This is a genomic window from Acinetobacter sp. X9, from assembly GCF_054889255.1.
The window spans coordinates 115,343-173,013 of sequence record NZ_CM142679.1 but is presented as its reverse complement, the minus strand read 5'-3'; the positions used below and the strand labels follow the sequence as shown (position 1 = coordinate 173,013).

The 57,671-nt window shown below is 38.9% G+C and carries 55 protein-coding genes (2 of these 55 running past the window's edge); 24 read left to right on the top strand and 31 right to left on the bottom strand.

Features of this window, described 5'->3' with window-relative positions; all coding sequences use genetic code 11:
• The 3 genes from ACYU0V_RS00810 to ACYU0V_RS00800 form a co-directional block, all read right to left on the bottom strand.
• Positions 1 to 1,952, bottom strand: partial view of a 2-oxo acid dehydrogenase subunit E2 gene (locus ACYU0V_RS00810; RefSeq protein WP_206258632.1) — the 5' portion only. It extends 37 nt beyond the left edge of the window; the window shows 1,952 of its 1,989 coding nt (coding positions 1-1,952); its start codon is at positions 1,950 to 1,952; its stop codon lies beyond the left edge, outside the window.
• Between the two features lie 2 nt (positions 1,953 to 1,954).
• Positions 1,955 to 4,672 carry a pyruvate dehydrogenase (acetyl-transferring), homodimeric type gene (gene aceE, locus ACYU0V_RS00805; RefSeq protein ID WP_017399844.1) on the bottom strand — a complete coding sequence of 906 codons (2,718 nt, stop codon included), beginning with the start codon at positions 4,670 to 4,672 and terminating at the stop codon, positions 1,955 to 1,957.
• Between the two features lie 249 nt (positions 4,673 to 4,921).
• Positions 4,922 to 5,614 (bottom strand): M23 family metallopeptidase, encoded by a 693-nt coding sequence (locus ACYU0V_RS00800; protein WP_002121983.1) that lies wholly within the window; start codon positions 5,612 to 5,614, stop codon positions 4,922 to 4,924.
• A gap of 100 nt (positions 5,615 to 5,714) precedes the next feature.
• Between ACYU0V_RS00800 and ACYU0V_RS00795 the strand changes: the two genes are divergently transcribed.
• Positions 5,715 to 6,161, top strand: coding sequence for a DciA family protein (locus ACYU0V_RS00795; protein ID WP_005804431.1), 447 nt, complete (start codon positions 5,715 to 5,717; stop codon positions 6,159 to 6,161).
• 97 nt (positions 6,162 to 6,258) lie between these two features.
• Here the strand turns inward: ACYU0V_RS00795 and lpxC are convergent, their stop codons facing one another.
• From lpxC to gshB, 8 genes are all read right to left on the bottom strand, one after another.
• Entirely contained in the window at positions 6,259 to 7,161 is a 903-nt protein-coding gene (gene lpxC, locus ACYU0V_RS00790) for a UDP-3-O-acyl-N-acetylglucosamine deacetylase (protein ID WP_017399846.1), read from the bottom strand.
• A 110-nt stretch (positions 7,162 to 7,271) separates the two neighbouring features.
• Positions 7,272 to 8,447, bottom strand: coding sequence for a cell division protein FtsZ (gene ftsZ / locus ACYU0V_RS00785; RefSeq protein ID WP_002121912.1), 1,176 nt, complete (start codon positions 8,445 to 8,447; stop codon positions 7,272 to 7,274).
• A 164-nt stretch (positions 8,448 to 8,611) separates the two neighbouring features.
• On the bottom strand, positions 8,612 to 9,874 hold the full coding sequence (ftsA, locus tag ACYU0V_RS00780) for a cell division protein FtsA (protein ID WP_060465091.1): 1,263 nt from the start codon (positions 9,872 to 9,874) through the stop codon (positions 8,612 to 8,614).
• 60 nt (positions 9,875 to 9,934) lie between these two features.
• Positions 9,935 to 10,789 (bottom strand): cell division protein FtsQ/DivIB, encoded by an 855-nt coding sequence (locus ACYU0V_RS00775; RefSeq protein ID WP_014207933.1) that lies wholly within the window; start codon positions 10,787 to 10,789, stop codon positions 9,935 to 9,937.
• Between the two features lie 2 nt (positions 10,790 to 10,791).
• Entirely contained in the window at positions 10,792 to 11,718 is a 927-nt protein-coding gene (locus ACYU0V_RS00770; protein ID WP_005066802.1) for a D-alanine--D-alanine ligase, read from the bottom strand.
• A 37-nt stretch (positions 11,719 to 11,755) separates the two neighbouring features.
• Positions 11,756 to 13,204: a UDP-N-acetylmuramate--L-alanine ligase gene (gene murC, locus ACYU0V_RS00765; protein ID WP_057075488.1), complete on the bottom strand. Its 1,449-nt coding sequence runs from the start codon at positions 13,202 to 13,204 to the stop codon at positions 11,756 to 11,758.
• 11 nt (positions 13,205 to 13,215) lie between these two features.
• Positions 13,216 to 14,313, bottom strand: a complete 1,098-nt coding sequence (gene murG, locus ACYU0V_RS00760; protein ID WP_461848700.1) for an undecaprenyldiphospho-muramoylpentapeptide beta-N-acetylglucosaminyltransferase — start codon at positions 14,311 to 14,313, stop codon at positions 13,216 to 13,218.
• Between the two features lie 237 nt (positions 14,314 to 14,550).
• Positions 14,551 to 15,495: a glutathione synthase gene (gene gshB, locus ACYU0V_RS00755; protein ID WP_461848699.1), complete on the bottom strand. Its 945-nt coding sequence runs from the start codon at positions 15,493 to 15,495 to the stop codon at positions 14,551 to 14,553.
• A 160-nt stretch (positions 15,496 to 15,655) separates the two neighbouring features.
• Here gshB and ACYU0V_RS00750 point away from each other — a divergent pair, with 160 nt between their 5' ends.
• Positions 15,656 to 15,868 (top strand): DUF1737 domain-containing protein, encoded by a 213-nt coding sequence (locus tag ACYU0V_RS00750; RefSeq protein ID WP_005066797.1) that lies wholly within the window; start codon positions 15,656 to 15,658, stop codon positions 15,866 to 15,868.
• A 230-nt stretch (positions 15,869 to 16,098) separates the two neighbouring features.
• Positions 16,099 to 18,288, top strand: coding sequence for a TonB-dependent receptor (locus ACYU0V_RS00745; RefSeq protein ID WP_461848698.1), 2,190 nt, complete (start codon positions 16,099 to 16,101; stop codon positions 18,286 to 18,288).
• 191 nt (positions 18,289 to 18,479) lie between these two features.
• Here ACYU0V_RS00745 and ACYU0V_RS00740 read toward each other — a convergent pair whose 3' ends face one another.
• The 5 genes from ACYU0V_RS00740 to pyrE form a co-directional block, all read right to left on the bottom strand.
• Positions 18,480 to 19,208, bottom strand: coding sequence for a PP2C family serine/threonine-protein phosphatase (locus ACYU0V_RS00740; RefSeq protein ID WP_461848696.1), 729 nt, complete (start codon positions 19,206 to 19,208; stop codon positions 18,480 to 18,482).
• Complete coding sequence (locus ACYU0V_RS00735) at positions 19,190 to 19,906, bottom strand: hypothetical protein (RefSeq protein WP_461848694.1); 717 nt, start codon at positions 19,904 to 19,906, stop codon at positions 19,190 to 19,192. The genes ACYU0V_RS00740 and ACYU0V_RS00735 overlap by 19 nt, the downstream gene beginning before the upstream one ends.
• On the bottom strand, positions 19,903 to 20,550 hold the full coding sequence (locus tag ACYU0V_RS00730) for a MarR family transcriptional regulator (protein ID WP_461848693.1): 648 nt from the start codon (positions 20,548 to 20,550) through the stop codon (positions 19,903 to 19,905). Before ACYU0V_RS00730 ends, ACYU0V_RS00735 begins: the two co-directional genes overlap by 4 nt.
• Positions 20,551 to 21,177: 627 nt before the next feature.
• On the bottom strand, positions 21,178 to 22,188 hold the full coding sequence (locus ACYU0V_RS00725) for a YaaC family protein (RefSeq protein WP_461848692.1): 1,011 nt from the start codon (positions 22,186 to 22,188) through the stop codon (positions 21,178 to 21,180).
• A gap of 258 nt (positions 22,189 to 22,446) precedes the next feature.
• Positions 22,447 to 23,097: an orotate phosphoribosyltransferase gene (pyrE, locus tag ACYU0V_RS00720; protein WP_002121863.1), complete on the bottom strand. Its 651-nt coding sequence runs from the start codon at positions 23,095 to 23,097 to the stop codon at positions 22,447 to 22,449.
• Positions 23,098 to 23,135: 38 nt separating this feature from the next.
• On the opposite strand from pyrE, the gene ACYU0V_RS00715 reads away from it, so the two are divergent.
• On the top strand, positions 23,136 to 23,960 hold the full coding sequence (locus ACYU0V_RS00715; RefSeq protein WP_002122009.1) for an exodeoxyribonuclease III: 825 nt from the start codon (positions 23,136 to 23,138) through the stop codon (positions 23,958 to 23,960).
• Between the two features lie 459 nt (positions 23,961 to 24,419).
• The gene (locus ACYU0V_RS00710) at positions 24,420 to 24,770 is read left to right on the top strand and encodes an arsenate reductase (protein ID WP_060465096.1); all 351 of its coding nucleotides are present in this window, start codon (positions 24,420 to 24,422) and stop codon (positions 24,768 to 24,770) included.
• Positions 24,771 to 24,807: 37 nt separating this feature from the next.
• Here ACYU0V_RS00710 and ACYU0V_RS00705 read toward each other — a convergent pair whose 3' ends face one another.
• Entirely contained in the window at positions 24,808 to 25,245 is a 438-nt protein-coding gene (locus ACYU0V_RS00705) for a DUF2147 domain-containing protein (RefSeq protein WP_002121971.1), read from the bottom strand.
• 152 nt (positions 25,246 to 25,397) lie between these two features.
• Here ACYU0V_RS00705 and ACYU0V_RS00700 point away from each other — a divergent pair, with 152 nt between their 5' ends.
• Together ACYU0V_RS00700 and ACYU0V_RS00695 are read left to right on the top strand one after the other, a co-directional pair.
• Positions 25,398 to 26,309 carry an alpha/beta hydrolase gene (locus ACYU0V_RS00700; RefSeq protein ID WP_461848688.1) on the top strand — a complete coding sequence of 304 codons (912 nt, stop codon included), beginning with the start codon at positions 25,398 to 25,400 and terminating at the stop codon, positions 26,307 to 26,309.
• Between the two features lie 172 nt (positions 26,310 to 26,481).
• On the top strand, positions 26,482 to 27,675 hold the full coding sequence (locus ACYU0V_RS00695; protein WP_213074151.1) for a sensor domain-containing diguanylate cyclase: 1,194 nt from the start codon (positions 26,482 to 26,484) through the stop codon (positions 27,673 to 27,675).
• Here the strand turns inward: ACYU0V_RS00695 and dsbD are convergent.
• From dsbD to ACYU0V_RS00675, 4 genes are all read right to left on the bottom strand, one after another.
• The gene (dsbD, locus tag ACYU0V_RS00690) at positions 27,670 to 29,496 is read right to left on the bottom strand and encodes a protein-disulfide reductase DsbD (protein WP_461848686.1); all 1,827 of its coding nucleotides are present in this window, start codon (positions 29,494 to 29,496) and stop codon (positions 27,670 to 27,672) included. The genes ACYU0V_RS00695 and dsbD overlap by 6 nt on opposite strands.
• An 18-nt stretch (positions 29,497 to 29,514) precedes the next feature.
• Entirely contained in the window at positions 29,515 to 30,282 is a 768-nt protein-coding gene (locus ACYU0V_RS00685) for a transporter (protein WP_032057101.1), read from the bottom strand.
• A gap of 12 nt (positions 30,283 to 30,294) precedes the next feature.
• Positions 30,295 to 30,840, bottom strand: a complete 546-nt coding sequence (locus ACYU0V_RS00680; protein WP_032062527.1) for an ankyrin repeat domain-containing protein — start codon at positions 30,838 to 30,840, stop codon at positions 30,295 to 30,297.
• 154 nt (positions 30,841 to 30,994) lie between these two features.
• Positions 30,995 to 31,345 carry an HPF/RaiA family ribosome-associated protein gene (locus ACYU0V_RS00675; RefSeq protein ID WP_001019316.1) on the bottom strand — a complete coding sequence of 117 codons (351 nt, stop codon included), beginning with the start codon at positions 31,343 to 31,345 and terminating at the stop codon, positions 30,995 to 30,997.
• A gap of 252 nt (positions 31,346 to 31,597) precedes the next feature.
• Between ACYU0V_RS00675 and puuE the strand changes: the two genes are divergently transcribed.
• From puuE to ACYU0V_RS00650, 5 genes are all read left to right on the top strand, one after another.
• Positions 31,598 to 32,563 carry an allantoinase PuuE gene (gene puuE, locus ACYU0V_RS00670; protein WP_199964051.1) on the top strand — a complete coding sequence of 322 codons (966 nt, stop codon included), beginning with the start codon at positions 31,598 to 31,600 and terminating at the stop codon, positions 32,561 to 32,563.
• 99 nt (positions 32,564 to 32,662) lie between these two features.
• Positions 32,663 to 33,166 (top strand): 2-oxo-4-hydroxy-4-carboxy-5-ureidoimidazoline decarboxylase, encoded by a 504-nt coding sequence (gene uraD / locus ACYU0V_RS00665; RefSeq protein ID WP_461848681.1) that lies wholly within the window; start codon positions 32,663 to 32,665, stop codon positions 33,164 to 33,166.
• A complete protein-coding gene (uraH, locus tag ACYU0V_RS00660) occupies positions 33,163 to 33,486 on the top strand; it encodes a hydroxyisourate hydrolase (RefSeq protein ID WP_033849087.1) in 324 nt (107 codons plus the stop codon). Before uraD ends, uraH begins: the two co-directional genes overlap by 4 nt.
• A 24-nt stretch (positions 33,487 to 33,510) precedes the next feature.
• Positions 33,511 to 34,878: a nucleobase:cation symporter-2 family protein gene (locus tag ACYU0V_RS00655; RefSeq protein WP_461848679.1), complete on the top strand. Its 1,368-nt coding sequence runs from the start codon at positions 33,511 to 33,513 to the stop codon at positions 34,876 to 34,878.
• 121 nt (positions 34,879 to 34,999) lie between these two features.
• Positions 35,000 to 35,725 (top strand): outer membrane protein OmpK, encoded by a 726-nt coding sequence (locus tag ACYU0V_RS00650; protein ID WP_060465104.1) that lies wholly within the window; start codon positions 35,000 to 35,002, stop codon positions 35,723 to 35,725.
• Between the two features lie 53 nt (positions 35,726 to 35,778).
• On the opposite strand, the gene hpxO is transcribed toward ACYU0V_RS00650, so the two are convergent.
• Positions 35,779 to 36,936 (bottom strand): FAD-dependent urate hydroxylase HpxO, encoded by a 1,158-nt coding sequence (gene hpxO, locus ACYU0V_RS00645; RefSeq protein ID WP_461848677.1) that lies wholly within the window; start codon positions 36,934 to 36,936, stop codon positions 35,779 to 35,781.
• 199 nt (positions 36,937 to 37,135) lie between these two features.
• Here hpxO and alc point away from each other — a divergent pair, with 199 nt between their 5' ends.
• The gene (gene alc / locus ACYU0V_RS00640) at positions 37,136 to 38,146 is read left to right on the top strand and encodes an allantoicase (RefSeq protein WP_461848675.1); all 1,011 of its coding nucleotides are present in this window, start codon (positions 37,136 to 37,138) and stop codon (positions 38,144 to 38,146) included.
• Positions 38,143 to 38,646: an ureidoglycolate lyase gene (locus ACYU0V_RS00635; RefSeq protein WP_461848673.1), complete on the top strand. Its 504-nt coding sequence runs from the start codon at positions 38,143 to 38,145 to the stop codon at positions 38,644 to 38,646. Before alc ends, ACYU0V_RS00635 begins: the two co-directional genes overlap by 4 nt.
• A gap of 120 nt (positions 38,647 to 38,766) precedes the next feature.
• Here the strand turns inward: ACYU0V_RS00635 and parE are convergent, their stop codons facing one another.
• Together parE and ACYU0V_RS00625 are read right to left on the bottom strand one after the other, a co-directional pair.
• Positions 38,767 to 40,650 carry a DNA topoisomerase IV subunit B gene (gene parE / locus ACYU0V_RS00630; protein WP_057106181.1) on the bottom strand — a complete coding sequence of 628 codons (1,884 nt, stop codon included), beginning with the start codon at positions 40,648 to 40,650 and terminating at the stop codon, positions 38,767 to 38,769.
• A 14-nt stretch (positions 40,651 to 40,664) separates the two neighbouring features.
• Positions 40,665 to 41,246, bottom strand: a complete 582-nt coding sequence (locus ACYU0V_RS00625; RefSeq protein WP_461848671.1) for a YqiA/YcfP family alpha/beta fold hydrolase — start codon at positions 41,244 to 41,246, stop codon at positions 40,665 to 40,667.
• Between the two features lie 211 nt (positions 41,247 to 41,457).
• On the opposite strand from ACYU0V_RS00625, the gene ACYU0V_RS00620 reads away from it, so the two are divergent.
• A complete protein-coding gene (locus ACYU0V_RS00620) occupies positions 41,458 to 42,801 on the top strand; it encodes a PGAP1-like alpha/beta domain-containing protein (protein WP_017387586.1) in 1,344 nt (447 codons plus the stop codon).
• Positions 42,802 to 42,914: 113 nt separating this feature from the next.
• Here the strand turns inward: ACYU0V_RS00620 and ACYU0V_RS00615 are convergent, their stop codons facing one another.
• The 3 genes from ACYU0V_RS00615 to ACYU0V_RS00605 form a co-directional block, all read right to left on the bottom strand.
• The gene (locus ACYU0V_RS00615) at positions 42,915 to 43,559 is read right to left on the bottom strand and encodes a hypothetical protein (protein WP_461848668.1); all 645 of its coding nucleotides are present in this window, start codon (positions 43,557 to 43,559) and stop codon (positions 42,915 to 42,917) included.
• Positions 43,560 to 43,688: 129 nt separating this feature from the next.
• Positions 43,689 to 44,306, bottom strand: a complete 618-nt coding sequence (locus ACYU0V_RS00610) for a hypothetical protein (protein WP_461848667.1) — start codon at positions 44,304 to 44,306, stop codon at positions 43,689 to 43,691.
• Positions 44,307 to 44,520: 214 nt separating this feature from the next.
• Positions 44,521 to 44,874, bottom strand: coding sequence for a DUF5991 domain-containing protein (locus ACYU0V_RS00605; RefSeq protein ID WP_060465112.1), 354 nt, complete (start codon positions 44,872 to 44,874; stop codon positions 44,521 to 44,523).
• Between the two features lie 145 nt (positions 44,875 to 45,019).
• Between ACYU0V_RS00605 and ACYU0V_RS00600 the strand changes: the two genes are divergently transcribed.
• Entirely contained in the window at positions 45,020 to 45,667 is a 648-nt protein-coding gene (locus ACYU0V_RS00600; protein ID WP_068564596.1) for a haloacid dehalogenase-like hydrolase, read from the top strand.
• Between the two features lie 56 nt (positions 45,668 to 45,723).
• Here the strand turns inward: ACYU0V_RS00600 and ACYU0V_RS00595 are convergent, their stop codons facing one another.
• A complete protein-coding gene (locus ACYU0V_RS00595; RefSeq protein ID WP_060465114.1) occupies positions 45,724 to 46,242 on the bottom strand; it encodes a disulfide bond formation protein B in 519 nt (172 codons plus the stop codon).
• A 16-nt stretch (positions 46,243 to 46,258) separates the two neighbouring features.
• Positions 46,259 to 47,836, bottom strand: coding sequence for a glutamate--cysteine ligase (gshA, locus tag ACYU0V_RS00590; protein WP_005066727.1), 1,578 nt, complete (start codon positions 47,834 to 47,836; stop codon positions 46,259 to 46,261).
• A 168-nt stretch (positions 47,837 to 48,004) separates the two neighbouring features.
• Between gshA and ACYU0V_RS00585 the strand changes: the two genes are divergently transcribed.
• The 5 genes from ACYU0V_RS00585 (at position 48,005) to ACYU0V_RS00565 (ending at position 53,148) form a co-directional block, all read left to right on the top strand.
• Positions 48,005 to 48,544, top strand: coding sequence for a DUF924 family protein (locus tag ACYU0V_RS00585; RefSeq protein ID WP_349913884.1), 540 nt, complete (start codon positions 48,005 to 48,007; stop codon positions 48,542 to 48,544).
• Positions 48,545 to 48,603: 59 nt separating this feature from the next.
• Positions 48,604 to 49,167, top strand: coding sequence for a CC0125/CC1285 family lipoprotein (locus tag ACYU0V_RS00580; protein WP_002122008.1), 564 nt, complete (start codon positions 48,604 to 48,606; stop codon positions 49,165 to 49,167).
• Positions 49,168 to 49,180: 13 nt separating this feature from the next.
• Positions 49,181 to 50,491, top strand: a complete 1,311-nt coding sequence (locus ACYU0V_RS00575; RefSeq protein ID WP_373883655.1) for a DUF445 domain-containing protein — start codon at positions 49,181 to 49,183, stop codon at positions 50,489 to 50,491.
• A gap of 28 nt (positions 50,492 to 50,519) precedes the next feature.
• Complete coding sequence (locus ACYU0V_RS00570) at positions 50,520 to 51,674, top strand: pyridoxal phosphate-dependent aminotransferase (protein WP_461848665.1); 1,155 nt, start codon at positions 50,520 to 50,522, stop codon at positions 51,672 to 51,674.
• Between the two features lie 106 nt (positions 51,675 to 51,780).
• Positions 51,781 to 53,148, top strand: a complete 1,368-nt coding sequence (locus tag ACYU0V_RS00565) for an MATE family efflux transporter (protein ID WP_461848664.1) — start codon at positions 51,781 to 51,783, stop codon at positions 53,146 to 53,148.
• A gap of 57 nt (positions 53,149 to 53,205) precedes the next feature.
• Here the strand turns inward: ACYU0V_RS00565 and ACYU0V_RS00560 are convergent, their stop codons facing one another.
• On the bottom strand, positions 53,206 to 54,039 hold the full coding sequence (locus ACYU0V_RS00560; RefSeq protein WP_002121857.1) for an SDR family NAD(P)-dependent oxidoreductase: 834 nt from the start codon (positions 54,037 to 54,039) through the stop codon (positions 53,206 to 53,208).
• A gap of 210 nt (positions 54,040 to 54,249) precedes the next feature.
• On the opposite strand from ACYU0V_RS00560, the gene ACYU0V_RS00555 reads away from it, so the two are divergent.
• The 3 genes from ACYU0V_RS00555 to phoR all read left to right on the top strand — a co-directional run bounded on the left by ACYU0V_RS00555 (position 54,250) and on the right by phoR (position 57,254).
• The gene (locus tag ACYU0V_RS00555; RefSeq protein WP_031949648.1) at positions 54,250 to 54,921 is read left to right on the top strand and encodes a TetR/AcrR family transcriptional regulator; all 672 of its coding nucleotides are present in this window, start codon (positions 54,250 to 54,252) and stop codon (positions 54,919 to 54,921) included.
• 254 nt (positions 54,922 to 55,175) lie between these two features.
• Positions 55,176 to 55,886: a phosphate regulon transcriptional regulator PhoB gene (gene phoB / locus ACYU0V_RS00550; protein WP_000650776.1), complete on the top strand. Its 711-nt coding sequence runs from the start codon at positions 55,176 to 55,178 to the stop codon at positions 55,884 to 55,886.
• Between the two features lie 9 nt (positions 55,887 to 55,895).
• Positions 55,896 to 57,254, top strand: a complete 1,359-nt coding sequence (gene phoR, locus ACYU0V_RS00545; protein WP_005300516.1) for a phosphate regulon sensor histidine kinase PhoR — start codon at positions 55,896 to 55,898, stop codon at positions 57,252 to 57,254.
• Positions 57,255 to 57,322: 68 nt separating this feature from the next.
• Here phoR and ACYU0V_RS00540 read toward each other — a convergent pair whose 3' ends face one another.
• Positions 57,323 to 57,671: the 3' end of an alpha/beta fold hydrolase gene (locus ACYU0V_RS00540; RefSeq protein WP_461848655.1), read on the bottom strand. 848 nt of this gene lie beyond the right edge of the window; only the last 349 of its 1,197 coding nucleotides appear in the window; the start codon falls outside the window, past its right edge — the gene reads right to left on this strand; the stop codon is at positions 57,323 to 57,325.

The following is a 57,671-nucleotide window of genomic DNA, read 5'->3' as shown; positions in this document are numbered from 1 at the left end:
GTAAGTTTATTTGTAAAGCGAGCTGCATCTGCACCATTAATTACACGGTGGTCATAAGACAATGACAACGGCAACATTAAACGCGGATCAAAGTCTTTACCATTCCATACTGGCTGCATTGTTGCAGGTGAAATACCTAAAATTGCAACTTGTGGCCAGTTCACAAGAGGTGTAAATGCTGTACCACCAATTGCGCCTAAACTTGAAATGGTGAAATTCGCACCTTGCAAATCTTTCGGTGTTAATTTCTTATCACGCGCTTTTTGACCTAACACACCCAATTCAACTGCAATTTGCTTAATTGATTTTTGGTCTGGGTTACGAAGTACTGGCACAGTTAAACCATCAGGTGTTGCTACCGCAATTCCCATATGGATTTCATTACGCAAGAGCACTGATTTACCGTCATCAGATAGATGACCTGCGAATTCACGCTCTTCTTTCAACAAGTACGCAACCGCTTTGATAATGAATGCCATAATCGTCAGGCTAATACCTTCTTTTTTGAAGTTGCCTTTCAGTTCATTACGCCAATCTTCTAACTCAGTAATATCAGCCAAATCAAACTGGGTGACTTGCGGAATAAAGTTGTTCAACGACAATTGCGGAATTGATACTTGCTGCAAACGCGTCAGTACTTTTTCTTCTACTCCACCAAACGCAGTGAAGTCAGGAAGCTTTGGCAAACCCGAAACCGCTGGTGCCGCCGCAGCAACTGATGCCGCTTGCGGGGCAGTTAAACGAGTCTTCACATACGCAAAGATATCTTCTTTAACAACACGGCCATGTTCACCAGAAGTTTTAACTTGAGATAAAACTACACCAAGTTCACGAGCAAGCTTACGCACAGCAGGGCCTGCATAAACTTTAGCGTTTTCGGCTTCTTGCTCTTTGGTTAATTTATCATTACCAGAAGAAGCAGGAGCAGATACTGATTGAGTCGGAGCAGGAGTTGCCGCTTTAGGTGCTGCTGCCTGCGGAGCTGGAGCTGATTCTGCTTTCGCCGCTGGTGCAGCAGCAGGTGCTTGGCCTTCAGCTTCAATTGTTGCCAGCAATACACCTTGTGAAACTTGTTGGCCTGCTTGCAAGTGAATTGCTTTCACAACACCAGCAACAGTACTTGGAACTTCCACAGTTGCTTTATCTGACTCAACAACAACAAGGCTTTGGTCTACATCAACTTTGTCACCAACCTGAACCAAGATTTCAGCAACAACTGCTTTATCTACACCCAAATCAGGAACGTTAATGTCAACCGGTCCAGATTGAGTAGCAGTCGTTGCTACAGTTTCTTGCTGAGCTGGTGCAGGTGCTGCCGCTGGAGCTGCTGTTGTAGAAGCAGGTGCCTCAGCTGGTGCACTAGATGCAGACGTTGTTTTTACTTGAATAAGAACAACACCTTCTTTAACTGTATCGCCTTCTTTAACTTGAATGCTTTCTACAGTACCTGCAACACTGCTTGGTACTTCTACAGTTGCTTTGTCAGACTCAACCACAACGATGCTTTGTTCAACATCAATCTGTTCGCCAACTTTTACTAAAATTTCACCAACTAGTGCTTTTTCAACACCAATATCGGGAACTTGAACTTCAACCACTTGGCTAGTGGTTGCCGTTGCTGGTTGAGCAGCAGTTGAAGGCTGTTGAGCCGCTGCCGGTGCTGCTGTTTGTTCAGCTGCTGGTGCAGCTTTTGGAGCTTCTTCTGCTTGAGTTACTGGTGCAGCACCCTCAGCTTCAAGTTCAAGCAATACCGTACCTTCAGTTACGCTATCACCTTCTTTGATTAAGATGCTTTTTACCACACCTGCTGAAGTGCTAGGCACTTCAACAGAGGCTTTATCTGACTCAAGCAAAACAAGGCTGTCATTTTCTGCAATGCTGTCGCCAACTTTTACTAAAATTTCAGCAACAACTGCTTTATCTACACCAATATCAGGGGTCTTAATTTGCATGCTTAGTTCCCCTCACCTGTTTGCGTTTCATTATATTCAGCAACTGCCTGAACTTCTGGATGCGCTTGAGGAGCCCATGCCACTGGACGGTCAGTATCTAACTCAAAGTTAGAAATTGCGTCTTTAACTAAACGTGCATCCACTTCACCTTCGTCAGCTAATTTTTTCAAAGTAGCAACAACGATATGTGCAGCATCAACACCAAAGAAACTACGTAAGTTAGCACGTGTATCTGAACGACCGTATCCATCTGTACCTAATGCAACAAATGGGCGACCATCTGGAAGATAAGCACGGATTTGTTCACTGTAAGCACGCATATGGTCTGTTGCTGAAACAACGATACCTTCTGTACCACGTAACTGTTTAGATACCCAAGATTCTTTCACTTCTTCAGAAAGTGGGTGTAAACGGTTGTATTCTTCACATGCCATACCATCACGTGACAACTCATTGAAGCTTGTTACACTCCAAACGTTTGAGTGGATTTGATATTCATCACGTAAGATTTTCGCAGCTTTGATTACTTCACGAAGAATTACACCTGAACCAAGTAATTGGACAGTTGCTTTTTCATCTTTTTCGAACAAGTACATACCACGTTTAATGCCTTCCTCAGCGCCTTCAGGCATTGCAGGATGCTCGTAGTTTTCATTCATTACAGTTAAATAGTAGAACACACGCTCTTGGTTCACATACATACGTTTTAAACCGTCATGCACGATTACAGCTAACTCATAACCAAAACATGGATCATAAGATACACAGTTTGGAATAGTGTTCGCCAAGATATGTGAATGACCATCTTGGTGCTGTAGACCTTCACCGTTCAACGTTGTACGACCAGCAGTTGCACCCAACAAGAAACCTTGAGCTTGCGCATCACCTGCTGCCCATGCAATGTCACCAATACGTTGGAAACCAAACATTGAGTAGTACATATACATTGGAATCATTGGCAAGTTATTCGTTGAATAACTTGTTGCCAACGCAGCCCATGCACTCATCGCACCAGCTTCGTTAATCCCTTCTTGAAGCATGTGACCATCACTTGCTTCACGGTAATGCATTAACTGTTCTTGGTCTTCTGGAGTATATTTTTGACCGTGAGCAGCATAAATACCAAGCTGACGGAACATACCTTCTAGACCAAAAGTACGTGCTTCATCTGGAACAATTGGTACTACGCGGTCTTTAATCGCTTTTTCTTTGAGTAAAGAAGCAATTAAACGAACCATCACCATAGTGGTAGATTGTTCTTTACCACCTGAACCATTTAATACAGCATCAAATACAGATAATTCAGGAATCGCTAAAATTTCACTCTCTTTACGACGTGCAGGTAGGTAACCACCTAACGCTTCACGACGCGCCTTCATGTACTTCATTTCTGGAGAGTTTTCACTTGGGCGATAGAATGGAAGCTCTTCTAACTTATCGTCTGTAAATGGAAGATTGAAACGGTCACGTACATATTTCAAAGAGTCGATCTGCATTTTTTTGATTTGGTGAGTTTTGTTCACCGCTTCAATTTCTTCAGACAAACCGTAACCTTTAACAGTTTTCGCAAGAATAACTGTTGGTTGACCTTTAGCTTTCATTGCTTCTGCATATGCAGCAAACACTTTGTAAGGGTCATGACCACCACGGTTAAGATTATCGATGTCTTCATCGCTTAAATCTTTTACAAGTTCCGCAGCTTCTGGGTACTTGCCAAAGAATTTCTCACGCGTGTATGCACCACCTTTCACTTGATAGCGTTGGTACTCACCATCAACTGTCTCTTCCATTACCGCTTTTAAAGCGCCTGTGCTGTCTTTTGCAAGTAGTGGGTCCCAATGACGGCCCCATACCACTTTAATAACACGCCAGCCCGCACCACGGAATAAAGATTCTAGTTCTTGAATGATTTTACCGTTACCACGTACAGGACCATCTAAACGCTGTAAGTTACAGTTAACAACCCAGATAAGGTTATCAAGCTTTTCGCGACCAGCAAGTGAAATAGCACCAGTACTTTCTGGCTCATCCATCTCGCCATCGCCAAGATAAGCCCAAACTTTACGATCTTCTTCTTTGATCAAGCCACGGTTCATCAAATATTTTTGAATATGTGCTTGATAAATCGACATGATTGGACCAAGACCCATTGATACAGTTGGGAATTGCCAATAGTCAGGCATTAAATATGGATGCGGATAGCTTGGTAAACCGTTACCGCCAACTTCACGGCGGAAATTACTTAACTGTTCTTCAGTTAAACGTCCTTCAAGGAATGAACGTGCATAAATACCAGGAGCACAGTGCCCTTGGTAATAAATCATATCTCCGCCAAAGCTATTGCTGTTTGCGCGGAAGAAATGGTTAAAACCTACGTCATATAATGTTGCACTTGATGCGAAGCTCGCCAAGTGTCCACCTAAATCATCACCTGTTTTATTCGCGCGAAGTACCATTGCTAAGGCATTCCAACGAATCAATGCACGAATACGGCGTTCCATATCTTGGTCGCCTGGCATTGCAGGTTGTTCTTCAACAGAAATTGTATTTAAGTAAGGTGTATTGAGACGTTGAATTGGAACATGCTTAGCAATTGCTTGTTGGTAAAGTTTTTCCAACAAGAATGCCGCTCGTTCAGTTCCCATATGTTGTAAAACTGAATCGAATGCATCTTGCCATTCTTGGGTTTCTTGTGCGTCGGAGTCACCGTAAAACGCCATAATTCACCTGTTCCTTGTTCTCTAATCTACTTTGTATTTTTACCACGTTTTACCCCTTTCAAGTTATTGCCTCGGGTGAATGTGAGGGGGCCCTATTATTTTCTGAATGAATAGTCATTGACCGAGCAGTAAACAAAATAACAAAAAAACGCCAATAATGGCGTTTTTTTATACAATCTTTGCGTTAAAAAAGGTTTAGCTTAGTTTTAGATTCATAAATTTAATAACCTTACCTTTTTAACTATGCTTTTATGGAAGCATCGCCAAGTAAGTAGTTGGGTTCTTACGTTGACCATCTTTTACTACTTCATAGTGCAAATGTGGACCAGTACAGCGACCTGTACACCCTACATTAGCAATATGTTCACCTGCAGAGACTTGGTCGCCTACACGCACCATTAGACGTGAAGCATGAGCATAACGCGTTAAATAACCATTGCCGTGGTTAATTTCAACATATTGACCATAGCCAGTGCCCCAGCCAGATTTAGTTACAATACCTGGGCCTGTAGCATAGATTGGCGTGCCACTCGGAGCAGCCATATCTAATCCGCCATGATGTTCTGCACGACCACCCATAGTGCGGCCACCAAAGTTTGAAGAAACTCGTACAGTATCAGGAAGAGGGTGAGAAACTAACCAAGAGTAAGAATTTGAAGAAGAGGCATTAAAAGAATTTTTTGCGGTTGTATTACCGTACTTCTTTGCAAGTGACTCATTGTTGAGTTCAACCGTTTTTTGGCGTAAGGTCACTGAAACTTTCGCACTCGCCGGAAGATCTAAATCATCGGGATGAGTATATGAACCTTGAGATAATGTTTTTGATAGCTGTTCCAATCGATCTGAATCAGTAGATTGGTTAATTGTTTGATAATCTGCAAAAGCAACTGATGCTGCCGAAGCGGCAAGTGAAAACGCTAATAAAATACGACGCGTGTGCATAAAAACCTCTTGAAACTGTTCTTACTCAAGTTCCTTATGATCTCTTCCTTGATATCAATTGAAATGAACGCTTAAGATTAAGACAAGAATCTATCCGAGAATGACCATGTCCAAACCCGATAACGTTTTTCAACAAACCGGAAAACACATAAAAACAGGAAACCTTACGTTTCTAACAACGCAAGTCGCGCAATGGCAAAGACTTACGAAAATTATCCAACCCTTATTGCCCCAACCGGAACAATGGCAGGTTGTGTGTTATCAAAATGGCTCTTTAATCATTACTGGTGAAAATCAAGCGATGATTAGTCAACTCAGTTATTTACAGAACCAATATGTATCTAAATTATCTCAGCTCGAAGGGCTAAAAGACCTACAAAGAATTCAGGTTCGATTAAGAAATAAAAATATTCCAAACGCACCTTCATCTGAGCCATCTAAACCCATCCCCCCGGAAACACAAGAAATGTTACGTAGTGCAGCCGACTTTGTGAGCGACCCTAAGCTTAGCCAAGCTTTACTACGTTTGGCAAGCAATAAAAAATGATGAGCTTTATATTTCTTAATTAGAATCATTATTATTATGTGATAAAAATCACACTTTTTAATGTTACATTATAACATAGCCAAGTAAAGACAATGACTTATGTCACGCTCACATATGGAATTGGACATTGATTCTCGTCATCAAATGTTACAATTTCATAATTACTCGGATCACTTTGAACATTGCGTAACAACTGATTATTTAAAGCATGTCCTGATTTATAGCCATCGAACTTGGCAATAATTTGATGACCAAGCAAATACAAATCACCTACTGCATCTAATATTTTATGTCTAACAAATTCATCAGCGAAACGTAAACCTTCTTCGTTGACCACACCTGTATCATCTACACCAATTGCATTATCTAAACTTGCACCTAGTGCTAAATTATTTGCCTTCAGGTAATCCAGATCTTTCATGAAACCAAAAGTACGTGCTTCACTGACTTCATAAACAAAAGTTTCGGTCGAAAAGTCGATCGTGGCAGATTGATATTCTTTAGCAAATGCCGGATGGTCAAAATCAATCGTGAAATTTAATTGAAAACCATTGTGAGGGCTGAAAATTGCTTTCTTATCATCGATGAGTGCTTCAACTGGTTTTAATATTCTTATGAATTTTTTTGGTGCATCCAGTTCACGTAATCCACCTTGCATTAAAAGGTAAATAAATGGACCAGCACTTCCATCCATAATTGGAACTTCAGAAGCTGACACCTCAACAATCAGGTTATCAATTCCTAAACCTGCAATTGCACTCATTACATGCTCAATTGTTCCTACTTTTATATCTCCCGTTACCAAGTTGGAACACATAAAAGCTTCTTGAATCAATAAAGCATTGGCAGGGATATCGACAGGTGGATCCAAATCGATACGGCGAAATACAATACCTCCATCCACGGTATGTGGAATGAAATTGATCATCACTTTTTGACCGCTATGAAGACCTATTCCACTCGCTTTTACCACACGATTGAGAGTACGTTGTTTCACCATGCTTTGTAACTTCTTTTTTAAAACCGCTATACGTTAGCATATTTAGTCATTGATCAAAAATAAAAAAAGGCAGTGTTTAAACACTGCCTTTCATTAAATCTAACGATTATTTACTTACGTTGCTGATTTTTCAAGTAATCTTGAATACTCATTGGAGAAGAACGCGGAGTAGAACTTGCTGTGCTACTGACTTCATTATCAGCGTTTTGACGCTTATTGATTGCAGGAACATCATCTTCATCAACAGATTGAGCTGATTGAGACGATGCATGGCTTACCGTATTACGTTTTCTCGGTTCAGCATCTGCTGCATTACGAGTTAAACCAGTTGCAATCACTGTTACGCGTAATTCATCACGTGCATCTGGATCAAATACTGTACCGTAGAAGATTTCACCTTCATCAAGGTCAACAATCTGGTTCACCACGTCAGTAATGATTTCAGTCTCACGTAGTGTAATATCATCACCACCCGTAATATTAATTAACACGCCTTTGGCATTAATAATATTTACGTTATCAAGTAATGGACTACGGATCGCTTGTTCAGCAGCTTGACGCGCACGATCTTCACCACGACCTAAACCAGCACCCATCATTGCGTAACCGCGAGTACTCATTGCAGTTTTCAAATCGGCGAAGTCAAGGTTAATGTGACCACGGTTAACAACCAAGTCAAAGATACTACGTACAGCGTTTAACAATACATCATCAGCTTTTTTATAAGCATCTTTCATTGAAATATCGCCATATACGCTTAATAAGCGTTGGTTAGGGATAATAATCAATGAGTCAACATGTGCTTCAAGTGCTTCAATACCACGTTCAGCAGACTTTAAACGACGGCGGCCTTCAAAGTTAAATGGTGTTGTAACTACACCAACAGTCAAAATCCCCATTTCTTTGGCAACTTCAGCCACAACAGGCGCTGCACCAGTACCCGTACCACCACCCATACCAGCGGTAACGAAAACCATATCGGTACCTTCAAGGTGGTGACGAATGATTTCACGGCTTTCTTCTGCTGCAACTTGCCCTACTTCGGGGTTAGCACCAGCACCTAGACCACGTGTACTTTGCTCGCCTAACTGAATTTTGAAAGGTGCATTCATACAGTCCAGTGCTTGTTTGTCTGTATTGGCACAAACGAATTTAACACCTTGAATATCAGACTGCACCATATGTTGAACGGCATTACCGCCACCACCACCTACACCAAATACAGTGAAACGGGCTTGACCGTTGCCATCGTTTAGTTCATCTTCTATAAATTCAAATGAGGCCATGACCTTTAGGGTTCCTAATACATTATGGCAGTCACTTCAGCCCGTATACTGCCTTGATTTTCAAAAATAACTAATTTTAAGAATGCTGTGCAATACCAACCTTGTCAAGTACAGCGGTTTTCTCTTACAACTTCCTAACAATTCTACCAATAAATACATACATCCTAAAAAATGGCTTTTAACTTGCTATTAAACGCATTCCAGCCATTTACCATTCGTTCCCATACCGAACGGTCATTTGCCTCTTCAGGCTCTTCAACAGCATCTTGCAACTCACTTTGGCTAAACATGAGCAAACCAGCTGCTGTTGCATACATAGAACGACGTAAGGCTGCTTGATGTTGATCATCAGCATAAACCTGTAACGGCGGATTACCCAAATGTGCAGATACACCCAACATACGACGAGCTAAACTCACCATACCTTCTATTTGACAAGCATCCCCTGTCAATACTACTCCATGGTATAAACCATGAATTGCACCACTTTGTTCGAGTTCATCGCGAATCTGGCTAAAGATCTCTTCATAACGGGCAATAATAATTTCTGACAACTCAATTCGGCTAATTGTTTGAGGGCCATCAATTCCTTCTACCTGAATCATGTGATCTGGCTTAACAGCACTTAAATCAACACAACCATACAGAATTTTAATACGTTCAGCTTCTTCTGTTGTAGTTTGCAATACAGCAGCAATATCACGCGTAACGTGCTCACCACCGCGTTGCAATGTACGTGCCAGAGCCAAACGTCCATCTAGATAAACCGCAAGATTGGTAATACCTGCGCCAATATCGACCAGACAAACACCATACTCTTTTTCATCTTTGAGCAAACTTGCTTCAGCGGTTGCCAAGCAAGAAACCACCATTTTTTCAACACCAATGTTCGCACCTTTCATGGCACGATCAAGGTTCTGCATAGTAGCGATTGGCATCATCATGAGTTGATAGTGACCAGTCATACTATGGGCAGTCATATTAATTGGATTCTGCACCCATTCAGCAGAATCACCTAATTCAAAGCCTAACGGCACTGCACTTGCTAAATAGTAATCAGAAGTCACATGACTTGCTTTTGCCAATTCTAACGCGCGCACGACTTCATTTGTTGTAATCACATGTGCTGGATTAGATACTGGTGTGCGACCAGAGGCATAAAAACTTTGCAACTCGGTACTCGGAATAGATACCCATGCGCTATGAATGCGACATTCGGCCATATTTTCCGCTTCAGCAACAGCATTTTTAATCGCAGCAATGACTTTATCGAGGCTTACAATTTTTCCTTTATTCATGCCTCGATTGCGAGCAGTTGCCATACCGATAACTTGAATGTTATCCGGCGCATGAATTTTTCCAATCAAAACTGAAACTTTATGCGTCCCAATGTCAATCGCAACAACTGAGGGAACAGCTTCACTCATCACTCATACCATTTCTTTGTTGTTTAATACCAGGCAAATTGCCTATTTTAAAGCCACGTATTATGGCTTTGCTTTTGTTCCACCTGCAATGCTTGTGTCATCACTCGTTACAACAAACTGACCATTCACAATTTTAGGTGGTGTTGCGTTCTTCCATTGAATAGATAATCCATTACGATATCGCAAATCAATGGCTGAGATTTTCGACCACACCGGTTTTAAGTCAGATTGTGCCAGATGACTTAAACGTTGCAACTTATTCATTGTTTGATCTTGGTCAACAATAATACGCAAACCAGAATCAAATTGCATAAACCAAGTCATTCGCTCAGTCAGATATAACTCTTTTAAGCGTAAATTAACAGGATGGAATAATTGATTAATTTCATTATAGCGTCGCATCATCATTTTTGACTGACTTACCGGCCCATGAAGCAACGGAAGTTCAGGATGAATTGTCGGCTCCGCCTCACTAAATACATCGCCTCCATCGCTTAACAAGCGACCTGTTCCCCAACGGGCGATAGCATGTCGAGGCATGACACGAACACGAATACCATTGGGCCAAGCACGAGATACAACAACTCGGTCTACCCATGAAATTTCTAATGTTTTGTCACGAATCTGTTCTAAATCAGATGTGAAATAATTCGCTTTTATAATTGGAGCAACATGTTGCATCACTTGTTGGGTTTCAACAGAAGATGCTGAACCTACAACTTCTAGTTTTGCAACTGTTGCATCTGTAATAACTTTATATAACCCATAAATTCCGACTGCCAGCACTACAAAAGCAATAACCAACAGCACCCATCCACCAGCATTCGCAAGCTTCTGCTTACGCGTAGGCGGTTTATCATGAATAGAGGTGATGGCCGCACGTTTACGGCGCATGGAAGCCGGAAGTTGTGCCATATTTAAGCCGTACCTTCCAATGTTTGCTCAAGAATCGCAACACACAATTCATCAAAGCTATAACCCACAGCTTTAGCAGCTTTAGGAACTAAAGAGTGACTGGTCATACCTGGAACAGTGTTTACTTCTAAAAGCCAGAAATTGCCTTGCTCATCCTGCATCGCATCAATACGGCCCCAGCCTTCTGCACCCACTGCCTGAAAAGCACGCAAACACAATGCCTGTAGGTTTTTCTCTTCAGCCTCACTCAGACCACAAGGAATACCATACTCTACATCGTTACGTTGATATTTCGCTTCATAGTCGTAGAAAGCAACATCTGCTGGTGGTTGCAAACGAATAACGGGCAAAGGCTGTCCATTTAAGAATGAAATTGTGAATTCACGACCAGTGATCCATTTTTCTGCCATCACCACAGCATCGTGCTGAGTCGCCTTTTCAATTGCAGCAGCAAAGTCTTCTGCTTTCTCAACCTTACTCATGCCGACACTCGAGCCTTCATGTACAGGTTTGATAATGACAGGTAAGCCTAAATCAGCAATCACCGCATCTAAATCTGTTTCTTTAGTAATAATGCGATATGGCGCTGTAGGTAAATCGCTACCTTGCCAGATTTGCTTGGTTTTAACTTTATCCATGCCAATAGCAGAACCTTGCACGCCTGTTCCTGTATAAGGCAGATTTAACCATTCAAGCACACCTTGAATTTGGCCATCTTCACCGCCGCGACCATGCAATACAATAAATGCACGATCATAATTTACAAGTTCAGTCACACTGCGGTCTTGTGGATCAAATGCTTCAGCCTGAACACCTGAACGTAACAAAGCGTCCAAAACTGCCTGACCACTATCCAAAGACACAGCACGCTCAGCCGATTTCCCACCAAACAACACGGCAACTTTGCCGAATTTTGTAGCATTTGACACGTTTAAATCCTTAACCCGATTATTCAATACTTTTTGTTTATTTCACATACAAATGGTGTTGTGCAAGTTCTACTGAAATTGCTCCCACGTTACCCGCACCTTGTGTTAATAACAAGTCATTTGGTTGTAACACATTTTGCATGATGTTTTGCAAATTACCTTCAACCGGATCGACCAAAATTGGTTCTACTTGTCCGCGTAAACGAATACTACGCGCTAAAGTACGGCTGTCTGCACCCACAATAGGCTTTTCACCAGCAGGGTAAACTTCCAACAATAATAATTGATCAACTTGAGAGAGCACTTCAATGAAGTCATCAAAACAATCGCGGGTACGAGAATAACGATGTGGTTGGAACAACATAACCAAACGACGGTCCGGATGGCTTTGGCGAGCAGCTTTAATAGTTGCTTCTACTTCTTTCGGATGGTGTCCGTAGTCATCAACTAACTTAACGTTGCCATCAGCAAGTTCAAATTCACCTTGCACTTGGAAGCGACGACCTACACCACTAAATCCTTCTAATGCACGGCTAATTGCATCATCAGAAACACCTTCATCTGTTGCAACACCAATTGCTGCCAAGGCATTTAAAACATTATGTAAACCTGGTTGATTAATTGTTAAACGCAATGGTTCACGACCTTTACGCAACACAGTGAAGTGCGATTGCATACCATCTTGTTCAATATCAACTGCACGAATGTCATTATCTTCATTAAAACCATAAGTAATAACTGGACGGCCTACACGTGGCAGAATTTCACGAATGTTCGCATCATCACCACAAACTACAGCCAAACCATAAAATGGTAAGTTATGAAGGAACTGTACAAACGTATCTTTTAATTTATCAAAACTACCTTCATAGGTGTCCATATGGTCAGCATCGATATTGGTTACAATGGCTGCCATTGGTTGCAAATAAAGGAAAGATGCATCTGATTCATCAGCTTCAGCCACGATGAAACGGCTTTCACCTAACGCTGCATTTACGCCTGTACTGTTAAGTAAGCCGCCAATAACATAAGTTGGATCAAGGTTTTCTTCAGCCAACATTGTCGTCAAAAGACTTGTAGTTGTGGTTTTACCATGTGTACCAGCCACAGCAATACCGTGACGGTAACGCATAAGTTCACCTAGCATTTCTGCACGACGAACAATTGGAATACGCTGTTCAATTGCAGCTTTAATTTCCGGATTTTCCGGATCAATTGCTGTAGAAACTACAAGCACATTGGCATTCTTAATATTTTCCGGTTGATGGCCAATATAAACTTTGATGCCATTTTTCTCTAATTGTTCTGTAGTTTTAGACGCTTTAATGTCTGAACCGGAAATTTTATAGCCTTGGTTACCCAAAACCTCTGCAATGCCACACATCCCAGCGCCACCGATCCCCACAAAATGAATGTGTTTGATACGGCGCATTTCAGGCACTTTAATCAGTTTTTTTGCTTGGTTCGCAGCTGTTGATGGAGACATAGTAAATCCGATTACATTTTTTGGATAAGATCAACCACATGCTGAGTCGCATTTGGTTGGGCATGTTGACGCGCTTTCACTGCCATTTCAGTAAGTAATTGGCGGTTCATCAGCGAAGTGAACAATTCATTTAAAACATCTGGTGTCATGGTCGATTGCTGGCAAATTTTCGCAGCACCGACATCCGCCAGAAATTTGGCATTTGCAGTTTGATGGTCATCAACTGCTATAGGGAGTGGTACAAAAACTGCGGCTACACCTGCTGTTGCAACTTCTGTTACCGTGAGTGCTCCAGCTCGGCAAATAATTAAATCTGCCTCGCTATAAGCTTTTGCCATATCTTCAATAAACGGCAAAACGTGTACAGTTAAATTAGCTGGTGCATCTGCATAAAGTGCTTGAGTTGCCTCAACTTGTTGCTGACCACACTGGTGAAAAATATTGAGTGGAACTTGTAATTGTTTTAATGCTGGAGGTAAGCGTTCATTGAGTGCTTTGGCACCTAAAGACCCGCCCACAATTAAAATTTTTAAAGGCTTGCCTGCTTGCTCACGCTCATCATAACGCCACTTTGGGCTTAAAATATCCGTGATTTCACGACGCACAGGGTTCCCTGTGGTTACAACTTTTCCACCAGCAGGAAAGGTATTTGGAAATGCTTCGCACACCACTTTAGCAACACGAGATAACTGTGCATTGGTAAAACCTGCAACTGCATTTTGCTCGTGAATAAGTACAGGAATGCCTAACAAACGTGCGGCTAAACCACCTGGACCAGCGACATAACCACCAAAGCCTGCAACCGCATCAACTTTAAGTTGTTTCATATAGCGCATTGCACTAAAAGTGGCTTTTAAAATTTTAAAAGGTGCAGCAACTTTACGGACTAATCCATTGCCACGAACACCTTGGATATCAATTTGATATATTGGAATATTTTGATCTTTTAATAACCGATTTTCCATACCAGTTGGCGTGGCTAACCATGAAACCTGACAACCTTGTTGTTGAAGTTGTTTGGCTACGGCGAGGGCTGGAAAAACATGTCCACCTGTACCGGCAGCCATCATCATGACATGTTTGGGTTTGCTTTGCTGTGAATTGGTCACGGTCTAATTCTTCAACTCAAAAAACAATGGAAATTGTCATCTATTTTTGTAGCCGTTTATTTTAATCCTAAAGCTTCATTAACGAAAAGCTAATTTCACTCGTTTATAACAGAAAGATGTGCTTTTTTGAAAATATGCCTACAAAGCTGTGGTGTATTTAGTATTGTTATTTTATTAATTCATATATTTTCAGGTGATTTCCAATAAATACCGCTGAAAATCACCTGAAATAAATAATTAAGCTGTACGGCCAGCTTCTAATACATCAAATAGATCATCGGCAATTGACGTACCAAATTGAGCATCAATTTCGCGGATACAGGTTGGACTAGTGACATTAATTTCAGTGACATAATTACCAATCACATCTAATCCTACAAAAACTAAACCTTTTTCGCGCAAGAAAGGACCAATTTTAGCTGCTATCAACTTATCATTTTCAGTAAGCGGACGCGCTTGGCCTAAACCACCTGCCGCCAAGTTACCGCGCACTTCACCATTTTGTGGAATACGAGCTAGACAATAAGGAACAGGTTCACCATTCACCATTAAAATACGCTTATCCCCTTCTACAATTTCAGGAATATAACGCTGAGCCATAATTGGACGAGTACCTAGCTCTGTAAGCATTTCTAGGGTAGAACCAATATTTACACCGTCTTGGTACAAACGGAAAATACCCATCCCCCCCATACCATCAAGTGGCTTAACAATTACATCGCCATGTTCTTTAATAAATTCACGAATTAAACTTTGTTGCGATGTTACAAATGTAGGCACTTGTAGTTCTGGAAACTGCGTTGCAAAGAGTTTTTCATTGCAATCACGCAGTGATTGAGGCTTGTTAATAATCCATGAACCTTCGCGCTCAGCTTGCTCAAGCACATAAGTCGTGTAGACAAAATTCATGTCAAACGGCGGATCTTTACGCATGAGCACAACATCGTAAGCCGCAATAGATTCTTTTTTCTTTTCGCCTAACTCATAGTAATGGTTGTAATCTTCGAACACCTTTAACGGTGAAATGAGGCCGTAAGCTTTGCCTTGATCGATATATAAATCTTGTTGTAATGCATAACCTAAGTCATGTCCACGACGGCTCGCCGCCCACAACATTGCCATGGTTGAATCCTTTTTAAGGTTTACGGTTTCAATCGGATCCATGACGACAAGTACACGCATGCTCAAGCTCTTCTTAAAATTTAAATTAGCATGAGTATAACTGAGATTTTTCACTGGTTTTTCTTAATTTCAGTAAAACCTTATCGGTTATTTCTTTATCTTGAATTAAGGTAAATTCAGTTAAACTATGATCATAAAATATTATTTTTAAAGGCTAAACATGAAACTTTATCGCTATTTAACTGGTCCTGATGACTCTGCTTTTTGTGCGCGAGTAACTAAAGCTCTGAATCATGGTTGGGAGTTATATGAAGCACCCACTATGACCTTTAACGGCACGCATGTCATTGTGGGACAAGCAATTTGCAAAACAATTGATGAAAATTATGATCCAGAAATGGATATTTTAGATGTTCTCAAAAATAACACGTAATTCCAGAAGGGTGCTTTTAATCGATGAAAAGTCCCCTTTAAAACCCAATTAACAAGAAAAACTAATGAGTCAACTCATACAATTCGTTTAATTTTCTAATTAACTTATTAGAAATCAGTTATTAAAAAACAAATATGTCATTTTTTAAAGTAATAGTTCTTTTATTCTAAACAATTAAATGATTATAATTATCATTTATACTTTTATTTTTGTTAATTGATTTTATTTTTATGTTAAGAATTTCTATACCATCTCCCCAAATGAAGCGTCTTTTCCCGCTGAGCTTACTCAGTTTAATGATCTTGAATATTCAAGGTGCCTACGCAGAAGATGTGACTGACTCATCAAAATTAGCAGCCACCATGCCCACCATAAAAATTGAGGCCATGAGTGAGCTCGACCCAATTAAAAGTTATATCGACTATGACAAGGCCAATGTCACACGTAACGGTTTAGACAAAAAAGATATTCCTCAAACCGTTGATACGATTGATGTTCAGAAATATAAAATTTATGGATCAAATGATTTAAGCGTTATGCTGCAAGGTACCCCTGGCGTATCAACTAGTTACGATATGCGCGGTGATGGCATCACGATTCGTGGCTTTGGTGCCGATACAGGCGATATTTACCGTGATGGCATACGTGAAAGCGGACAAGTACGTCGTAGTACAGCAAATATTGAACGTATTGAAATTTTAAAAGGCCCCGCCTCTGTTTTATATGGCCGTAGTGCTGGCGGCGGTGTTGTGAATATGGTGAGTAAATTCGCCAATTTTGACTCTAAAAGTTCAGTTGGTGCATATGCTGGTTCATATGATAACTACGGAACAACGGCTGACATCAACCAAGTACTTAATGACAATTTAGCAATACGTTTAACTGGAGAATATGGCGAGTCAGGCAGCTTCCGCTCTGGTATTGAAAATAAGATTGAAATGTTTTCACCAAGTTTTACTTATAAAAATGATGATGGAACACTCACTTGGACCACACAATACACCTATGACAAATTAGTTCGTGTACCTGATCGCGGACCATCACGTGACATTCTGCCTGCAGGGACTTCAATTAAAATGGGATTTGCCCAAGACGGCGATTATGTGGATGATATTTTGCAAGTGGTCCGCACCGATGTGAATTATCAATATGCGCCTGATTGGAACTTTCACTGGGCAGCAAGTTACCGACAAGCAGAACAAAACTTTGACCACTTTTATTTTGGAACTTATTGTGGCCTCGATGGAAATGACTTGAAAGGCAAAGAATGCAACACCAAAAAAGGTTATATCAATCAGAATTACTACTGGCAACAAACCAGCAATAAGACCACCACCAATACATTTGATATTAAGGGCAAGTTCAAAACAGGCTCGCTTGAACACCAAATTATGTTGGGTACAGACTGGACGTATGAACAGCGAGAGCCACGTCTAGCCAATAAAACTCAAAATGGGTCAGCCATTTATGGTTACGTTAATCCAATCACTGGTGAACGAGAGTACAGTCGTGGCAATGGCCCATTAAAGATTAGTCAGCATAACTATAATGAAGGCACAACTTATGGCGTATTTATTCAAGATTTAATTGGTCTAAATGACCAACTTAAACTCATGCTGGGTGTGCGCTACGATTACTTTGACTTTTCAACCACCAACAAGCTGACTAAAGAACACCGTAATGTAAAAGATGGCAGCTTTAGCCCAAATGTTGGTTTGGTATGGCAACCGCTTCCTGAACATAGCTTTTATACGTCTTATTCTAAAAGCTTTGCTCCATTTGGCGGACAAATGGGTGTTAACCAAGTTACTGGAAACACCGATGTCACAAAGATGGATAAAGAACCTCAATATAACGAGCAATATGAAGTTGGGGTAAAAAGCGAATGGTTAGATAATCGTTTAAATACTCAATTTTCTGTCTTTGATATTCGTAAAAATAATATTCGCTATAAACCAAATCCTAATGAACAGCCAGATGTATGGGCAACAGCTGGTCAGCATCAATCCCGTGGTCTTGAATTTAGTTTTATTGGCCGCGTACTTGATAATGTCTTTGTCCGTGGTGGTTATGGTTACACAGATGCAAAAGTGAAAGAAGATAAACAAAAGCCTGAACAAGAAGGTAACTATTTAGCCAACACATCTAAAAACACGGGTAATTTATTTGTTCGTTATTTACCAACCGAACAGTGGTATACCGAGGTAGGTGTAACCTATGTAGGTTCGTATTATCCAAATCTTAATAATCAAGTAAAAATGGAAGGCTTTAACCGTGTCGATGCAGCAATTGGCTACAGTGCAGACCCATGGAATGTCACACTTGCGGTAAACAATTTAACCAATAAAGAGTACTGGCGTTCAGACAGCATGCCAGGCACGCCACGTAATGTGTTATTGCGTTTGAATTATCAGTTCTAAATAAAAATATTAAAAAGGCATACCCCTATTTAGAGGTATGCATTTTTCTTTTTAGATACCGTATTTTTCGCGATAAGCTTGCATGTTTGCTAGCGCTTCTTTTTCACCTTTGGGATGGCTGAACAAGATCAAAAAGACAAGTTGAGCATGACGTTTGAGTGTAAGAAGTGATTCGCATATGAGATTTTATGTTAAATAGTTTTGAAATTTTTACCCACAGATATTATCCAAAGTGATGTGTCATCGGTTATTCCATCTAACTGTGAAATTTTTTTCTCTAAAATTACTTTTAAGATTTCAATATCTTGAAGTTTCCAAAAGCCATCAGATGCAATGATATAGGTATAATTATTTTCAAGATCAAATGAGTTAAAGCTCATAGGTTTTAATCTTTTTGTATTAAAAGATTTAGTGACAATATTATTATCAGAAGATGACTTGAGAATAGGCTCAATATCTTTGAGTCCTATTTCTGTATGTAAACTCATTGTTAAATTATGAGGATATGTAATCCAATAAATTTTTTTACTGTTGTCAAATTTTCCTAGCCTACAATCACCTAAATGAGCAGAGTAGACTTTTTTAGAACTAAAAATCGTCATACAAAGACTCATTGCAGCTGGAATTAATTTTCCTCTGTTTTCTATAAAAAAATTTAAAATTAAATCATTAAAAAAAGACTGAATATTTTGTTCATCATCATCTAATTTTGAAAAAATATCTTTTAAAGAAGCTATGTAAGTTTGAAATTTTTTAACTAAAATATTGCTATTTGGGCAACTACTATGACCGTCTAAAACATAAAAAAATTGAAGATTTGTATTCTCGGTCAGCTTACCTATCGCATCACTACCAAATTTACCAGGTAATACAATATTATGAGTAAGGGGATAAGAATATATTAATATGCTTTCGGCCATTGTTTTTTTATCGCTTGAATTACTTGTAGTGCTCTTTCTTTTGAGCCAAATCTACACTGATCTTCCATTATGATTTCAAAATCAGATAGTTTAGTTATTTCATCAAACTGTACTGATAAGTAATCTCTTAATTTTGGTGAGGCATTATAAATTTCTTCAACCAATGAAGATCTTCCTAAGCAAATAGTTATAATATCTTCTAAGTCTTTACTACAGAACGGATCTTCACCACGACCATTAAAAGCTTCAAATTTTGTTGCTAAAAAATATTCTGGTTTCAGTGTGTTAATGACTTTATTATTTTCTAGTTTATATGTCACCCTATTTTCAAAGGCTTCGTTATACCAATAATTTGAAAATCCTAAAATTTTTTCATCAGTAGGCATAAAATCTACAATTAGATCCTCTCCTAGCTGATAACGACAAGTAACATCCTGCTCAAATGGGTCAGGACTTTGATAGTTTTTAAATCCTAATTTTCTAACTTTCTCATCTAATTCATACCATTGTGTTGTAGTCCTAATATCTACGATTAGATCCACATCTTTTGTATACCTTGTTACTAAAGCTAAATTATCTGGATCTAAAAATAAACTGGTAGTACAACCACCAATAAAAACCATATCTTTTATTAGATTATCACTAAGAGCATTAACTACGATTTCGAGCATTTTTATTTGAGTTAAAGCATTATTCATAGTAAATACTCACGTAATAGATTTTCAGCAATTTTCTTTTCTCTTGGAGAGCCTATCCTAAATACATCAATCAAAGAGAAAATTTCGTATAAAAAATTATCCTCTAATGATGCATAAGGTACAGATTTATGTAATGGTTGGACAGATAATCCAGAAATTGAGCGATAGCTTTGAGCAGGCCAGACATAGGGCAAGGAAGAGCTGTAAGATAAATACTCTGAAAGTTTCTTATTATTAAAAACAGTAGGTATCCCTATATCAACAGAGCTAACTTCTGTGTGGAAAAAATATTGAAAGCTGTAAAGGATTAATTCCAGTAAAGCTTTTCTATTAGTTTTCCAAGTCATTTCTTCTAAATTTAATCTCTTCAACGGATAAGAAGAACTTACAATTAATAGGCCTACTTTTATTAAGCGTTTGAGGCATTCAGAAACCTCACTTTTACTAATGACTATAGATTCGGATAATCCTCTAACTGATAAAGAATCATAGAACGCCCTTAATTCAATAAATTCATCCAATTCAGCTTCATTCAAATCATCAAAATCCACCTTTGGGTTAGAGTAAAAATTATCTAATTTAATATATTGTTTTTCAATGGAAATAAGCTTTACGAGTACAAGGATATCTTGCGATTTAATCATAAAAAACTCAATTGTCCTTAATCCTTGGACAGGATTTATTATTGATCAATAGATTATACACTATGCAAGAATTTTTACTATATATCTTATAATTTACAATATTATCAATTATATATACTGATTCTTATTAGCTAGAAATGAAAAAACCCCGACATCTTGTCGGAGTTTTTTCGTATTGGGCTATTAAGCATGACTCCTGTCTTGCTTCACGATCCTAGTGTGTTTATTTCTTATTGTTATCTGGAACATCCTGTTCTCAATGAGTTCATGATAGAAAATTGAACTGAGTGTGGCTATTAGTGAATTTCCTGAATGGTTGTACGCCAGAACGTACATGGACATATCTTCAAATTATCCCAATATTTGTCCGCAGCAAATGGGGTTAATTTCACAAATGAAGGCCTTTAGAAATCAAGAAAAGGTGCGATTTTGACCATTTTTCAATCAATTTTATTGGCGGAAACTATCAAAACTACTTAAAAAAAAGCCGACTTATGTCTAAGTCAGCTTTTTACTATTTTTTAGGGTGGTATAAATTTTTAAGCTATTGATTTAATTAAAACAATTAAGGTTTATTTCGGATAACGCCCATTATGTTAAATGTGGGGATTTTTATTGCATAAAGTACTAAGAGTTCTTTACTTTGTAATTGATGAACTCTAATACTAATTCAGGAAATGAGGATTCCACTAGTTGTTGAGTTTTATAGATAGTTGGCCAGAGTATATCTCCTTTCTCGCCTTGAGTAATAGAAACCCAAATAGTAGGAAAATATCTTACCAACATACTCATAGTGAACGATGCAATATATAACAGTCCAATTTCACACACATGTTTATTGGATGGTAAAGGAGGTGAAAAATGAAGATGAGGTATACTTCCAAACATCTTATTAAGATTAGTATGTGTAAAAGTCAGATGTGCTTCTTGAAAGATATCACTAGTAGCTGATATGACTTTCGAATCTTCTGAAATCGTATAATTATACTTAAGTAGTTCTGAAGCTAAGTTATTATCTACCTCAGAGTAAGTATTGATTTTTAATCCTTCGCTTATAGTGAATGAGATAGCACTAATTGGAAAATTTAGAGGTGAATGATTGGCAGTTAATAAATCAGAACGTATATCTGCTAACCTTTTTAAAATGTCCCCAAATGTTAATTCATATTTGTCATTGATGGGATAAGTAATGTGCCAATTAGGATCACTCCCATTTGTATGTATACAAGACGTATTTTCAATTGCAGTTATTAAGTCACAGAATAGTCCAGAGCTTGAGGAAATTTTTAAGTCTAATAAGGAACTAAGATTCTGTTCCATATTACCTGAAAAAGTATCTCTCCAAGCTTCCGTAGTTAATCCATGTCCCATACTAAGAGTTTCTTCACCACCACTCCTTTTTAACAATAAAATCAATGATCTGCTTAAGCTTGCTATTCCGTAAAAAGTCAATAATGGCTTTACAGTGTAGTTCGAATTGTAAGCATTTCTAAAATATTCTCTAGCTTGTTTTGCGGCATTAGTAATTGCAATAGTTCTTTGTGCATTAAGAGTTCTAGAGTGAATTTTTGTATATAAGTTTGAAACAGAATCTCGACTTTCTAGGATAAGCAACTCTTGCCAAATTTTAGAATCCACATTTACCTCTTAAAATATAAATAATTTTATTGACTACAAGTATATGTTAATAAAAGCAGCTTTTAATTTTTCTAAAATTAACATAATACGCCTTATACGAAATTATTAAAATTTTAGTCAAAACCGTTCTAGGATTCAGCGCACGGGAACGGTTTTTATGATTTTTAACACCCTACGACTTAGTTTAACCAACTCAATAATTTGATTAAATTATAAAAAAAGGAAGCCATCGCTTCCTTTTTTCAATTCAATATAGACTTAGATACCGTATTTTTCACGATAAGCTTGCATGTTTGCTAGCGCTTCTGTTTCGCCTTTCGCTTCTAAATAATCCATTAAATCTTTCATGGTAATCAGTGCATGCACAGGAATTTCTAATTCTTTTTGAACTTCTTGAATTGCAGAAAGCTCACCTTGACCACGTTCTTGACGATCTAATGCCACCAAAACACCCGCAATAGTTGCGCCAGCGTTTTTCAAAATCGTTACAACTTCACGAATCGCTGTACCTGCGGTAATTACGTCGTCAATAATCCAGACTTTTTTACCTTCAACCGCAGCACCGACTAAAACACCGCCTTCACCATGATCTTTCGCTTCTTTACGGTTAAAGCCCCATGGCACACTTTTGTTATGGACTTGCGACAAAGCAACAGCAGTCGCCGCTACAAATGGAATACCTTTATAAGCTGGTCCAAAAATCACATCAACATTTTCACATTGTGTTAATTTATCAGCATAGCCTTGCGCTAAAAGAGATAAAGCTTCACCATCGTTGAGTAGGCCTGCATTAAAAAAATAAGGACTCACGCGTCCAGATTTTAAAGTAAACTCACCAAATTTAAGCACACCGCGTGATAATGCGAGTTCGATAAATGCTTGCGGGTGAAATGACACAGGCGTTGTCATGAGGTGCTCCAAATTCACAATTGAGGTTAAATTTTCGCATGATACCAAAGGATCAGTATCCAAGTGATGTAAAAATTCTTCGAGTCGTTTCCATTAACGTAAATGGCTTACGTTCTTCAGTAACGAAAGGCTTACTTGAATGGTTAGAACAATCAGATGCCGATGTCGTATGCATGCAGGAAAGCCGCATTACCCATGAACAATGGACTGAAAAATTCAGACCCGAAGGATGGCATACCCATCTCTTTCCAGCAGAGCGTGCAGGTTATGCGGGGACTGCAATATATAGCCGCTTACCCTTTGTCTCTGTTAAAGATGGATTAGGGTTTGAGCTGGCTGACAGTCAAGGCCGCTTTATTTCTGCGGAATTCGATTTAGGTTTGTCACATCCAGTACATATTGCGTCATTATACTTACCTTCGGGCTCAAGTGGTGAAGAAGCGCAAGCACGTAAAGATTTATTTTTAGGTGAATACGCAAAAATCTTGAAACAATGGCGTGATGAAAACAAGTCAGTCATCATTTGTGGTGACTACAACATTGTTCATAAACGTATTGATATCAAAAACTGGTCTGGTAACCAGAAATCTTCTGGTTGTTTACCACATGAACGTGCGTGGCTTGACCATATTTATGATGAACTTGGCTATGTCGATACTTTCCGTGTAGTTCGCACAGAAGCGGAACTTTATTCATGGTGGTCAAATCGCGGTCAAGCGCGTGCAAAAAATGTAGGGTGGCGTATTGATTACCATGCATGCTCGCCAGACTGGAAAGCACGTACAATTAATGCTTGGGTTTATAAAGATCAATGGTTTAGCGACCATGCACCCGTTATTATTGACTATAAAATTCAAGAATAAGTGAACACTCGTTCACTTACATTGTCGTTTTCGCTTACAGCATATGTCGTTTTTGAGTATTTTTCTTACACAGCTTTAACGGCATTATAGCCCCACGGCACAGGGAAGCAGTCAGGATGACGCAAAAGGATAGGACGCCGTAGGAAGATAAAATAAACTTATGATAAGTTTATTTGCAAGGATGTGACATTGGACGTTGAAATGAGACCCGCATGATCAGGATGATTAAATGCGGGTTTTCTCTTTTCTGTCTCTTATTTTGCGCTAAGTTCTTTGTTCTTTTAGTTTTAACTTCTTCTTATTAAGCTCATTATTACCTTGTCTTATGACAATAACATGACATTTCTCTTTCGATTAATCATTAATTTTCATTTGTTTTAAAAGTATCGGTATAAAGTAGTGCTTAAAAGCATTTTGGGTTAGGCTGTGTGCTCTCTCTTTTTGACATGGTCCGATAAAATGTTAAAAATTTATGGAATTAAAAACTGTAACTCAATGAAAAAAGCATTCGATGCCTTACAGGCTAAAGGGCTTAACTATGATTTTCATGATTATAAAAAACAAGGCATTGATGCAGATACTTTAAAAATCTGGTTAAAAGAAATTGGACAAGATACTGTTCTCAACAAAAAAGGCACGACATGGCGCAAGCTTTCAGAAGAAGAACAAAACCGTGCTCTAAGCAGTGAAGATCACCTGATTGAAGCACTTATTGCTCAACCAAGTTTGATTAAAAGACCTGTTTTAAAAACTTCACAGGGTTTTATTGTGGGTTTCGATGAAACCACCTATCAAAATATTCAAGCCTAAAAAAACGAGCCATTTGGCTCGTTTTTTATTAAAACTTTTAGTTCGCGCGAATCCATGTTTGGTTACGACCAAGTGCAGAAACGCCAATATAACCACGTAATTTAAGCTTTTTGCCGCCATCGGTTAACTCACCTTTCAGTTTGTAAGTTTTACCTGATTTTGGGTCTAAAATCGTACCGTTTTCATAACTGTTACCACCTACATTTTTTAAATTATGTACAATGGTGACACCTTTAAGCGGTTTGTTTTTGTACGGACCTTCACATTTTGTACAAGCGTTTTCTTCACCCGGTGTCAAAATGTTCTGAATGGTTGCAGTTAAGGTTCCGTCCTTCTGTTCCGTAAATTTCACTACGGCTTTTGGCTTGTTGGTCTGATCATCAATCGTTTTCCATACCGTTCCATTGAGTGAATCAGCCGCATTGGCAAATGCAGCCATACCAATGAGTCCTAAAGCTAAAGCAATCTTTTTCATTTTTGTAATATCCTTGGGTCTTTCAAGATTTTTAGTATTCAGAAGTCGCAAAGATATTGCAATTTTTGAATGTGACTGTTTCGTGTAACCTTGTAATCTTGCAAAATAAAATTTACAAGAAAACAAGAAACTAGCATAAAAATGGATGCTATATGAATATATCAAATGTTTGGAAATATTATTTTACAGAAACTTTTCTTAAAACAACAATTCGCAAGCCAAGCCAGCTAAATTTGCCGGCTACTGCCTTACGCCCTGTGCTGGATCAGCTGTGTCGTGCTTTCCCACGACAAAAAAATGTATCCGTGCGCCCGATTCGACTAGCAGGTATTAAAGGTGAAGAAATCAAGCCGCAAGATTCTGCGACTCAACTAATTTTTCACATTCACGGCGGTGCTTTTTTCCTTGGTAGTGTCAAAACACATCATGCTTTTATGACGGATTTAGCTGCCCGTACTCAAATGCAGATTATTCATGTGGATTATCCTCTTGCACCAGAGCATCCATACCCTGAGGCAACCGAAGCTCTATACGACATCTATCAGTCTTTGGTGGTACAAGGCATTCAGCCGAAAGATATTATTTTATCAGGTGATTCATGCGGAGCAAATTTAGCGTTAGCACTTTGCTTACGTTTAAAAGAACAACCCGAACTTATGCCAAGTGGCCTGATTTTATTGTCACCTTTTCTAGATTTAACCCTAACCAGTGAGTCTCTTCGGTTTAACAAAAAGCATGATGCTTTATTATCTATTGAAGCCCTACAAACAGGCACTCAGTACTATATAGGCAATCACATCGCAGCCGATGACCCGCGTGTTTCACCTATTTTCGACGATTTGCATGGTCTTCCACCAACTTTGGTTCAAGTGGGCTCTAAAGAAATATTATTAGACGATGCCAAGCGTTTTAGAGAAAAAGCTGAAGATGCTGGTGTTAACGTTCAATTCAAACTTTATACGGGCATGTGGCATAACTTCCAGATGTTTAATGCTTGGTTTGATGAAGCTAAACAAGCATTGGCAGATATTGCTGAATTTGCCCATGAGCTTGATAAAACTTAATTTACTGATGAATGATGTGAATAGTCCCAAAACTTTTCACATCATTTTCTTTATAAAAGACATCATGTATAAATTGAAAATCATGTTATGTTTAAAATATAAATTATTTATACAATCCAATTTTAGGATGGTCTAACAAAGAGGCATCTATATTTAGGAGCCCTTATTTATTATGAAAAATCGTTTAATCACTTATCCCGTAAATAGAATAAAACAGGTGATAATCGATTTCATCCACAATAATCACATCATTAACTGGACGCCATTACAAAAAAGCGCACTGATGCTCACACTTGCCTGTGCAATGAATTTCAGTTGGATTTTATGGAAAGGTTATATTTTAATTACGCCAAGCGTCTGGCAATGGGCGAATCTGCCTTTAGTTGAATCACAAATCTGGCTCAATTTATTTACCTTATTTTTATTAGTCTTTTTGATTATTCCCTGTTACCGCTACAAAAATGATGAATGGGCTCAAAAAGTTATTCCTTTCATTAGCGTGCAGTTCTTTGCACTTATGCTATGTCATGATGGATATTTAATTGGCAGTATCAGCCCTGCCACTATGGTCGGTTATGTAGGTACCATCGGTGTGGGTTTGGTGTTATTTGAACGTAAAATTGTTTATAGCGCTCTTGTACCTGCAACAATTATTTTAACGGTATGTACATATTTAAGTATGACAGGGGTTATCTCATATGCGCCCCTATTTAATTTTACAGCGATGCGTCATGCCCAAACTAATCAGTTTTGGTTAGGTAGTATGGCTTTTTTTATTATGCCTATTTTATTGGCCTGTTTTGTTTTATTTGAAATATTACTCACCCAATGGCGTCAGCGAGAAACTTATATTCAACGTCTAAGCCAAATCGACCCTTTAACCAATGTATTAAATAGACGTAGTTTAAACATGCATTTGGAGTCGCTACACCAACAACAATTTGATTATGCTGTGGTACTTCTTGATATCGATCATTTTAAAAAGATTAATGATATATACGGCCACCATCAAGGTGATCAGGTCTTAATTGAAATTGCTCAATGTCTTTCTGAGAATTTGCGTAGCGAGGATATTATTGGTCGATTTGGTGGAGAAGAATTTATTTTACTACTCCCCCATACAGATATTATTCAAGCAGAAAAAATTGCTGAGCGTTGTCGCCAAGCCTTGCAAGAATTACCTGTTTTTACCGCTCAAAATAATCCTATTCACATTAGTGCGAGTTTTGGAATAAGCAGTTCAGCTTTTGCACAAGATCCTTATCTGGTTATTCGGCAGGCTGACCAAGCACTCTATGCAGTAAAAGCTTCGGGACGTAATCAGGTACGTACATTTCATCAGACAGAAGCTATCGATACCTTATGATTCTTTGAATTTTGCCAAACTCGCAAGTTGCTGCAAAAGCTCTTGCTGACTAAAAGCGCCCGTTAAACGTAAAGCACGAATCTCTTTTTGCTCTGGACTTAAAAATAAATAGGTCGGTGGTCCTAAAATATTCCACTGTTTGAGTAGCGCTTCATGCGACTGATCATAATGGCTCAAATCAAGCTTAATTAAATAATAAGGTGCAAGAGCAGATTGAACCTCTGGTGCTTTTAAAATACGGTGCTCAATTGGCTGGCAGGCAACACACCAATCTGCATATACATCAACCACAATAGCCCGATCAGTAGGCGCTGCCGCTAAAATCTTTTGGAAGTCTGCCGCGCTAGTCGCAACATGCCACTCGGCCATGTGGGCAGAACTTTGCAAAGTTCGATTTTGAATATGTTGATATTGGTTATAGGCTACAAAAGGTGTAACGATTAATAATAAAATCGCGTAGAGCCATTGTAGTTGCCCTTTTTTCCAGAAAAACTGATAAACAGCATAGGCGATAAAAGCAAGGCCTAATACGAGGCTAAGCACTTGCATGCCCAAATCTGGCAGCAAAGGACGAATAAAATAAAGACTTAACCCCAACATCAGAAAAGCAAAAATTACTTTAATCTGATGCATCCAGTCGCCCGCTTTAGGCAAGAATTTTGCCCCTAAAATACTTGCGAGTAACAGTGGAATTCCCATTCCAAAGCCTAGGCAGAATAAAAGCAAAGCACCTTGCCACTGATTTTGCGTTTGAGAAATAAATAATAAAGTTCCAGCGAGAGGTGCGGTCATACAAGGACCCACCAAAAGCGCAGAAACGACACCCATAACCCCAGCGCCGACCAACGTGCCGCCTTGTTGCATTGACTGAATACGGTCAAGTCGGTTTAACCATGTCTGAGGTAAACGAAGCTCAAACAAACCAAATAAGTTCAGAGCAAAAACAATAAACAGCAAACTAAAAGCAATTAAAGTCGCTGGCTGTTGTAACCAGCGCTGGAAATTTAAGCCTGCCGAAGAAGCAATTAAACCCAAGCCTGCATAAACCAATGCCATGCTACACACAAAAGTAAGCGCAATGGTCCAAGCCTTTAAACCTTTATGTTCGCGAATAATCAGTGAAGTTAAAATAGGAAGCATCGGTAAAGAACATGGCGTAAATGCGAGCAACATGCCTAAACCTAAAAATAATAAAACTCCATACCAAAGCGAGTGTTCAATTAATTTAGCTGACCAGATCTGATCTTGTGCAATTTGAGGTGTAGTTGTATCAGCTGCTGTCTCTGTACTCTGCTCTTTTTCTAAAGATTCTGAACCCGAGGAAGTGTCGGATTGTGTATTCGCTAAATCTAGTAATCGTTTTGGCGCTGTTCCTGCTTGGTTTTGCACACCCACCAAGCCATCTGCATCGGTTTGAAACTCAATGGTTTGAGGTGGATAACAAATACGGTCTTTGGCACAGCCCTGCCAAGTCACACTATAGTGCTCTGAAGGCTTAGTCTTAATTTGGAAATTAACTTGATGGTAGTAAACCTGACTTTGCCCATAATTTTCATCATATTGGGCAACCGCTTTAGGTAACTTTAAAGTTAAAGGTTGAGTACCTTGTTGTACGGAAAATTTATGCTGATAAAGATAATAATTTGGCTGAATCTGCCAAGACAAACTCGCAGTATGCGGCTCAGAAGATTCAACCGAAAATGAAAAAGCTTGTTCGGGTGAGAGTAGCTTATCTTGCGCAGAAACCAACTGGCTAAACACACAAATAGCAAATGCTAGAAAATAAAGAATTCCCTGATGAATAAGCTTTTTCATTAACATAAATTTAAATTGCTTCGATTAAAACAAGAATGCCACGCCTAAGCCACCGTTATAGCTCTTGTCTTGACCCTCTAAATCAACCCCGATACTTGCATCGAGCTGAGTACGATCATTTACGGCGTAGACTAAACCTGTCCCTAAACCATATTCGTAGTCTTGGCTTTCAGCTTTACGGTAAATGAACTCAGAATAACCTGACAGCTTACCTGCGATTTTATAATCAATCGTTGGAATTGCAGTTACTGCCCAGTTACTATTTTGTACTTCGTAGCGCATGGTAATTGATGTGCCTACTAAGTCATTATATTTATAAGCGACTGCTGAACTTAGGCTATAAATATCGTCATGTGCAGTAAATTCATCATTTCCAGTGGCAATGATCGCTTCAGCTAACACAGCCATTGATAAATTTTCATCGTTTAGATCAATTGCTTTTTTCAAACCGATGCTGACATCACCAAAGCCTGAAGTGTCATGTTTTTTACCAGCACGTTTAGTTTGAGTCCATGCTGGACCTTGCCATCCTAATTGTAACTCCAAACCATCAGCTAAACCGGTACGGAATAACATATCTTCATTTACAGTTACGGTCTTTTCTTTGACGCCATCAACCGTTGACTCTGTATAAGTTGCACTTGGCAAACCTTGTTCCCAAGCCAATTTACCAACCGGAGTAATCCCTGTTCCAATACCAGCACCTGGGCGGTCAAAAGAAAACTCCGCAGCGAAAGTACTTCCAGCAGCAACAGTGGTCAGAGCAAAAGTTAAAATTTGAAATGTTCTCATTCTATTATCCAATCAAGTAGTTAGTTCTTTTGACATTTTTGCCCCATGTTGGCGCAATAATTCTAATGTTTCACGCTCTTCTTGAAGCGCTTCTGACCAATCTATTTCATCAAAGTCGCAATCAAAGAACAACTGACTGATTGAAGATAAAATAGTGAGTCCCTCTTCATCACGTGTATTTGGATCAACTTTTTCATTTAATAAACGTTGAACGGCTGGCGCACATGCCGAGCTTGCTGCATCCCATAAAGGACCATAAAACTCTTCTGCATCCCAAAGGTGTACATTCGCTTTGGCTTGAATCAACGCTTCGAGTATATCGAGGTAAACCTGTAATGATTGTTGTTTTTCTTCTTGTGATAGTGGTGTACCCGCTTCATAAGCTTCTGATACATCTTCCCACCATTTAAAAATTCCATCACAAATGATTGATACAGGTGGTCCTTGTTCCGGATCAATAAAGTTCGGATCAAGTCCTTCAGCAAGTAATTTTTGCACTTGCGCGAGTTCTAATTCTTCTATGGCTTTAATTAAAGCTTGCTGCTGGGTGGTTAACATGACCATCTCTCAAAAATATATTAGGGCTATTATGCCTAATCTCTTCTGAAGATTTTAGAGGTTGATTGCATCGCATTGCAAACCTAATGTTGTGAATAGTTTTATTTTCATTAAATATAAAAAAAAGCCCCGAAGGGCTTTTTAGGATTTTAAATTAAACTTCATCATCAATGAATTCTGGTTGACCACCTCTCGGGTGTTCCTTTTTCTCAAAAGTATGTTCAAGGCTACGTTTTAATTTTTCAATCGCTCCATGAATTGAAGCATCAATATTTCCTGCTTTATGGTGTACTGCAACTGGTTTCAAACCTGAAGGACGTGCTTCAATCATACAGTGGATATCTTTGTCACCACCTTTGTCCCCATTTTCATCACTAAAATGAACCGAGAAATGCGTAATACGTTCGCTATGACGTTGGAATTCTTGAGTAAGTTCTGCACGTACATAAGTAATTAAACGTTCACTGTTATGGATGTTTTTATCTGTGCGGATTTCAATATTCATAAATACCATCCTCTCTTTCTTACTGTGGATCTTTTCTATGCAAAACTTTTTTATGTTGGCATGTTTTAAGCATGCATGAACTGACTTCAATTGTACATTTTGATGGTGTAATGGTTTGTTATCTCCTGACTTAAACGTACTGCTTTTAATTTATTTTGAAGATCTTCATATCTTCAATATCAGTCCATCTATAAAAATATGCAAGCTGATTTTTTAAATTTTTATGAAAAATTGAACAAAAGGAGAGCAATTGTGTCCGAATCTTATCTATCTGGAGCAGAACTTATTGAGCAGATTCAAAAGTCTCCTTATTCACGTGATTTAATCGGTTATCACGGGCAACCGCCACAGGTTAAATGGCCTAACAATGCCAAGGTTGCTGTGCAATTTGTGCTTAATTATGAAGAAGGTGGCGAAAAACATATTGAGCACGGCGATGAGGGCTCAGAACAGTTTTTATCAGAGATTATTGGTGCCGCAAGTTACCCAGCTAAACATATGTCGATGGACTCTATGTACGAATATGGTTCACGTGCTGGATTTTGGCGCATTCATAATGAATTCCAAAAGCGCAAACTTCCAATGACCATTTTCGGAGTTGCAATGGCGCTTGCCCGCAATCCTTATATTGTAGAAGCAATTAAGCAAGCTGACTATGATGTTGTTTCACATGGCTACCGCTGGCTTCACTATCAAGATACTGATATTGAAGTCGAAAAGAAGCATATGGAACAAGCTTTAACTGTTTTAGAAAACTTGTTTGAAAATAAAACTATAGGTTGGTACACCGGACGTGACAGCCCCAATACACGTCAGTTACTCGCAGAGTTTCCACAAATACAATATGACTCTGATTATTATGGCGATGACCTACCTTTTTGGACAACGCTTACCGATACTACAGGTGCATCACGCTCTCATCTGATTATTCCTTATACTTTGGAATGTAACGACATGAAGTTCTGCTCACCAGGCGGATTTAATAGTTCAGAACAGTTTTTTCAATATTTGAAAGATAGTTTCGATGTGCTGTATGCAGAGGGAGAAACTGCACCAAAAATGATGTCGATTGGAATGCATTGCCGCATTTTGGGGCGTCCGGGCCGTTTTAAAGCATTACAAAAATTTCTCGACTATATTCAAATGCATGATCGAGTATGGGTATGTCGTCGACAGGAGATTGCCGAACATTGGTATAAAAATCACATAACTAAATAATTGATTTTTAATTTTCAAAATTCATAAGCGAATTAAAACTCGCTATTGGCACTGTTATTGCTAAAACTCCATATCAAGACAACGAGTTTAGGAATAACAGTGTTTTTAGCCGAGTTTAATCAAGCCCCACCAGAACAACTCAAGACTTTGTTAAAAAACTGTGTCCATATTCAAGCATGGGCCGAAAAAATCATCTCAAAACGTCCCTATTCAACAAAAGCATCTCTTTTGGAATATGCAGAACAATTAAGTCAAATGTGGTCATGGCAAGAGATTCAAGCAGCTTTAGCAACTCATCCAAAAATTGGTGAACGCGAAGCTAAAAAACAACTCAATGCAAAAGAGCAAGATTTTTCATCTAAAGAACAAGCTGGCATTTCTTTAGGTGAAAAAACACAACAAGCTCTGCTGCAAGGTAATCTTGATTATGAACAAAAGTTTGGCTTTATTTTTTTAATTAAAGCGGCAGGCCTCAGTAGCGATGAAATTTTAAAAAAGCTACATGAACGACTACAAAACGACTTAGCTATTGAAAAAACAATTGTACATGAGCAACTCGCAGCGATTGCTCTATTACGTCTAACTCAGGAAATACAAGCATGATCAGCACTCATATTTTAGATACGAATTTAGGTAAACCAGCTGCAGACGTAGAAGTAAAGTTGTTTCATGCAGCAACCCATGAGCTGATAGCGACAGCCACCACTAATCAAGATGGTCGAGTGAGTGATTTTGGAATAACAGACTTTGCAAAAGGTGCTTATCAGCTTGAATTTGAAATTGCTCCTTATTTTTCATCGCAGCAAGTCAAAACTTTTTTCCCACGTGTTTGTATCCAATTTTTTATAGAAGACATCAATCAGCATTATCACATTCCATTACTGATTAGCCCATTTGCTTACTCCACTTATCGCGGTAGCTAACTCAATTATAAATAGGAGAAAAATATGAACCATCAGCAAAAAAATGCAATTTCTCCAGAGCATGAATATTTAGGAATTTCCAAAAGTTTTGCTTACGGCTTACAGCATGTGCTGACCATGTATGGTGGCATTGTAGCCCCGCCTTTGATTATTGGAACGGCAGCTGGCTTAAGCTCAGTACAAATCGGAATGTTAATTGCAGCGGCCCTATTTGTAGGTGGATTGGCAACCCTGATCCAAACAATCGGAACCAAATATTTAGGCGCAAAATTACCTCTCGTACAGGGTGTATCTTTTGCGGGTGTGGCCACCATGGTCGCGATTATCACCACAGGCGGTGGTTTACCTGCTGTCTACGGTGCGGTCATTGCAGCCTCTTTAATTGGGCTATGCCTTGCACCTTACTTTTCAAAAATTATTCGTTTTTTCCCACCTGTTGTGACGGGATGCGTTATCACGATTATTGGTCTATCTTTGTTACCCGTTGCGATTCGCTGGATGATGGGTGGCAACAACAAAGCGCCCGACTGGGGTAGCGTAGAAAATATCTCTTTGGCACTGCTGACCTTAGGCATTGTGATTGTTCTAAATATGCTGCCGCAAGCAAGCATTCGTCGTTTATCAATTTTGTTGGCTATTGTGGTTGGTACTACCCTCGCCTACTTCATGGGTTTTGGTGATTTTAGTCAGGTGAGTTCAGGCGCATGGCTCCAATTTCCGCACTTATTTGCATTTGGTTTACCGACTTTCGAGCTCAGCGCTATCTTGTCGATGTTGATCGTCACTTTGGTGATTATGACTGAAACCACAGCCGATATTATTGCTGTCGGAGACATTGTAGGAACTGAAGTCGATTCAAAACGTATCGCCAATGGTGTTCGTGCAGATATGTTTTCGAGTGCTTTTGCGCCTATCTTTGGTTCTTTCATGCAAAGCGCTTTTGCCCAAAATGTTGGACTGGTTGCGATTACAGGCATCAAAAGCCGCTTTGTAGTCGCAGCAGGGGGTGTCATTCTGATTATTTTAGGTCTACTACCTATTATGGGTCGTTTGATTGCAGCGATTCCAATGCCCGTACTTGGTGGTGCAGGTTTGGTCTTGTTTGGGTCGGTTGCAGCGAGTGGAATTCGTACTTTGGCAAAGATAGATTATAACGATCAGAAAAATTTAATTATTGTCGCGACCGCTTTATCAGCTGGGATGATCCCGATTATTAACCATGAGTTTTATGCTCATTTCCCAGTTTGGGTACAAACTTTGTTCCATTCGGGCATTAGTTCAACTTGTATCTTTGCTATCTTGTTGAATTTATTATTTAATCATTTACCTTCATTTCGCAGCTCGCGTACCCCACATTTGAGCCAAACAATAAACACAAGAAATACTCATTAAAGATTTAGTTTTTAGCGCCCCACTTCGGTGGGCTTTTTTTTAACCGTTGATCAAATTTGGCTTCATTTTTGCTTAAGACCCTGTATCCTTAGCGTGCTTTATTTGGGGGGAGATCATTTAAATGCAATTAAAGCAACTTGCGGCGACTTGTGCCTTGTTATCTGCAACTGCCATGGTTCAGGCAAAACCAATTTGGCAAGATTTTAGTGTGACTGGACTTTATGGCGAAAACTATGAAGTTGTAGATGACAAAGAAACCACGATTACTTTGGAATATGCAGCGAAAGTTAAATACGCTGATGTATTTTTCTTCATGGACCACATGCGTGGCGAAGATGATCATAAAAGTACATATTTTGAATTATCACCACGTTTAAGCTTAGGCGAAGTGTCTGGTAAAAAACTGTCGTATGGCCCAATTAAAGATGTACTCATTAGTACTACTTGGGAGGGAAATAGAGAAAATGGTAATAACTTCAACAATTTCTTGTATGGTTTTGCAGTTGACTTAAATATCCCATATTTCCAATATGCAAATTTAAACTTCTACCGTGCAGATAATGACAAAACTGACGACGATTATCAAATGACATTCGTTTATGGTATTCCATTAAAATTAGGATCTGAAGATTTCTTGGTAGATGGTTTCCTTGACTGGTCAACTGCTGAAGGCGACCATGCCAGCGAGTTGAACTGGACAACTCAGTGGAAATGGAATGTAGGTAAACACATTTCTCCTGACACACGCTTATACCTCGGTATCGAGCACTCAGTGTGGAATAATAAATTTGGCCTTCAAGGCCGAGATGAAAATAACGTCAGTGCATTGGTTAAATACCACTTCTAAAATCCAAATTTAGAAGATAAAACAGCAAGGAAAGTTCCTTGCTGTTTTTGTTTTTAATCGAGTGGATTACCTACAATATTGCTAATAATCCCCTGCATAATATGTCCACCTTGTTCACGGCGTAATTCTTCATACCAAGCTTGTGTAACGGCTTCATCTTTCATATGCGTCACATCACAACGTTTGCGTGCACGAAGTACCAATTCTTTAGCACGTTCATTGCGCTTGTTTTGATAACGTCGCAAAGCATCTTCTAGCCCTAAAGTGTTAATTTGCAGAGAACGCGCTAAATAAATCGCGTCTTCCATGGCCTGGCAACCGCCTTGCCCAATATCAGGTGTCGTGCTATGTGCAGCATCACCCAAAATCACCACGCGACCTTTATAAAATTGAGTGAACGGTTCAATATCATGTATTTCTACCCGGTTAGTCTTTTGCGGGTCTAAGCGTTCAATAAGCTGCTGTACGGGTTGGCACCAATCAACAAAATATTGTTTTAAAAGTTTTTTATATTCATCTCGATTATTATCTAACCCTGCTGGTAAAGGCACATCTAAAAAGAAATAGAACTTTCCATCTGCAACTGGCATTAAAGAAGCTCGCTTGCCTTCGCCCACATAAGTCGTCCATTGCTGGGCTGGAGCCAAATCTTCAGAGATCTCAACCAAACCATTCCAATTTACATATCCCGCGTAACGACGCTGTACTTGCTGCCCCAACACATAGGTCCGTGTAAGTGAATGAGTGCCGTCCGCCCCAATTAATAGGTCGGCCTGCGTTGAGCTACCATCTGCAAAATGAACTTCTACATAATCAGCTTTGTCTTCAAGACTGACCATTTTTTTGCCTAAATAAATCTGATCACGACCAAATTCATCCATCAACATATTTTGTAGATCAGCACGTGCAACCGGATAAGGTCGTTGGCCCACTTCTTCAATTAATGGCAATAAACTGAATTGTGTCATCACATCTCCAGTTAAACCATCCACATAGGCCAAATCATCCATTTGTCCACCAAGTTTGGCGATTTTGTCAGTTAATCCTAGATAGTTCAGACATTTCACACCATTCGACCAGAGCGAAATTGCCGCGCCGACAGGAAGAATTTTTTCAGTTTGCTCAAAAATGCGAACTTGGTGACCAAATTTCTTTAATGCAATGCCTGTGGTTAGACCTCCCATTCCTGCACCAATAATCACCACATTCATAACACGCTCCTATAGATATTCACCTATAGGGTGCTTATGCTAAAAACATGCCATCGTTCAAAATTTATTTAGCTTTTCCACAAAACTGGCATGCACCATGCTTATATATTTATGTATAAAACTCGTCTCAGCACACTCTGTGTTGGCGCAGTTTTAAATGAAAAATCATGTTTTTAACAAGAAATACGGATACTCCATTATGGCAACATTGCACGCTCCAGCTTTTGAACTTCCTGAGATTTTGAATACGAAAACCAATTTGGCAGATGCTCGAATTGGTGCACAAGTCATTGAGTGTTCAGATGATTTCTTTGCAGAAGCAAAGCGTATGCTGCAATTTGATGCACCTATTTTTGTTGAAGATAAATTTGATGATAACGGCAAATGGATGGACGGCTGGGAAACGCGTCGTAAGCGTCATGCGGGCTATGACTGGTGTATCGTAAAGTTAGGCGTAAGTGGAAAAATCACTGCTCTTGATATTGATACCAGCTTTTTTACAGGAAATTATCCTGCCTCTGCATCATTAGAAGCATGTTATGCACCAAATGGGGACCTGACAGGAGCAGAATGGGAAAATGTTTTAGAAAATACTGAACTCGGCCCAAGCCAACATCATATTTTTATGGTCAATAATGATGCACTTTTCACTCATATACGTCTCAACATTTTCCCAGATGGTGGTATTGCCCGTTTGCGTGTCTATGGAGATGTTCATATTCAGGTAACTGACAGCGAACAAACTCTCGATTTATTGGCTCTCGAAAATGGTGGCCGTGTAGTTGCTTATAGTGATGCTCATTTTGGACACCCGCGTAATTTGATTAACCCAGGCCGCGGAGTCAATATGGGCGATGGATGGGAAACCAAACGCCGCCGTGCACCGGGTTATGACTGGTGTATTCTTGCGTTGGGTAAAAGCGGAAAAATTGAAAAGCTTGAAATTGATACAGCTCATTTTAAAGGGAACTTCCCTGCCCAAGTATCTATTCAGGCGGTTTACCTTGAAAACGCAACCGATGCACAGTTAATTCCTCAAAGTATGTTCTGGTCTTACTTACTAGAAGCCCAACCGATGCAAATGGATCATATTCATGAATATGTGAATGAGATTTTACAACATGAAAAAATCTCGCATATTCGTATTAACATGATTCCAGATGGTGGTATTAGCCGTGTCCGTTTATGGGGGAAAATTGCCAAGTCATGATCATGAAGAATATTCAAATTCAGCCTTTAACCATTGAAAACTTCCAGCCCTTCGGAGAAGTCATCTGTTGTGACGGGCATGACTTTTTTCATATTAATCATGCCCACACCGAGCGCTACCATGCGCTCGTTGAAACTGAAATTGAAGGGGAAGCAAAGGCAGGAATTAGTATTTTCCGTAATATTAAAGCCAGTGTGTTGCCTCTAGAAATTTCAATGCTAGAGCGTCATCCCAAAGGCTCTCAGGCATTTATTCCACTACAGCAACAAAAGTTTTTAATTATCGTGGCACCCGCTTTGGACGAAAACACCCCTGATATTTCAAAACTATGTGCTTTCGTCTCGAATGGAAAGCAAAGTATTAATTATCGGGCAGGCACATGGCATCATCCTTTGCTTACCTTCGAGGCACCCAGTGATTTTGCAGTGGTAGATCGAATTGGAGGTGGAGCAAATTGTGATGTTTTTCAATTTCCACAGGTTATAAAAATTACGACCTAAATTAAAATATACAAATCTGTCTACTTTAATTTAATGGCAAAAACCGTTGTGGTGATTTCCAACAATTTAGATTTACATAAAAAAATCCCCGCCAATTGAGCGGGGATTTTTTACGCCTTTTTAGACAGTGATATCAGCTAAGTTACCCTTCTGCTCAAGCCACTGCTTACGATCTGCCGAACGTTTTTTCGCAAGTAACTTGTCGAGTAAACCTGCCGTTAGATGCACATCATCTAGATCGAGCTGAACTAAACGACGCGTGTTCGGATCCATAGTCGTTTCACGTAATTGAATCGCGTTCATCTCACCCAATCCTTTGAATCGGGTAATTTGCGGATTACGATTACCTTTAATATTTTTCAAAATAGTTTCAAGTTCATCATCATCAAGCGCGTAATGAACATCTTTACCAATGTCGATACGGAACAATGGTGGCATTGCCACATACAAATGTCCTTCTTCAACCAATGCTGGGAAGTGTTTAACGAATAAAGCACAAAGCAAAGTCGCAATGTGTAAACCGTCCGAGTCGGCATCGGCCAAAATACAGATTTTACCGTAACGTAGTTCAGATAAATCATCACTGCCCGGATCTACACCAATCGCAATCGCAATGTCGTGGACCTCTTGAGAAGCGAGTACTTCATCTGAAGAAACTTCCCACGTATTTAAGATTTTTCCACGAATCGGCATGATCGCCTGAAAGTTTTTATCGCGCGCTTGCTTGGCACTACCGCCAGCAGAGTCCCCCTCGACAATAAACAGTTCACTGTCCTCACGTGTTTGACCAACACAATCTGCCAATTTACCCGGCAATGCAGGACCGGAAACAATTTTTTTACGCTCGACTTTCTTTGCTGCTTTTAAACGACGACCTGCTTTAGAAATCGCCATTTCTGCCAACTGCATGGCAATTTCAGCATGTTGGTTGAGCCAGAGTGCGAAAGCATCTTTAGCAATATTTAAAACAATATTTGATGCTTCTCGACTCGAAAGACGCTCTTTGGTTTGACCTGAAAACTGAGGCTCTTGGAACTTGAGCGACAAGATATAGTTCACACCATCCCAAACATCTTCTGCCGAAAGTTTGAGGTTTCGTGGTAGCAAATTACGTAACTCACAGAACTCGCGCAATGCCTCGGTAACACCTGAACGTAAACCGTTCACATGAGTACCGCCTTGTGCAGTTGGAATTAAGTTGACGTAACTTTCTTGAACCTGCTCACCGCCTTCTACATTCCAGCAAATCGCAAATTCACACGCCGCACGGTCTGCCTGACCATTACTCACAAAAGCGGGATTTGGCAAAATTTCGCGGTCTTGCAACTCATCCATCAAATAATCGACGAGGCCATTTTCAAATTGCCATTCGATTTTTTCATCGTTAATTTGATCGATATAGATAATTTTTAAACCAGCCGCTAACACAGCTTTGGCTTTTAAATTATGTTTAAGTGCCTTTAAAGCAAATTTTGGACTATCAAAATATTTCGCTTCCGGCCAAAAATGTACCGTTGTACCTGTCGCGCGTTTTGGAGCTTTACCTTCGAGAACAGCTAAAGGTGCTACTGGTTCACCTTGCTCAAAGGCCATTTGATATAGGTTGCCCTGACGCTGAACTTCGACCTCAACACGTGTTGATAAAGCGTTTACAACTGAAATCCCCACACCATGCAAACCACCTGAAAACTGGTAGTTATCGGTACTGAATTTACCCCCCGCATGGAGCTTGGTCAGAATGATTTCGATACCACTTTGGCCATATTCAGGGTGAATATCCACTGGCATACCACGGCCATTATCTTCAACCGACAACGAACCATCTTTATAAACCGTGACACATATTTTGTCGGCATGACCAGCTAATGCTTCATCAACAGCATTATCAATAACTTCTTGGGCTAAATGGTTAGGTCGAGTCGTATCGGTATACATCCCTGGACGACGACGAACAGGGTCTAAACCAGAAAGAACTTCAAGCGATTGAGCCGTATATTGTGTCACGTTGTACGTTTTCCTTATTTGATGGTGTGCGCAAAGAATTCGATCACTAACGGTAATTTTTCTTCAAAATCTTCCATAGCATGATTGCCATGAGCATCCGTCAAAATCAATGAGGATGGCGTTGCAGCACTATAATAGCGTTGTGCTTGACGATAATCCAAAATTTCGTCGCCTTGTTGCAATAAGACGAGTATTTTGTCGGCATTTTCAGGTTGATTCAGTTCCAGTTGTTGTAACTGACGTAACTGAATATGGTCAATTGACCATTGATCATTCACCACATAGGGCATGCTTTCAACTTGAAATAATTCATCAAACAGTTTCCATGGTTGCATAGCAGGATTAATCAGTACAGCTGGAATATTATATTTCGCGACAAAATATGTCGCAAAAAACCCGCCGAGGCTACTGCCCACTAAAGCCACATCTTGTAAAGACTCAATCAACTCTGAAACTTGTTCAACCACTAGATCAGGAGATCTGTTTAAATCTGGCAAATGCACATTTATGCCCAATTCGCTACAATACTGCTTAAGGCTCAGCCCTTTAATTGAAAGAGAGCTACTATTAAAGCCATGGAGGTAGATAATATTCATATATTTTCCCTCTAAATTGAGAATAAACTCACATTTTTGTTCTCAGTTTGTATATAAAAACACTATTGTCAGACAAGAAAAACCACTCAACTAACCATTCATCAGTATTTTAAAAACATGTGTTATTTAAACTACTAAGATGGAAACGTTAGCTGCCGTTGATAAAAAGTACAGCTTAAAACGTCGGTTATAACGTATATGGGGAAAAGATATGCCGAGCTTAACACCACTACATGAAACTTATTGTAAATGGGATCGTACGCCACCTAGTCAGGCAGACGTATTAGAAGGTTTAGCTCAACTGTTCAGTACCAGCTTAAATGGTGTACATGAATTAATTCAAGTTATTAATATTGAAGTATTAAAAAATGCTTTTGGTGTGAGTACACAAAATGCTAAAAACTTTCAAAAACGACCATTTGTGCAAAAGGCATATCAATTTTCTTATGGTGCTTTACAAAAATACGGTAGCTGTTTTTTAGCGCCAAGCTTACGTCATATTATTGAAAAATATCCTACACTTCACGAAAAACCACTCACCCCAAGCCTACATTTTTTAGTCGGCATTTTGAATGGGATTTTTGGGGATTATCTACTGAAACAGCATAGCCCCCTCGCCTTACCCATGGTGCTATACGATCACTACGGTGCAATACAACAAGGGGAACTTGCAGGCCGTATTGTGATTTTAGCTCATGGTTTGTGTATGAACCATCTGACTTGGTCAAATGCACACTATGGTGGAATTGGAGAGCGCCTGTTAGCGCAGCGTGACCATAACACCATGCTGTATTTAAATTACAATACAGGTCGACGTATTTCAGCCAATGGACGCAGTTTTTCGAATTTATTAGAAGACTTGGTACAACGTAATCCAAGAATTACCAGCATTGATATCATTGGCCATAGTATGGGCGGACTGGTTTCCCGTAGTGCCTTGTTTTATGGCAAACAAAATATGTATCAATGGATCCATATGGTCGAGAATCTAGTTTGTATTGGCTCTCCACATCATGGGGCAGTTTTAGAGCGCTTTGGCTTTACCATACAAGATAAACTTGGGGCTTTCCCTTTTGTGGGCTTACTCGGTCAACTGGTTAATATTCGTAGTAATGGTATTCTAGACTTACGCCACGGCAGCGTTCGTGATGATGATTGGGAACATATGGATGCCCGTATTGGTATGATGGATGATAACCGTGCTCCTGCTCCACTACCTTCCCATATCAACACCTTTTTAGTGGCAGGGACCTTAGAATTTGAAAAAGTACGCAACAAAGCGTTGACCGTAATTGGCGATTACTTGGTGAGTGTGAAAAGCGCGCTAGGTGAACACCCTAATCCACGTTTTCAGCTCAAAGTTCCAGACTCTCATAAAGCCGTATTTTATGGTTTAAATCACTTTGAAATTCAGTATCACTCGAGTGTTGCGGAACAGATCACTCGCTGGTTATATCCTCATGCTAATGATTACGTTCAAGAAGGTATTCAAACCCATATTATTGATATGCCGAACTATAAGCTCGAAGATTTAGAAGGGATTGTAGAGACGTAAAAAAAGCCCAACTTATGTTGGGCTTTTTCTAAATTGTATAGTTTACAATCATTTAAATCTGTCATAAGTTTTATATTTAGAAAGATTTTAAATCTTCGCAATCATTCTTTTTATTATTCACAAGCTTTCTTAATTATTTTATTAAAGTATAAGCTATCACCATTTTTATCAACATCAGCTAACATTGCTACTAAATGTAGCTGTCCTTGATCATCAAAATATGAACTTTCTTGAAATGAGTTATATATACCAACATCGATTGGAACATTATTAAATTCTTTATTTTTCAAATCAAAAATCATTTTTTTATTTTTATTAAAAAGTTTTCTAGCATAAATAAGATTTCGTTTAGAGTCACTTTCAACTAGGCAATTATTATTTTTATCTAAAGTAATAAACTCTTTAGTCTGATCTTCCTCTGTTTTACTTATAAAAAAATGATATTGACATGGTGACCCACAACTACCATAAGTATGAAAAATATTTTCATTTACTTTATCAACCTCCGGGTATCTCATATCTCTTAAAATAAAATTATTTTTATTATCAGCATTTTTTACGACATCACAATATTCCTGATCATGCCCTTTACATTTCAATTCAACATTAAATGTCTCTTTTGCATAGATGGTTGAACAAATAATAAATCCAAAAAATGTAAGAGCCAATATAGTTAGCTTCGTAATATAAAAAAGGTAAAATTTTATAATTTTATTTTTCAAATATTTAAGCAGGTTTATGTTTTTCTCTATAACCATGAACACTAATCTCTTAATCATCAAAAGACTCAATTTTCTAACCAGAAATTAATTCTGATACTTTTTTTAACACTTACACTAGACCTAAAAGAAAATTAGTATTTCTATCAACTAAAGGCACTAAATAAATTACTTCTTATCACCACCACAAGGATTTTTTATTTTCTTTTTAACCAATATTTCCCTATAATCATTTGCAATTAAATTTAAACTACCATCAGGTGAGAAAAAACTTTCCTCCTTAAAATAAGTATAATAATCAAACCTTTGTAACAACCCATTAAATTCTTTGGTTTTTAAATCGACAATTTTTCTAGGCTTATTTGTAAACAATTTTCTTGCATAAATGACTTTTTTCTGACTATTACTTTCAATTAAACAATTATTTTTATTATCAATAGTAATAAATTCGTCTGTGGAATCCTCTTTATTTTGACTATAGAAAAGCGTAACTAAACATGGAGACCCACAAGATGTTTTCACTTTATATAAGTTTTTATTTATTTTTGAAATATTTAAAAGTTTGACATCTTTTATAACTATTTCATTCTTACTATTTATAGTTCTCACAATGTCACAATTAGAACTATATTCATCTTTACATTTTGCAGAAACTACAAAAGTATCATCATTTGCATATATGTTAAAACTAAAAATAATTCCGCTTAATAAAAAAATTGATATAAAAGTCTTTTTCATATTAAATCCTGTAACTTCCGTTATTTTTCGTTTAAATATTTCAATCATATTCTATCCTATAGCTACTTCCATAAATATCTTCATCACTTAGGTATTAAAACCTTCATCTTAGATATGCCGAGTCATATGCTTAAATGTTGACAATAAACTGTAAAGATATATAAAAAGTGAACTTATGTTAGGCTTTTTTATAAAATTTTAAATCTTTTCTTATTTTTTCAAATATTAAAAAAAGAAAAGGTTATAAAGAACCCTATATCAATTATTTATCCTTATAAAATAGATTATCTTTGATATCTAAAACTTCATCGGAATAAAGATAATATTTTCCTTTCTTAAAGACTACTTTTCCTAACTTTTCACCACTTTGAACTTTAAAGAAATATAGTTCGTTATTTTTCTTTTTCACTTTACATATATAAGATTTATCAACCTGAAAGCCAGCAATAGAATACTCACACTTTTTGGGTGTTAGCGTTAAAACCGATTCTATCGTCACAACATTACCACCCAGCAACTCTTCTGAACTATAATAATGATAAGTACCATTCCACTTATCTGCATTTGCAAATGTGGTAACAGAAAGAGCCAGCAATAATAAACAAAATTTTTTCATTTAATTAATTTATAAATAATCAAGTCAAACTATTATAACTAAATTACAATACAATAAAATATTTTATTGCTTTATAAATCAACTATTAAAAATACTCTTTTTTGAAAATTAATTCTTACCACAATTACCAAATCTAGAGAAATATATGAAAGAAATTGTTGTTTTTGACTTGGATGGGACATTACTATCGGGTGACTCTACAAAGGCATGGTTAACAGATAAATTGAAATCTAATCTTCTCAGATTTATCGCTGCACTCATTGTTACGCCGGTTGCTTTGCCTCTTATGAAATTTAAGAAGTATAAATCTAGAGGTGCTTCATTATATTTATGGATTGCAACGTATGGTGTGAATGAAGAAGAATTAGAATACAGTTTTAAAAATTTTTCCAATAATATCAAAGATATTACTTCTGATTCATTATATTGGTTTGAGCAAGGTATAACTGAAGTTAAAGATCATTTAGCACATGGAAGGATTGTGTTTATTGCCACGGCTGCACCAGAAAAGTTAGCGAATGTTTTACTCGAGTCTATCAATTTAGATGTACAAATTATTGGTACTCCTTTGCAAAAGAAACTAGGAGGATGGATAAGTGGGATACATTGTAGGTCGGAAGAAAAAGTAAGAAGATTGAATAAACTTGATATCAAACAACCTTGGTTCGCGACATATAGTGATGATATTGAAGATGACTTGCCTATTTTGATGGGTGCCAAACTCCCCTATTTAATTAATAGTGATAACAAGAAAATTAAAATTAATAATTTAAAAAAATTAAATTGGTTTTAAATAAAAAAGGATGCTTCGAATAGCATCCTTTTTTATTTACATTTAACTAAGAAATTCTATTTATTTTTACCAAATTTAATTATTGGATAAAAACGGAATAACTGCCATAAACAGACCAGTAATAGTAAGAGGAAGTAGACCAATGACCAAACTGGTAAAGATTGACCTAAAAAGGTCCAATCAATTGCTGCACATTCACCTGAACCCGACAATACTTCTTGTAAAACCGTTTTCATTGGTAAGGCATCAATTAAATAATTTAAACCTGGGCCACAGCTTGGTACTTGATCTGGTGGTAAATGTTGTAACCAGACATGACGTCCTGCCACACCCACTGACCATAAAATTGCAATGCCTGCTAAAAATGCATAAAAACGTTTAACCGCATTGGAAACTGGGTTATGCAAAAAGGCTATGAGTGCTACAAGGCCCATCGCCATTAAGCCAACACGTTGAAAAATACAGAGCGGACATGGCTCTAAACCTTTTACATGTTCCAGATACAACGCAAAAGACATGCCGACTATACTTGCTAAAACAAGTAGTCCACTCACCAAACGGTAACTTAATCGCATGTAAAACCTCGTTTTATTATCGATATTGTTCAAGATATTGATCAAAACTGATCTTGGTATCTTGCTCAAGTTTTTCTTGCTGCTGTAAAGATTGCGCAGCCAACTGTTCAAAATGTTTCAAAGTTTCCACACTAAGCTCGTGCTGTTCATAACTTTCAGCATGTAACTGAGCCATGTGGCTACCAAAACTCCAAGTTCCACCATGCTTTAACGTATCGTCAATGACATGGGCAGATAAAGTTTCATCAACTTCATCAATTCGTGCTTGCATGACCGCCAAAGCTGAACCATACAAGTCCGTTGCATAGGTCTGATCGAGTAACTGTGCACAATCTTGCATTTTTGCAATATATAAACGTGCCCAATCTTCAATGTGATATGACCCTGTTAAATCTGTAATGGTTGCATTTGGCGCTCGACCTCGGTTGACCACCTCTGTCTGATTTTTCTCAACCAAGTCTTGTTCAGGACATAACAGATCTGGGCTATCACTTAACAGACAATAAAGTGCTAACACTTCAAGAAAGCCTGCTGTCGTTTCATCAACGCCAATTGCCGAGTATGGATTTACATCTACAGCACGTAACTCAACATAACCAACGCCTCGATTTTTTAAAGCTTGAGACGGTGTTTCACCTGCTTGAGGCACCTGTTTTGGACGTACTAGACTGTAATATTCATTCTCAATCTGCAAAACATGATCATTAATTTGCAACGGCTCACCAGATGCATCATTTAACCCTAAACGGCTAAATGGTGGGTAAGGAGAATGAACGGCTTTTTGTAAACCATCCAGATAGCCAGACAAATTGTTGTAATGAATACCTAAGCTTTTTTGTGCTGAGTTTTGATAGCCTAATCGCCCCATACGGAGTGCTGTAGCATACGGTAAATAGTATGAACCTTTGATTAAAGGCAACAAATGATGTTTGTGTCCGGTCAAGAAACAACGACAGACTGTTGGGCTTGCGCCCACCAAGAACATGACCAATGGTGTTAAACGAATAAAATTACGAATAAGGCCAAAATAACGATGGCTACGGTAATCCTGCAAACTTAATGATTTTAATTGTTCGTCAGTTTCATGAGCTTGTAGCTCAGCAAAAAGTGTATCTGGGAAAGATAAGTTGTAATGCACCCCTGAAATGGTCTGCATACGACGACCATATCGAATTCCTAACCCACGGCGATATAGTGTTTTAAAACGGCCAATATTAGAAGTGCCATATTGCGCTAGACGAATGCGTTCTTCATTGTCGTCTAACATACATGGCATAGACAGCGGCCAGAGTTTTTCACCATTTTCTAAATGACGATGTACAACCGCATGAATATCGGTGAGCTCATGCAGAGCTTCTTCAATTGTTGGCTTAGGTGAGGTAATAAACTCCATCAACGCTTCTGAATAATCAGTCGTAATTTTTGGATGTGTTAAAGCTGAACCTAATGCTTTCGGATGTAACTCTTGTGATAAGAACCCATTACTTTGCATACGTAGGCTTTCACGCTCTATTCCACGTAACATGCCTTGTAGTAGCGACGAATCCACCCAAGCAGGAATAACTGATTGAGATGGTGTAGTGGGTTGACTCATGCATTTGCTCGCTTATTAAAGATCACTATATACAAAATCGTGAGATGATACGGTTACTTATATAATCACATCATTCCAGTTTGGCAATTTTTATCACAATCTTGTTATTTAAGACACGAAAGAATTGTGATTTTATTGAAGAATAATTGCTAAAGAGTTGTCAATATCATGAACGAACAAGACATTTTAAACTTCTGGTTTTCTCCTGAACACCGTTCACTTTGGTTTGCAAAAAGTGATGATTTTGACAAAAAAATCCGTGAAAATTTTTCTGATGTTCATCGACAGGCAACTCAAGCAGAACTCTGGTCTTGGCGAAAAACGGCTGAAGGTCGTTTGGCAGAGATTATTGTACTAGACCAGTTTTCTCGCAACATCTATCGTGATCAGCCCCAATCTTTTGCCTATGACAGCTTGGCATTAGCTTTGGCACAAGAAGCAATTAGTTTGCAACTCGATGCACAACTTAATCCAGAGCAACGCTCTTTTTTATATATGCCGTTTATGCATAGTGAATCAAAATTGATTCATGAGTTTGCCTTGAAACTATTTCAACGTCTCGGCAATGAAATTAATTTAAGCTTTGAGAAAAAGCATAAAGTGATTATAGATCGCTTTGGACGTTATCCTCATCGCAATACCATTCTCGGACGTGTTTCTACTCTAGAGGAAACCGAATTTTTATTAGAACCGAACAGTAGTTTTTAAAGCTTCTTAATTTTTAATGCTGAGTCATCTTTGTTTTAATGCTCAGCTGGGAGTTCACCATGAAATATCTCTCTCTTTGTTTAGCCTTAGGCACTGCCTTAACCTTAACTGCTTGTGCAACGACTCCAAGTAAACCAAAAACCTTTGATCAACTTGGTCAGTTTTCCGCATACCCTTTAAATGCGCAAACGTTTCGTATTAGTTTTCAAGCCGATCCGAATATGAGTTACGGTGCAGCTGAAGAAATCACTTTGGTAAAATCAGCGCAAACGACCGTACAAAAAGGTTTCCGCTTTTTTAAAGTACTGAATGACCCAAGTAACCAAAGTCAGAAACCACCACGTCAGGCTGTGGTTTATCCATCTGCTCCAAGCTTTTATCCTTATGGCTATGGTCGTCGCTATCCAGGTTTCTGGCATGATCCGTTCTATGATTTCCCACAAGTGGTCAATATCGACCCTGTTCAAGTGTCGTATACTATTGAATGTTATCGGGATCAAAAGCAAGCTCCTCAAGACGCTTTTGATGCAACCTTGATCTTGAAATCAATCGGACAAAAATATGGATTGAGTCCGACAGGAGCGCTGTTGCCACCACCCGAGCCTCCAGTAAAACAAAAATGAATAGGATAAATTTATGAGCATGGCAGAAGAAGTTCACCACGTGCCCAGTCTTAAACGTAGTAAATATTTTGCTACCCTAGCGCTGATCATCGTCGTTGTGCTGTGGATTGCACTGATGGTAGCCGACCGTTTTCTGCCAGAGTACACAGGTTTTATTCATATTTTAATGCTAGGGGCCGAAGCAGGTGTAGTTGGTGGTCTAGCCGATTGGTACGCGATTACAGTTCTGTTTCGGAACCCTTTTGGTAAGTTACCGATTCCTAAGTTTTTACGCGACCATACCGAGATTATTCCGCGCAATAAGGCACGCATTGCAGAGTCAATGGGCCGTTTTGTACAGGAAAATTTTCTTTCGCCTCAAGTAGTCGAAAGAAGCTTAGAAAAAACAGACTTAAGTCTCGCAATTGGTCAATGGTTGGCAAGTCCGCAAAACAATACGCAAGTGGTGCAGCTCATTCAGCAAACTGTACCGAAAATTTTTGAGTTTGTGAGCCAAGAGCAAATTGCTAATTTTGTGCAAAACAACAGTGTGCAATGGGTACGTAATACCCAAGTCAACAAACTCGCCAGTGAAATGCTGCGTGCAGTATTGGAAAATGATTTCCACCAAGACGTTTTACAACGTGGTCTCGATATCGCTCATGAATGGGTCGTACAAAATCCAGATAAAACCCGTGAATTAACCCGAAAAATGTTTAAAGCACTGGGCGTCTGGTCACTTGCAAGAGGCGCAAGCTGGATTGGTATTGATGTTCAACAACGTACCATCGACTCATTGGTTGAAAAAGTAGAATCGATGCTGGCCGACCATGAACACCCATGGCGACAAGAAATTGAAATCATTGCGCATTCACTCATGCTGGAGCTAGCGAAACCCGATAGTGTTGCCAGTCAACGCCTTAACAGCGGTAAAGATGCGCTCCTTGATAGTCCTCAAGTTCTAAATTTTATTAGTGGTGCTGTCACCATTTTGTGTGATGCCATTAAAGAAGATTTAATGAAAGAAGACTCTGGCATTGCAATGAATCTGCGAGCTGCCATTCAGCAGCTCGGTGAAAACCTTGTTCAAAATGTAAAAGTACGTGAAGTTCTCAACAAAGAAATGACAGGACTTGCCATGAATTTTACGGATCAATATAGCCATAAAATCATACGCTATGTGAGTGAACGCATTCATGAATGGGATTCACGTGAAATGATCGGGAAAATTGAAAATGAAGTCGGTGGCGACTTGCACATGATCCGAGTAAATGGTGTGGTAGTGGGTGCATTTATTGGTTTGACACTTGGTGTAATTCGGGCAGTGATTGAATCAATTTTATAACTTTAAATATTTTTAATAAGAGAACAATATGCTTCAGCTACAGTCAAAATTGGCCACTCAAGGCGTGACTATTTTTAGTACCATGACGGCACTGGCACATCGTCTAGGTGCACTCAACCTGTCACAAGGCTTTCCAGATTTTCCGGCGCCACAAGCCTTACTTGAAGCCTTATCTCAAGCGACTTTAGCTGGACATAATCAGTACCCACCTGGCGATGGTATTCTCGGTTTACGGGAGCAACTCGCTTTACAATTTCAGCAGCGTGATCGGCTTCAACTTGATCCTGTTACTCAAATCACAATTACACCAGGCGCAACCATTGCAATTTTTTGTGCCATACAAGCCTGCATCAATGCAGGTGATGAAGTCATTATTTTTGACCCAAGTTACGACAGCTACGGCCCTTCTGTGCAGTTAGCAGGTGGTAAAGCAGTTCATATCGCACTTGAGGCACCTGACTTTAAGGTGAACTGGCAACACGTTAAAGATTTGATTAATGACAAAACCCGCATGATTGTGGTGAATACTCCCCATAATCCAACAGGTACGATCTGGGATAAACAAGACTGGTTAGAACTCATTGAACTGATTCAAGATAAAAATATTTTGGTTTTATCCGATGAAGTCTATGAACACTTAGTTTTTGATGGTCAACAACACTTTAGTGCATTGCATTTTCCAGAGCTCAGAGAGCGTAGTTTTGTAATTGGTTCTTTTGGAAAAACCTTTCATGTGACAGGCTGGAAAACAGGTTATTGCGTCGCTTCACCTGAGCTGATGCGTTTATTCCGCCAGATTTATCAATATGCGAATTTCTGTGGTACGACTCCTTGTCAGATTGCGCTAGCACAATATATGGAGCAACATCCAGAACATATTCAAGAGCTTTCGCAGTTTTACCAAACGAAAAGAGATCGATTTAATCAGGCAATTCACAATAGTCGTTTTTTACTTAAACCTTCTCAAGGTACTTATTTCCAAAACCTCGATTACAGTCAAATTCGTCCCGACTTAAACGATGTAGAAATGTGCCAGTTTCTTGCCGAACAACATAAGATTGTGGCTATTCCAGTTTCGGTTTTCTATCAGCAAGCGCCTGAGTCTTTACGCTTGATTCGATTCTGCTTTGCTAAAAATGATGAGACTCTGAAAAAAGCAGGAGAAATTTTGAATCAATGTTAATAAATTTAGCCACTTAGCGCTGTAAAAATACTACAAGTCATTCACTCCAACTATGCTAAGTTGAATATCCGCCCAGCTCAACAAAGAGATGGGCGATGGAGAATACATGCCACCAAGACAGTCCTTAATTCAACAGCAAAATCTATGGAAAACATTTTTTGTTTTCTTGCTACCCTTGATTGCAACCAATATTTTGCAGAACTTGTCGGGAACTATTAACACCATCTTTGTTGGTCAAATGATGGGAGTTGATGCGATTGCTGCCGTCTCGGTTTTTTTCCCTATTTTGTTTTTGCTCCTCGCTTTTATTATCGGGATTTCAACAGGTACGACTGTTTTAGTAGGGCAAGCATGGGGCGCGCAAAATATAGAAAAAGTCCAAAGTGTGGTTGGTTCTACCCTGTTTATGACCATCATTGGTGGAATTATTACCGCGATTATCGGTGTGTTTTTCGCCCATGATATTTTGGAGCTTTTAGGGACAGATCCGAAGGTCATGCATCTTGCTTTGCCTTATGTGCAATGGATGCTGGCAGGTAGCCCACTTCTGTTCGTTTATATTATCTATACCTCAATTTTACGTGGTGTGGGAGATAGTACGACCCCTTTACTGGCCCTTGCTCTAACAAGTGTAATTGGTTTAGTAATTACCCCAATATTACTTAAAGGTTATTTTGGCTTACCTGCTCTTGGGATTATTGCTCCAGCAATCGCAACGATCATGGGTTATGTGGCTATTTTGATTTTTCTCGCGATTTATCTAAATAAGAAAAATCATCCACTCCGGCCGAATCGTCAACTTCTGCAACATATTCGTCATAATCCAGAACTGAGTAAAATCATTTTACGTTTAGGCGTCCCAACTGGTATTCAAATGATTACGACCTCAATGGCGGGTTTAGTTATTGTTGGGTTGGTTAACCATTATGGTTCACATGCTACAGCAGCGTATGGTGCAGTGAATCAGGTGCTCAACTACATTCAGTTTCCAGCGATTTCGATCTCCATCGCAGCCTCAATTTTTGCAGCGCAAGCGATTGGTGCGGGTAAATCAGATCTACTCGCACGTGTTACACGCACCGCTTTAGGTATGAACTTTTTATTTACAGGTGCCTTAATTGCACTTGGTTATCTATTTTCAAAATATTTGATGGCTTTATTCATCACAGACCCAACTGTGGTGGTATTAGGTCAACAGCTTTTGTTTATTGTACTTTGGGCAATTTTATTCTTTGGCGCAGGTGCCATTTTTGCATCTATCATGCGTGCGAGCGGCACCGTGACTGTTCCAATGCTAATTAACATCTCTGCCATTTTATTTATTGAAATTCCATGTGCTTACTGGTTTAGCTCAATGTGGGGACTTAAAGGCATTTGGGTTGCCTATGCCTTGGCATTTGTCAGTCTATGTATTATTCAAGGCTTGTATTATCAATTTATTTGGAAGAAAAAGACGATCAAAGTTCTTATTTAGAACCATCCAAGCCACATAAAAAAAGCCATCATTTGATGGCTTTTTTTAATTTAAAACTTATTTCATCCATTTGGTCACAACGGTTGAAGCGCGTTGATATCCTGTTGGGAACAAACGCTGCAATGCATCAAGAAATTTTGCATCACTACCAATCAATAAACGGCGTTTATTTTTCAAAACAGCATCCAAGATTTGACGAGCCGCTTCTTCTGGTGGAGTACGTAGGAACTTATCAAAGTTTTGAATCGATTTAGCTGGGTCCATACCTAAAGTACTCAAGCTATCACTCATTTTTGCAGCTTTAGCAATATTGGTGCGAATTCCCCCCGGATGTACGCACAAAGAACTCACACCACTTTTTTCAATATCTAACTCTTGGCGTAATGATTCGGTAAAGCCACGTACAGCAAATTTAGTTGCGTTATAACCAGATTGAGTCGGTTGAGCAGTCAGACCAAATAAGCTCGAGATGTTAATAATGTGCCCATCTTGAGTTTGCTTAATGAACGGTAAAAATTCTTTAGTACCGTATACGACACCCCAGAAGTTAATCCCAACAATCCACTCTAAATCTTCGTAGGTCGCGCCTTCGACAGTCGAACCTAACGCAACACCAGCATTGTTAAAAATCAGGTTAACAGAGCCGTGATCTTGTACTGTTTCTTGCGCCCACTGCTTTACCGCTTCACGGTCAGACACATCAAGCTTTTTGGTAGTAACAGTAATATTGCTGTACGGCTTTAAAAGCTCGACAGTTTGTTGTAATCCTTTTTCATTAATATCACTCAACGAAAGATGGCAGCCCTGTTTTGCCAAAAGAATTGCTAACTGTTGCCCAATGCCAGAACCCGCGCCCGTAATTGCAGCGACTTTGTTTTTAAAATTTTTCATTGTCCATCCTTTGTTTTTCGATTTGCACAACCGGTTCATTGCATGTGCACTTTAGACACCTTCAATATAATTTTGACAATACACATTGTCAATATAGTACACTGTAATTTCAGATAGAATGGCACAATTCTGCTGAGGGCTTTATCATAGTGAGCATATTTGGCCAAAACCTATAAATTAGGAAACCATTCTTTAGGAAACAATTTATTTATGGCGACTAACGACTCAACCAGTAAAAAGAAAACAAAAAGTGTGAGTAAAGAACGTCAGTTCAAAGGGTTATCTCTATCTGAACGTAAAGAGGCACGCCGTGAAAAACTGATTGAAGCAGGTATTGCGACCTACGGAACGCTCGGTTTTTTTTCAGTGACGGTAAAAGATGTTTGCCAAGAGGCAAAACTCACAGAACGTTATTTTTATGAATCATTTAAGAAAAGTGAAGATTTATTCCAAACCATCTTTTTAAAAATGATTGAAGAATTACAGCAAAATCTGATGCAAGCCGTGATTAAAGCTGCACCCGATCCAGAAAAAATGGTCGATGCGGGTTTAAGAGCACTGCTGACCACCTTAAAAGATGATCCAAGATTAGCTCGTATCATCTATGTCGATGCCGTTTTGGTACAAGAATTACATAATCAAGCCACCATTCAAGAAACGCTTGCGCAATTTGATCGCATGATTCAGGCCTTTGTTATGCTAACCATGCCGCAAATTCAACACCATGAAAATGAGCTCTCTTTAATCGCAACTGGCTTGAATGGATATGTCACTCAAATTGCGATTCGATGGGTCATGGGAGGATTTGAGCAGTCTCTTGAGCAGGTTTTAACCGCATGCCGTATTGTTTTCTTATCGCTATTAGCCCAAGTTTCAAAATAATATTAAAGTTTTTTGACAGCTAATAATCTAAAAAACCGGTTAAGCAATTATGGTAATAACCCATTGAATGAATTTAAGAAGTTTAAAGTTTATATGTCATCATTTGGTCATGCCTTTGCCTCGGTTTTGTCACAAATTATTGCTAAATTCAATTTTATAGACTTTTCTGCAATGAAATTGTCATAATTAATCTTTGTAATAAGCCTGTCATAACTACAAAACGGTTCACCGTTAAATCTATAGGATATTGCGCTGTGAAAGATGACTATATTTTAATTGTCGATGATGAGCTCCCTATTCGTGAAATGATCCATACTTCTTTGGACATGGCAGGCTTTCAGTGTTTACAGGCTGAAGATGCCAAACAGGCTCATCAAATTATCGTCGACCAACGTCCGGCGCTTATCTTGCTTGATTGGATGTTACCTGGAGGCGTAAGTGGTGTGGATTTATGTCGCCGCTTAAAACGTGATGAGAACCTAGCAGAAATTCCAGTGATTATGCTCACCGCTCGTGGAGAAGAAGACCATAAAGTACAAGGTCTTGATGCGGGTGCAGATGATTACATGACGAAGCCTTTCTCAACACGGGAACTGGTTTCACGTATTAAGGCAGTTCTACGTCGTGCAAATGCATTAAGTGGTGAAAAAACAATTGATGCCAATGGTTTAATTCTTGATCCTGTAAGCCAGCGTGTTAGCTTTGGCAACAGCATTTTAGATATGGGCCCAACTGAATATCGCTTACTTGCGTTTTTTATGACCCATCCAGAACGTGCATATACGCGTGCCCAGTTGCTCGATCAGGTATGGGGCGGTAATGTATATATCGAAGACCGCACTATCGATGTGCACATTCGCCGTTTGCGTAAAGTTTTAGAACCTTTTGGTGTAGACCGATTTGTTCAGACTGTGCGTGGAACTGGCTACCGTTTCTCAACACGTGCAGATTTAGCCGCAGGTTAACCAAGATTTATGTATGAACCCTACCCCGTCCCCGAACAGGTACGTGAACAAAAACTTTCCCGCTACAGTAGTTTATGGACGTTTGCCAAACAAGATTTACGGCTCTTATTATTTTTTCTAATTATTGCCGGTTTAGTCGGTTTAGGTGTCGGGTATTTCTGGAGTTGTATTTTTATCGCCTTCGTAGTGTTTTTTACACTCCAGTTGCGTTCTTTATATCTGGTCAATGACTGGATTGCCAATAAACCTTATGATGTGCCTCCAAATCTTAACGGGATTTGGGGTGCATTATTATTTAATGTTTACCGTGCTCAGCGTCAGGAACGAATTGTTCAGGCCGAAATGGTCGGTTTAATTGACCGAGCTCAGTCTTCATTAGTTGCCCTTGCTGAGGCCGTAGTTTTAATTGATGACCAACATCAAATCGAGTGGTGGAACCCTGCTGCTGAACGTTTGTTAGGAATCAGCCCTCTCGATCGTGGTCGTAACTTATTAACGATTTTGCGCCAGCCTACTTTTATAGAATATTTTAACAATATTGATCAGGCACCTGACGGCATTAAGCTGCATTCCAACTTTGACGATGACCGTTATGTGCAGGTTAAGCTCACAAGATTTGGTGGAGAAAGTCGTTTATTGGTGGCTTACGATGTGACGCGTATGCATAACCTTGAGCAGATGCGTAAAGACTTTGTCGATAATATTTCGCATGAACTTCGTACACCATTAACCGTACTGAGTGGTTATATCGAAACCTTTACCGATCAGGAAGATATTAGCCCACGCTGGAAACGTGCATTTGACCAGATGCAATCACAAACCAAGCGTATGAATGCTTTGGTCAATGATTTACTGCTATTATCGAATTTAGAAAATAATAAGAAAATCGCAAAAAATCAGATTATTGAAATGCCGAGTTTAATGAGCCAACTCTTTGATGATGCTCAGGCCTACAATGCCGATTATGGACACACGCTCAATTTACACATTGATAGCCACTGTGACTTGATAGGTTCCGACATGGAAATTGCTAGTGCATTTAGTAACTTAATTACGAATGCCATCAAGTACACGCCAAAAGGTGGAACCATTACCATTGGCTGGCATGATGATGGCGAACATGCTTACTTTAGTGTACAAGACACGGGCATCGGAATTAATCCTAAACATTTACCACGCCTGACTGAACGCTTCTATCGTGTGGACAGTGACCGTAGTCGTCAAACAGGTGGTACAGGTTTAGGCTTAGCAATTGTAAAACACGTGCTGATGCAACACGGTGCGTATTTAGATGTGCAGTCTAAAGAAAACGAGGGATCAACATTTACCGCAGTTTTTCCAAAAGAAAGACTATATAACATGACCTAAAACTATTCCCTGCACATATAAAAAGCCGACTCATGAAAAGTCGGCTTTTTTGTATTATTTAAACCAATTTACTTAAGATTCGAGCAATACGATTTTGTCTGATTTTTCTCTATTACATTTAAAAAGTGAGTGGCAAAAGTATTACTTTGACGCAGTGCATCGCGATGATCTCCGCCATCAATCGTTTGATATATAGTTGGTTTTTTTAATTTACATAACTGCTGATAATAAGCAGATGTGCCTCTAGGGTCGACTAAATGATCTTTAGAGCCCTGAACAATCATTAACGGCACAGTCGGCACCATATTTTCAATTGACTGTTGTTTTAGATAAGCCAGAAGAGGTTTTAAGTCTGCATTAGGCAGAAATATGCTAGAAGGAGACTTCTTCAAATCAGATTGAAGTTCAGATAAACAG

What these genes read in the sequence shown, in the direction of transcription:
- aceE (WP_017399844.1), bottom strand. Translation starts at nt 4,672, where the DNA reads ATGGCGTTTTACGGTGACTCCGACGCACAAGAAACCCAAGAATGGCAA.
- ACYU0V_RS00800 (WP_002121983.1), bottom strand. Translation starts at nt 5,614, where the DNA reads ATGCACACGCGTCGTATTTTATTAGCGTTTTCACTTGCCGCTTCGGCA.
- ACYU0V_RS00795 (WP_005804431.1), top strand. Translation starts at nt 5,715, where the DNA reads ATGACCATGTCCAAACCCGATAACGTTTTTCAACAAACCGGAAAACAC.
- lpxC (WP_017399846.1), bottom strand. Translation starts at nt 7,161, where the DNA reads ATGGTGAAACAACGTACTCTCAATCGTGTGGTAAAAGCGAGTGGAATA.
- ftsZ (WP_002121912.1), bottom strand. Translation starts at nt 8,447, where the DNA reads ATGGCCTCATTTGAATTTATAGAAGATGAACTAAACGATGGCAACGGT.
- ftsA (WP_060465091.1), bottom strand. Translation starts at nt 9,874, where the DNA reads ATGAGTGAAGCTGTTCCCTCAGTTGTTGCGATTGACATTGGGACGCAT.
- ACYU0V_RS00775 (WP_014207933.1), bottom strand. Translation starts at nt 10,789, where the DNA reads ATGGCACAACTTCCGGCTTCCATGCGCCGTAAACGTGCGGCCATCACC.
- murC (WP_057075488.1), bottom strand. Translation starts at nt 13,204, where the DNA reads ATGTCTCCATCAACAGCTGCGAACCAAGCAAAAAAACTGATTAAAGTG.
- gshB (WP_461848699.1), bottom strand. Translation starts at nt 15,495, where the DNA reads ATGCGTGTACTTGTCGTCATGGATCCGATTGAAACCGTAAACCTTAAA.
- ACYU0V_RS00750 (WP_005066797.1), top strand. Translation starts at nt 15,656, where the DNA reads ATGAAACTTTATCGCTATTTAACTGGTCCTGATGACTCTGCTTTTTGT.
- ACYU0V_RS00745 (WP_461848698.1), top strand. Translation starts at nt 16,099, where the DNA reads ATGTTAAGAATTTCTATACCATCTCCCCAAATGAAGCGTCTTTTCCCG.
- ACYU0V_RS00740 (WP_461848696.1), bottom strand. Translation starts at nt 19,208, where the DNA reads ATGGCCGAAAGCATATTAATATATTCTTATCCCCTTACTCATAATATT.
- ACYU0V_RS00735 (WP_461848694.1), bottom strand. Translation starts at nt 19,906, where the DNA reads ATGAATAATGCTTTAACTCAAATAAAAATGCTCGAAATCGTAGTTAAT.
- ACYU0V_RS00730 (WP_461848693.1), bottom strand. Translation starts at nt 20,550, where the DNA reads ATGATTAAATCGCAAGATATCCTTGTACTCGTAAAGCTTATTTCCATT.
- pyrE (WP_002121863.1), bottom strand. Translation starts at nt 23,097, where the DNA reads ATGACAACGCCTGTGTCATTTCACCCGCAAGCATTTATCGAACTCGCA.
- ACYU0V_RS00715 (WP_002122009.1), top strand. Translation starts at nt 23,136, where the DNA reads ATGATACCAAAGGATCAGTATCCAAGTGATGTAAAAATTCTTCGAGTC.
- ACYU0V_RS00710 (WP_060465096.1), top strand. Translation starts at nt 24,420, where the DNA reads ATGTTAAAAATTTATGGAATTAAAAACTGTAACTCAATGAAAAAAGCA.
- ACYU0V_RS00705 (WP_002121971.1), bottom strand. Translation starts at nt 25,245, where the DNA reads ATGAAAAAGATTGCTTTAGCTTTAGGACTCATTGGTATGGCTGCATTT.
- ACYU0V_RS00700 (WP_461848688.1), top strand. Translation starts at nt 25,398, where the DNA reads ATGAATATATCAAATGTTTGGAAATATTATTTTACAGAAACTTTTCTT.
- ACYU0V_RS00695 (WP_213074151.1), top strand. Translation starts at nt 26,482, where the DNA reads ATGAAAAATCGTTTAATCACTTATCCCGTAAATAGAATAAAACAGGTG.
- dsbD (WP_461848686.1), bottom strand. Translation starts at nt 29,496, where the DNA reads ATGTTAATGAAAAAGCTTATTCATCAGGGAATTCTTTATTTTCTAGCA.
- ACYU0V_RS00685 (WP_032057101.1), bottom strand. Translation starts at nt 30,282, where the DNA reads ATGAGAACATTTCAAATTTTAACTTTTGCTCTGACCACTGTTGCTGCT.
- ACYU0V_RS00680 (WP_032062527.1), bottom strand. Translation starts at nt 30,840, where the DNA reads ATGTTAACCACCCAGCAGCAAGCTTTAATTAAAGCCATAGAAGAATTA.
- ACYU0V_RS00675 (WP_001019316.1), bottom strand. Translation starts at nt 31,345, where the DNA reads ATGAATATTGAAATCCGCACAGATAAAAACATCCATAACAGTGAACGT.
- uraH (WP_033849087.1), top strand. Translation starts at nt 33,163, where the DNA reads ATGATCAGCACTCATATTTTAGATACGAATTTAGGTAAACCAGCTGCA.
- ACYU0V_RS00655 (WP_461848679.1), top strand. Translation starts at nt 33,511, where the DNA reads ATGAACCATCAGCAAAAAAATGCAATTTCTCCAGAGCATGAATATTTA.
- ACYU0V_RS00650 (WP_060465104.1), top strand. Translation starts at nt 35,000, where the DNA reads ATGCAATTAAAGCAACTTGCGGCGACTTGTGCCTTGTTATCTGCAACT.
- hpxO (WP_461848677.1), bottom strand. Translation starts at nt 36,936, where the DNA reads ATGAATGTGGTGATTATTGGTGCAGGAATGGGAGGTCTAACCACAGGC.
- alc (WP_461848675.1), top strand. Translation starts at nt 37,136, where the DNA reads ATGGCAACATTGCACGCTCCAGCTTTTGAACTTCCTGAGATTTTGAAT.
- ACYU0V_RS00635 (WP_461848673.1), top strand. Translation starts at nt 38,143, where the DNA reads ATGATCATGAAGAATATTCAAATTCAGCCTTTAACCATTGAAAACTTC.
- ACYU0V_RS00625 (WP_461848671.1), bottom strand. Translation starts at nt 41,246, where the DNA reads ATGAATATTATCTACCTCCATGGCTTTAATAGTAGCTCTCTTTCAATT.
- ACYU0V_RS00620 (WP_017387586.1), top strand. Translation starts at nt 41,458, where the DNA reads ATGCCGAGCTTAACACCACTACATGAAACTTATTGTAAATGGGATCGT.
- ACYU0V_RS00615 (WP_461848668.1), bottom strand. Translation starts at nt 43,559, where the DNA reads ATGGTTATAGAGAAAAACATAAACCTGCTTAAATATTTGAAAAATAAA.
- ACYU0V_RS00610 (WP_461848667.1), bottom strand. Translation starts at nt 44,306, where the DNA reads ATGATTGAAATATTTAAACGAAAAATAACGGAAGTTACAGGATTTAAT.
- ACYU0V_RS00605 (WP_060465112.1), bottom strand. Translation starts at nt 44,874, where the DNA reads ATGAAAAAATTTTGTTTATTATTGCTGGCTCTTTCTGTTACCACATTT.
- ACYU0V_RS00600 (WP_068564596.1), top strand. Translation starts at nt 45,020, where the DNA reads ATGAAAGAAATTGTTGTTTTTGACTTGGATGGGACATTACTATCGGGT.
- ACYU0V_RS00595 (WP_060465114.1), bottom strand. Translation starts at nt 46,242, where the DNA reads ATGCGATTAAGTTACCGTTTGGTGAGTGGACTACTTGTTTTAGCAAGT.
- gshA (WP_005066727.1), bottom strand. Translation starts at nt 47,836, where the DNA reads ATGAGTCAACCCACTACACCATCTCAATCAGTTATTCCTGCTTGGGTG.
- ACYU0V_RS00585 (WP_349913884.1), top strand. Translation starts at nt 48,005, where the DNA reads ATGAACGAACAAGACATTTTAAACTTCTGGTTTTCTCCTGAACACCGT.
- ACYU0V_RS00580 (WP_002122008.1), top strand. Translation starts at nt 48,604, where the DNA reads ATGAAATATCTCTCTCTTTGTTTAGCCTTAGGCACTGCCTTAACCTTA.
- ACYU0V_RS00575 (WP_373883655.1), top strand. Translation starts at nt 49,181, where the DNA reads ATGAGCATGGCAGAAGAAGTTCACCACGTGCCCAGTCTTAAACGTAGT.
- ACYU0V_RS00570 (WP_461848665.1), top strand. Translation starts at nt 50,520, where the DNA reads ATGCTTCAGCTACAGTCAAAATTGGCCACTCAAGGCGTGACTATTTTT.
- ACYU0V_RS00565 (WP_461848664.1), top strand. Translation starts at nt 51,781, where the DNA reads ATGCCACCAAGACAGTCCTTAATTCAACAGCAAAATCTATGGAAAACA.
- ACYU0V_RS00560 (WP_002121857.1), bottom strand. Translation starts at nt 54,039, where the DNA reads ATGAAAAATTTTAAAAACAAAGTCGCTGCAATTACGGGCGCGGGTTCT.
- ACYU0V_RS00555 (WP_031949648.1), top strand. Translation starts at nt 54,250, where the DNA reads ATGGCGACTAACGACTCAACCAGTAAAAAGAAAACAAAAAGTGTGAGT.
- phoR (WP_005300516.1), top strand. Translation starts at nt 55,896, where the DNA reads ATGTATGAACCCTACCCCGTCCCCGAACAGGTACGTGAACAAAAACTT.